At 59.6% G+C, this 57671-nt stretch carries 49 protein-coding genes (2 of these 49 running past the window's edge); 34 read left to right on the top strand and 15 right to left on the bottom strand.

Features of this window, described 5'->3' with window-relative positions; translation table 11 throughout:
- From rnr to FDY93_RS07510, 6 genes are all read left to right on the top strand, one after another.
- Window positions 1–211: the final stretch of a ribonuclease R gene (gene rnr, locus FDY93_RS07535; protein ID WP_138235137.1), read on the top strand. The gene continues 2720 nt to the left of window position 1, outside the view; 211 of the gene's 2931 nt are visible here — the last part of the coding sequence; its start codon lies beyond the left edge, outside the window; the stop codon is at window positions 209–211.
- 3 nt (window positions 212–214) lie between these two features.
- Entirely contained in the window at window positions 215–970 is a 756-nt protein-coding gene (rlmB, locus tag FDY93_RS07530) for a 23S rRNA (guanosine(2251)-2'-O)-methyltransferase RlmB (protein WP_138235136.1), read from the top strand.
- Between the two features lie 319 nt (window positions 971–1289).
- Window positions 1290–1853 (top strand): RNA polymerase sigma factor, encoded by a 564-nt coding sequence (locus tag FDY93_RS07525; protein ID WP_171018927.1) that lies wholly within the window; start codon window positions 1290–1292, stop codon window positions 1851–1853.
- Window positions 1854–1877: 24 nt separating this feature from the next.
- Complete coding sequence (locus FDY93_RS07520) at window positions 1878–2549, top strand: hypothetical protein (protein ID WP_138235134.1); 672 nt, start codon at window positions 1878–1880, stop codon at window positions 2547–2549.
- Between the two features lie 30 nt (window positions 2550–2579).
- The gene (locus tag FDY93_RS07515; protein WP_138235133.1) at window positions 2580–3230 is read left to right on the top strand and encodes a hypothetical protein; all 651 of its coding nucleotides are present in this window, start codon (window positions 2580–2582) and stop codon (window positions 3228–3230) included.
- A gap of 86 nt (window positions 3231–3316) precedes the next feature.
- Window positions 3317–4636 carry a tetratricopeptide repeat protein gene (locus FDY93_RS07510; protein WP_138235132.1) on the top strand — a complete coding sequence of 440 codons (1320 nt, stop codon included), beginning with the start codon at window positions 3317–3319 and terminating at the stop codon, window positions 4634–4636.
- A 230-nt stretch (window positions 4637–4866) separates the two neighbouring features.
- Here the strand turns inward: FDY93_RS07510 and FDY93_RS07505 are convergent, their stop codons facing one another.
- Both FDY93_RS07505 and FDY93_RS07500 read right to left on the bottom strand, forming a co-directional pair.
- A complete protein-coding gene (locus tag FDY93_RS07505; RefSeq protein ID WP_138235131.1) occupies window positions 4867–5577 on the bottom strand; it encodes a 2OG-Fe(II) oxygenase in 711 nt (236 codons plus the stop codon).
- Window positions 5578–5684: 107 nt separating this feature from the next.
- Window positions 5685–6536: an alpha/beta fold hydrolase gene (locus FDY93_RS07500; RefSeq protein WP_138235130.1), complete on the bottom strand. Its 852-nt coding sequence runs from the start codon at window positions 6534–6536 to the stop codon at window positions 5685–5687.
- Between the two features lie 298 nt (window positions 6537–6834).
- Here FDY93_RS07500 and rpsF point away from each other — a divergent pair, with 298 nt between their 5' ends.
- The 5 genes from rpsF (at window position 6835) to dnaB (ending at window position 10518) form a co-directional block, all read left to right on the top strand.
- Window positions 6835–7287: a 30S ribosomal protein S6 gene (gene rpsF, locus FDY93_RS07495; protein ID WP_138235129.1), complete on the top strand. Its 453-nt coding sequence runs from the start codon at window positions 6835–6837 to the stop codon at window positions 7285–7287.
- Between the two features lie 12 nt (window positions 7288–7299).
- On the top strand, window positions 7300–7530 hold the full coding sequence (gene rpsR / locus FDY93_RS07490) for a 30S ribosomal protein S18 (protein ID WP_138235128.1): 231 nt from the start codon (window positions 7300–7302) through the stop codon (window positions 7528–7530).
- Between the two features lie 75 nt (window positions 7531–7605).
- Window positions 7606–8430 carry a hypothetical protein gene (locus FDY93_RS07485; RefSeq protein WP_246068501.1) on the top strand — a complete coding sequence of 275 codons (825 nt, stop codon included), beginning with the start codon at window positions 7606–7608 and terminating at the stop codon, window positions 8428–8430.
- Window positions 8431–8464: 34 nt separating this feature from the next.
- Window positions 8465–8911, top strand: a complete 447-nt coding sequence (gene rplI, locus FDY93_RS07480; RefSeq protein WP_138235126.1) for a 50S ribosomal protein L9 — start codon at window positions 8465–8467, stop codon at window positions 8909–8911.
- 164 nt (window positions 8912–9075) lie between these two features.
- Complete coding sequence (gene dnaB, locus FDY93_RS07475) at window positions 9076–10518, top strand: replicative DNA helicase (RefSeq protein WP_138235125.1); 1443 nt, start codon at window positions 9076–9078, stop codon at window positions 10516–10518.
- Between the two features lie 201 nt (window positions 10519–10719).
- On the opposite strand, the gene FDY93_RS07470 is transcribed toward dnaB, so the two are convergent.
- The gene (locus tag FDY93_RS07470; RefSeq protein WP_138235124.1) at window positions 10720–11211 is read right to left on the bottom strand and encodes a L,D-transpeptidase family protein; all 492 of its coding nucleotides are present in this window, start codon (window positions 11209–11211) and stop codon (window positions 10720–10722) included.
- A gap of 375 nt (window positions 11212–11586) precedes the next feature.
- Between FDY93_RS07470 and bioD the strand changes: the two genes are divergently transcribed.
- The 3 genes from bioD (at window position 11587) to FDY93_RS07455 (ending at window position 14610) form a co-directional block, all read left to right on the top strand.
- A complete protein-coding gene (gene bioD / locus FDY93_RS07465; RefSeq protein ID WP_138235123.1) occupies window positions 11587–12288 on the top strand; it encodes a dethiobiotin synthase in 702 nt (233 codons plus the stop codon).
- A 166-nt stretch (window positions 12289–12454) separates the two neighbouring features.
- Entirely contained in the window at window positions 12455–14230 is a 1776-nt protein-coding gene (locus FDY93_RS07460) for an acyl-CoA dehydrogenase C-terminal domain-containing protein (RefSeq protein ID WP_138235122.1), read from the top strand.
- Window positions 14231–14406: 176 nt separating this feature from the next.
- Complete coding sequence (locus tag FDY93_RS07455; RefSeq protein ID WP_138235121.1) at window positions 14407–14610, top strand: DUF3094 family protein; 204 nt, start codon at window positions 14407–14409, stop codon at window positions 14608–14610.
- Between the two features lie 32 nt (window positions 14611–14642).
- On the opposite strand, the gene FDY93_RS07450 is transcribed toward FDY93_RS07455, so the two are convergent.
- Window positions 14643–15107: an EVE domain-containing protein gene (locus tag FDY93_RS07450; RefSeq protein ID WP_138235120.1), complete on the bottom strand. Its 465-nt coding sequence runs from the start codon at window positions 15105–15107 to the stop codon at window positions 14643–14645.
- A gap of 148 nt (window positions 15108–15255) precedes the next feature.
- Here FDY93_RS07450 and FDY93_RS07445 point away from each other — a divergent pair, with 148 nt between their 5' ends.
- From FDY93_RS07445 to FDY93_RS07435, 3 genes are all read left to right on the top strand, one after another.
- Window positions 15256–16344, top strand: a complete 1089-nt coding sequence (locus FDY93_RS07445; protein ID WP_138235119.1) for a sensor histidine kinase — start codon at window positions 15256–15258, stop codon at window positions 16342–16344.
- Window positions 16345–16411: 67 nt separating this feature from the next.
- Window positions 16412–17224 (top strand): LytR/AlgR family response regulator transcription factor, encoded by an 813-nt coding sequence (locus FDY93_RS07440; RefSeq protein WP_138235118.1) that lies wholly within the window; start codon window positions 16412–16414, stop codon window positions 17222–17224.
- 66 nt (window positions 17225–17290) lie between these two features.
- The gene (locus tag FDY93_RS07435) at window positions 17291–17881 is read left to right on the top strand and encodes an HdeD family acid-resistance protein (RefSeq protein WP_138235117.1); all 591 of its coding nucleotides are present in this window, start codon (window positions 17291–17293) and stop codon (window positions 17879–17881) included.
- A 69-nt stretch (window positions 17882–17950) separates the two neighbouring features.
- Here the strand turns inward: FDY93_RS07435 and FDY93_RS07430 are convergent, their stop codons facing one another.
- Window positions 17951–20734: a M1 family metallopeptidase gene (locus FDY93_RS07430; protein ID WP_246068500.1), complete on the bottom strand. Its 2784-nt coding sequence runs from the start codon at window positions 20732–20734 to the stop codon at window positions 17951–17953.
- Window positions 20735–21019: 285 nt separating this feature from the next.
- Window positions 21020–22579: an alpha/beta fold hydrolase gene (locus FDY93_RS07425; RefSeq protein WP_138235116.1), complete on the bottom strand. Its 1560-nt coding sequence runs from the start codon at window positions 22577–22579 to the stop codon at window positions 21020–21022.
- Window positions 22580–23000: 421 nt separating this feature from the next.
- Between FDY93_RS07425 and FDY93_RS07420 the strand changes: the two genes are divergently transcribed.
- Window positions 23001–24539, top strand: a complete 1539-nt coding sequence (locus tag FDY93_RS07420) for a hypothetical protein (RefSeq protein ID WP_246068499.1) — start codon at window positions 23001–23003, stop codon at window positions 24537–24539.
- A 95-nt stretch (window positions 24540–24634) separates the two neighbouring features.
- Here FDY93_RS07420 and gloA2 read toward each other — a convergent pair whose 3' ends face one another.
- The 7 genes from gloA2 to FDY93_RS07385 form a co-directional block, all read right to left on the bottom strand.
- A complete protein-coding gene (gene gloA2 / locus FDY93_RS07415) occupies window positions 24635–25024 on the bottom strand; it encodes an SMU1112c/YaeR family gloxylase I-like metalloprotein (protein ID WP_246068498.1) in 390 nt (129 codons plus the stop codon).
- A complete protein-coding gene (locus tag FDY93_RS07410) occupies window positions 25021–25629 on the bottom strand; it encodes a DJ-1/PfpI family protein (RefSeq protein WP_138235115.1) in 609 nt (202 codons plus the stop codon). Before FDY93_RS07410 ends, gloA2 begins: the two co-directional genes overlap by 4 nt.
- A gap of 63 nt (window positions 25630–25692) precedes the next feature.
- Window positions 25693–26256, bottom strand: coding sequence for a sugar O-acetyltransferase (locus FDY93_RS07405; RefSeq protein ID WP_138235114.1), 564 nt, complete (start codon window positions 26254–26256; stop codon window positions 25693–25695).
- 19 nt (window positions 26257–26275) lie between these two features.
- Window positions 26276–27250: a hypothetical protein gene (locus FDY93_RS07400; RefSeq protein ID WP_138235113.1), complete on the bottom strand. Its 975-nt coding sequence runs from the start codon at window positions 27248–27250 to the stop codon at window positions 26276–26278.
- Between the two features lie 94 nt (window positions 27251–27344).
- The gene (locus tag FDY93_RS07395) at window positions 27345–27932 is read right to left on the bottom strand and encodes an FMN-binding negative transcriptional regulator (RefSeq protein WP_138235112.1); all 588 of its coding nucleotides are present in this window, start codon (window positions 27930–27932) and stop codon (window positions 27345–27347) included.
- Between the two features lie 39 nt (window positions 27933–27971).
- Window positions 27972–28274, bottom strand: a complete 303-nt coding sequence (locus tag FDY93_RS07390; protein WP_246068497.1) for a DUF2164 domain-containing protein — start codon at window positions 28272–28274, stop codon at window positions 27972–27974.
- A 30-nt stretch (window positions 28275–28304) separates the two neighbouring features.
- Window positions 28305–29243 carry a LysR family transcriptional regulator gene (locus tag FDY93_RS07385; protein WP_138235111.1) on the bottom strand — a complete coding sequence of 313 codons (939 nt, stop codon included), beginning with the start codon at window positions 29241–29243 and terminating at the stop codon, window positions 28305–28307.
- Between the two features lie 173 nt (window positions 29244–29416).
- On the opposite strand from FDY93_RS07385, the gene FDY93_RS07380 reads away from it, so the two are divergent.
- The 5 genes from FDY93_RS07380 to FDY93_RS07360 all read left to right on the top strand — a co-directional run bounded on the left by FDY93_RS07380 (window position 29417) and on the right by FDY93_RS07360 (window position 37618).
- A complete protein-coding gene (locus tag FDY93_RS07380) occupies window positions 29417–30862 on the top strand; it encodes an NAD-dependent succinate-semialdehyde dehydrogenase (RefSeq protein ID WP_138235110.1) in 1446 nt (481 codons plus the stop codon).
- Window positions 30863–31129: 267 nt separating this feature from the next.
- Window positions 31130–32443, top strand: coding sequence for an omega-aminotransferase AptA (aptA, locus tag FDY93_RS07375; protein ID WP_138235109.1), 1314 nt, complete (start codon window positions 31130–31132; stop codon window positions 32441–32443).
- A 397-nt stretch (window positions 32444–32840) separates the two neighbouring features.
- Window positions 32841–33653 carry a DUF6515 family protein gene (locus FDY93_RS07370; RefSeq protein ID WP_138235108.1) on the top strand — a complete coding sequence of 271 codons (813 nt, stop codon included), beginning with the start codon at window positions 32841–32843 and terminating at the stop codon, window positions 33651–33653.
- A 197-nt stretch (window positions 33654–33850) separates the two neighbouring features.
- Window positions 33851–36073, top strand: a complete 2223-nt coding sequence (locus FDY93_RS07365) for a mechanosensitive ion channel domain-containing protein (protein WP_246068496.1) — start codon at window positions 33851–33853, stop codon at window positions 36071–36073.
- Window positions 36074–36211: 138 nt separating this feature from the next.
- Window positions 36212–37618, top strand: coding sequence for a rhomboid family intramembrane serine protease (locus tag FDY93_RS07360; RefSeq protein WP_138235106.1), 1407 nt, complete (start codon window positions 36212–36214; stop codon window positions 37616–37618).
- A gap of 4 nt (window positions 37619–37622) precedes the next feature.
- On the opposite strand, the gene FDY93_RS07355 is transcribed toward FDY93_RS07360, so the two are convergent.
- Complete coding sequence (locus tag FDY93_RS07355; protein ID WP_138235105.1) at window positions 37623–39056, bottom strand: tetratricopeptide repeat protein; 1434 nt, start codon at window positions 39054–39056, stop codon at window positions 37623–37625.
- Window positions 39057–39342: 286 nt separating this feature from the next.
- Between FDY93_RS07355 and FDY93_RS07350 the strand changes: the two genes are divergently transcribed.
- The 3 genes from FDY93_RS07350 to FDY93_RS07340 all read left to right on the top strand — a co-directional run bounded on the left by FDY93_RS07350 (window position 39343) and on the right by FDY93_RS07340 (window position 41441).
- Window positions 39343–40752, top strand: coding sequence for an aminopeptidase PepB (locus tag FDY93_RS07350; protein ID WP_240913992.1), 1410 nt, complete (start codon window positions 39343–39345; stop codon window positions 40750–40752).
- A gap of 100 nt (window positions 40753–40852) precedes the next feature.
- The gene (locus FDY93_RS07345) at window positions 40853–41044 is read left to right on the top strand and encodes an antitermination protein NusB (RefSeq protein WP_138235104.1); all 192 of its coding nucleotides are present in this window, start codon (window positions 40853–40855) and stop codon (window positions 41042–41044) included.
- A gap of 145 nt (window positions 41045–41189) precedes the next feature.
- Window positions 41190–41441 (top strand): hypothetical protein, encoded by a 252-nt coding sequence (locus FDY93_RS07340; RefSeq protein ID WP_138235103.1) that lies wholly within the window; start codon window positions 41190–41192, stop codon window positions 41439–41441.
- Window positions 41442–41491: 50 nt separating this feature from the next.
- On the opposite strand, the gene FDY93_RS07335 is transcribed toward FDY93_RS07340, so the two are convergent.
- Window positions 41492–43015 carry a UxaA family hydrolase gene (locus tag FDY93_RS07335; protein WP_138235102.1) on the bottom strand — a complete coding sequence of 508 codons (1524 nt, stop codon included), beginning with the start codon at window positions 43013–43015 and terminating at the stop codon, window positions 41492–41494.
- A gap of 386 nt (window positions 43016–43401) precedes the next feature.
- Between FDY93_RS07335 and FDY93_RS07330 the strand changes: the two genes are divergently transcribed.
- The 8 genes from FDY93_RS07330 to FDY93_RS07295 all read left to right on the top strand — a co-directional run.
- Window positions 43402–44139, top strand: a complete 738-nt coding sequence (locus tag FDY93_RS07330; protein ID WP_138235101.1) for a FadR/GntR family transcriptional regulator — start codon at window positions 43402–43404, stop codon at window positions 44137–44139.
- Between the two features lie 275 nt (window positions 44140–44414).
- Complete coding sequence (locus FDY93_RS07325; protein WP_138235100.1) at window positions 44415–45854, top strand: glycoside hydrolase family 28 protein; 1440 nt, start codon at window positions 44415–44417, stop codon at window positions 45852–45854.
- Between the two features lie 250 nt (window positions 45855–46104).
- Window positions 46105–48849 (top strand): TonB-dependent receptor, encoded by a 2745-nt coding sequence (locus tag FDY93_RS07320; protein ID WP_171018926.1) that lies wholly within the window; start codon window positions 46105–46107, stop codon window positions 48847–48849.
- Between the two features lie 186 nt (window positions 48850–49035).
- Window positions 49036–51546 carry a glycoside hydrolase family 88 protein gene (locus FDY93_RS07315; RefSeq protein ID WP_246068495.1) on the top strand — a complete coding sequence of 837 codons (2511 nt, stop codon included), beginning with the start codon at window positions 49036–49038 and terminating at the stop codon, window positions 51544–51546.
- A gap of 30 nt (window positions 51547–51576) precedes the next feature.
- On the top strand, window positions 51577–52419 hold the full coding sequence (gene kduI, locus FDY93_RS07310; protein WP_138235098.1) for a 5-dehydro-4-deoxy-D-glucuronate isomerase: 843 nt from the start codon (window positions 51577–51579) through the stop codon (window positions 52417–52419).
- Window positions 52420–52533: 114 nt separating this feature from the next.
- Window positions 52534–53325: a gluconate 5-dehydrogenase gene (locus FDY93_RS07305; protein WP_138235097.1), complete on the top strand. Its 792-nt coding sequence runs from the start codon at window positions 52534–52536 to the stop codon at window positions 53323–53325.
- Window positions 53326–53519: 194 nt separating this feature from the next.
- Window positions 53520–54902, top strand: a complete 1383-nt coding sequence (locus tag FDY93_RS07300) for a glycoside hydrolase family 28 protein (protein ID WP_220446130.1) — start codon at window positions 53520–53522, stop codon at window positions 54900–54902.
- Window positions 54903–54929: 27 nt separating this feature from the next.
- A protein-coding gene (locus FDY93_RS07295) for a TonB-dependent receptor (protein ID WP_138235095.1) crosses the window boundary here: on the top strand, window positions 54930–57671 show its 5' portion. Its footprint extends 9 nt past the window's final position; 2742 of the gene's 2751 nt are visible here — the first part of the coding sequence; it begins with the start codon at window positions 54930–54932; its stop codon lies beyond the right edge, outside the window.

The raw sequence follows: 57671 nt of genomic DNA, 5'->3' as shown, positions 1-57671 counted from the left end.
GTCTGAAGCCGAGTCTGCGGCAGCTGGTGGCGAAAGCGCTGCCGAGCCGCCGAGAAAAAAACGCGGCCCGAGCAAAACCCCGACCCGCAAGGGCGGCAAGCGCCCCGCGGTAGCGGCGCGCAAGGCCGCACACAAGGCTGCGAAATCCGCGGTGGCAAAAAAAGCTGCGCAGAAAAAATCCGCAAAAAAGAAATCCGGCAAGAAGAAATAATCAGTGGCACAGCAATTAGTCTACGGCTTGCACGCAGTGCAGGCCCTGTTGAAAAGTGCTCCGCAACAGGTGCAGGAACTGCTGCTGTTGCGCGGGCGCAAGGACCAGAAGCTGCAGAAAATCATCCGCCAGGCGGAGCAGAACGACATCGTCATCCGCTATGTGGATCGCCGCGCGCTGGATGAAAAGGTCGGCGACGACGGCAACCACCAGGGTGCGGTGGCGGTCTGCGCCGGCGAAACCAAGGTCTACGACGAACAGTATCTGAAAGCGCTGCTGCAACAGCTGGAAGACCAGGGCGAAACCCCTTTCCTGTTGATCCTCGACGGCGTCACCGACCCGCACAACCTCGGCGCCTGCCTGCGTTCGGCGGAAGCCGCTGGCGTGCACGCGGTCATCGCCCCCAAAGACAATGCCGCCGGGCTTACCCCCGTGGCGAGAAAAGTCGCCTGCGGCGCGGCGGAAGTGCTGCCATTCGTCCCCGTCACCAATCTCGCGCGCACCATGCAAATGCTGCAGCAGGCCGGTATCTGGATTTTCGGGACCGCCGGCGAGGCGGAACAGGACGTTTACCAGTCCAAACTCACCGGCCCTATCGCCATCGTCATGGGCGCCGAGGGCCCGGGCATGCGCCGCCTCACCCGCGAAAACTGCGACCACCTGATCAAGATCCCCATGGCGGGTGAGGTCAGCAGCCTGAACGTGTCGGTGGCAACCGGCGTGTGTCTGTTTGAGGCGGTGCGCCAGCGCGCAGGCTGATCCATCGGCATGAGCTGCCGGCATTCCCTGCAGGGTGAATGCCGGCACGCTTCTTTTCCCTACTCCTTACTTTTTTCACCTTCCTTCCTCTCCACCTTTTTCTTCGCGCCAACAGAAAAAACTACTGGCACTGGAATGTCTCTTCGCTCGCGAATTTGAGACCTGTGACAGGTCCTGCTCCTCTCCCCACTGCGCCTGCCTGCTTAAATTTTTAAAACATTTTTGTTTGCGCTCGGGAACTCTTTTCGCATCCACAGCGTGTTGAAACTTAGGACGCACAATGGATGTTGTGGCGGGCTTCAGGGCAAGGGAGTGTGGAGTGAAGATCTGGTGTTTTGATCGACGTCGTGCGCGGGAAGATCGTTTTGTCGCGCTGGTATTTCCCCATCTGCGCCCGCTATACCGCCTGGCCTACCGGCTCACCGGCAGTGCGGATGAAGCGGAAGACCTGATCCAGGACACGCTCGCCGCGCTGTTGCCGCAGGTAGCGGAGCTGGATGCGGTGGCGCGGTTGCGGCCTTGGCTGGCCAAGGTGCTGTATCGCCGGTTTGTGGACGGTTACCGACGGCAGCAGCGCTGCCCGGTAAACGGTGCCGTCAGTCTCGACGACGGCCAAGACGCCTACTTGTCCGATGCCGGCGCCGACCTAATGCCCGATCTCGACAATACCGCACGGCTGGATCTCCAGCGCGCGCTGCTGACGCTGCCCGAATCCTGGCGCAATACCGTGCTGCTGCACGATGTCGAGGGCTACACCGCGGCGGAAGTGGCTGACATCCTCGGGACGGAAACAGGCACGGTGAAATCGCGCCTGCACCGGGCGAGAAAAAAATTGCAGCAATTGCTCGGTGCAGAGGCGGAAATACTGGCGCAGGCCAGTTGATGGCGGACTGAGGAGGTAGAGGAAATGAGCGCTGAGGAAAACACCCTGTGCAGACAGGTGCGATATGCGGTGGATCGGACGGATCGCATGTCGCTGCAATCCGTCACCCGTCAGGGCATGCTCGCGAAACATATTGCCGGGTGCAGCGACTGTCGCGCGCACATCCAGCAGCAACAGCTCCTGCGCGCACTTGCGGCCATGCCGGTACCGAATCCCGGCGACGACTTCGAGGCGCGGATGCTCACGCAAATTCTGCCGCGCACCGCGGCATCGCCGGAACGGCCGCGGGCGCGTTCACCGCTGGTGCTGACACTGGGAATGGCGGCCAGTCTGGTACTGGGCATGGTGCTGGCGCCGGCGCTGCCGTCGCTCGAGGGCAATCGTGCACATACCTATGCAGCGGCGCAGGCGTCGCTGCGGCCGGTTCATCTGCGTCTTGATAGCCCGAGCGAACTGATCGGCGCGACGATCCGCGTGCAATTACCTGCGCAAACGCGTCTGCAGGGCTTTGGCAATCTCCAGACCCTGCAATGGCGGGCGGATATCCCTGCCGGTGGCAATCGCATCACTCTGCCGCTGGAGGTCGAGGGTGCGCTGTCCGATAGCGAACTGATCGTGGAGGTGGAATACCACGGCGCAAAAAAAATTCTGCGCTATGCCATTCCGCCGGCTGAAAAATCCTTCACCAAAATCTGACACGAGTAACCGACAACCGAGGTAAATACCATGTACGGAAGCAACCTGAGCAAACGCGACACACTGATGATTGGCGCACTGTTGGCATCGCTGTTACTTGTCGCGGAACCCGCTGCCGCTCAGCAGGACATTGCCAGCGCACCGGACGCGACAGGCGCTGGCGCGGAGACGATAGACGCAGGCGCGGACCTCGATATCACCCTGCAGGTGGTCGACGATGCTGCCAGCGCGGAAGACTTTCTGAACACCATCGAATTGCCCGAAGAGGTGCGCGAAATCGCCGAGCAGCGGCTGGCTGCGGCGCTCGCTGCAATCAAAGCCGCGCGCGAAATGCAGTCGGGCAAAGCGGGCAGCGACTCCGCCGAGCATCAGGCGCTGCTGGCGGATATGGCCGAGCGCCGCGCGGAACTGGTGGCGGGGGCGCAGGCCTCTGCGCTGGCCGCCAATGAGCAGGCGCAGCAGGCCGTGGAGTCGGCGCGCGAAGCGGTGGAAGAAGCACTGAAGAATGGGCTCACCAGCGCGGAAATGCAGGGCATGATCGAGCAAATGATTCAGGACATCTTTGGCGCGCTGCCCGAAGAGGCCCGCGGCGGCATGGGCGATATGAACGATGTGAATGGATTGCTCGAATCCCTGCGCGGCGATAGCACCGCTGGTGCGGACGCGGGCTCTGGCGGCTAAGCGAAAGCCTACAGGCAGGTAATCGCCGGAGGTGCCGGGTGCACCTCCGGCGCGGTTGTTCATCATGGATCTGATCGAGGCAGGGAATGCACAAGTTCATCCGGTTTCTGTTTGTGGCCGCCGCGCTGGCGACCACGTCACTCTGCGCCTGGGCGCAGCCCGCCACGGACACCGGCCGTGCGGTGGCCGCGTTTCGCCAGGGGGATTACCCGCAGGCGCTGCTGTTGTTCCGCGAGGCAGAGGCCGCTGGCAATCGCAGCGCGAAGCTCAGGTTCAATCTCGGCGTCACCCTGTTCCGCCTCGGGCGTTACCGTGAGGCGTCGGGGTATTTCCAGCCGCTGCTGCTGGAGCCGCAGTGGCGGGATCTGGCGGAATACAACCTCGGGCTGGTAGCGCGCCGGCAGGGCGACCAGACGCTGGCATCCCGGCATTTCCGGCGGGTGAGTGAACACGCTTCGTCGCCAAAACTGCAGCGGCTCGCCGCACTGCAGTTCGGCCGCCTGGCGGCGCGCGGCGAATCGGCGGCGCCGCGCCCGTGGCTGGCAATGGCGAGCGTCAACGCCGGCTTCGATGACAATCCCTACGCGGTGAAAAACGAGTTGCTGGCGGAGGATGCGGTGGGCGAAGACCCGTTTTTCGAGCTGTTCGCCTGGGGGCAGTACCGGCTCGCCGGCAGTGAGACGGATGGCTGGCGTGTGCACGGTTATGGATTCACCCGCCGCTACAGCGAACTTGACAGCCTGAACCTCGGCAGCCTCAGCGCAAACCTGTCGCGGGACAGCCAATGGGCCGGCTGGCTGCTGGAAACCGGGGCCGGTGCTGAACTGGTCACGCTGGGCGGGGAGCAGGTCAGCCGTCAACTGCAGCTGATCGCGCGCGCCAGGCGTGAGTTCGGCGGTATCGGCGTGCAGCTATCCTATGTTCCCGCCTATTACGCCGGTGGCGAGAATTACCGCTATCTGGACGGCTGGCGGCAGCGCTTCTCCGCGCGTGCCGAGCGCCAGGCGTTCGGCGGCGCGGAAATGGGCATCTATTATCTGTTCGACACCAACGACCGCGCGGACCTGCAACAGGCGGCGGACGATTACTACAGCTACTCGCCCTTGCGCCACGCCTTTGGCACCGACATCCGCTGGCGTTTCCTGAGCCGCTGGGAGGTGCGCGCCGGGGTTGAATACCGCCGCAGCGTGTACGACGGCAACAACCGCATTGCCGATGACCGTGGTGAATGGTTTGAGTACCAGCGGGAGTCCGACCGCTTCAGGACCTGGATTTCCACCCGCTACCGGCTGACCCCGTCGTTCAGCCTGGATGGCAAGCTGCAGAGCATCGACAACCGGGAAAACCAGGATATCTACGACTTCGACAAGACGGAGCTGAGCTTTGGTGCCAGTTACGTGTTCTGACAAGCGGCGAAGTTGAGGCCGGATATAAAGAAGAAAAGAGGAGGGGGCGGAGCCGCCCCTCAGCCGAGAAGATCCCGTTTGTTGTTCTTGGGTCCCTACAATTTATTGTTATTGTTTCTGGGTTATTTTCGCGACACCTCTGTATAACGCCGGGCGCGGGGAATCCCTCAATGGAAAATTGCAGAAATTGGTGACTCGCTCTTCAAGGTCGGTCTCCCAGTATTGCGCATTCAGCCAGGGGGCTTGCCATAGAGCTGATGGGCCGGGCGGTACATCACCCAGGACGTGAGAATGTATTTGTCCTCGGAGACCGGCACGTTGCCGCGATGGGTGTGGGTAAAACTGCAGGGCGACAGCAGCAGCCTTCCGGCGCGGGGTTTGATCCTGGCGTTCTGGTAGAAAAATTCGGTTTCTCCTCCCTCCTCGACATCGTTCAGGAACAGCAGCCAGAACAACACCCTGTGCAGCGATTTCTGCTCCGGGTCTGTCGGATGGGGAAAGTGCTCGGAATGCCAGTGGTGATATCCGCCGCTGTTTTTGCGGTAGTGCTGCATATTGATGCCGTCGAAGCGGTAGAAACTCGCCACCAGCTGTTTCAGCAGAGGCTCGTCGAGGCCCTCGATATCTACGGCGGTCAGAGTGCGTACATCGCTTCCGGATTCGTCGCGAATGCTTGGTGATACGGCGCCGGTCAGCATGTGTGGGTAGCGGCGGCAGTAGCCGGTGAGGGCCTCGTATACCACGCTGTTGACGTCGTGGCAGACCTGGCGCCACGTCTCGTAGTTGGACAGGTAGAGGTCGGAGCTCTCTTTCTTGGCGACATCCACCCCGGAACCGGTGCGACCGGCAGACCTGTCCGGGGACTGCTGGAAGCGCTGGATAATCTGCGCGCAGTAATCCGCCGATACGGCGTTGTCGAATTGGACAATCATCGGGTCCATGGCTCTCTCCCGTTACCTCAGGGTCGCTGAGTACGTTTCACTGCTGATCGGGTAAGACGCATGGGCGTGCCAGTGCCTCAAGTGCCAGTGCCTCACGTGAAAGTGCCTCAAAGGGACCTGGAGTCTCCAGCGGCGTCCATCCAGGAGTGCACTATATCCAATACCGGCTCCGGGTTCCTGATCCAGCTCAGGTGCGGGTTGCCACTGGGGTGGGTTGCGGGAATCTGGCGCACGGCGCCGCCCACCAGGTCCGCAAGGCGTTGGGTGGCATTCATCGGCGCGAAGGGATCGCGCTCAATGCAAAGATGCAGCGGCCGGCGGCACAGGGTTGCCGGGGCGGGAAGCCGGGCCTCGGGTGCGAAGCGACCGCGAAGGATGCCGTTACCCCAGTCGCGCATCAGGGTCGATGCCTCGCGCCCGCCAAACCGCATGTGCCTGCCGGGAAAATAACCGAGTACGCGGGTGCTGGCGTGAGCGATGACCGCAGCACCCAGCACCGAGACGCGCTTCAGGCCGCGCCAGCTGCGGCTGTCCAGATGCCCGGCGGCCACGCTGACCACCTGGGCGCTGCCGGTAAGCCCGGCGCGCGCGGCGAGGGTCACTGTCTGGCCGCCGATGCTGTGACCGAGGATCAGTTCCGGGTCCTGTCCGAATTCTTCCCGCACCGCCGCCAGCGCCTGCGGAATCCACGTGAACACCAGATCGTTGTAGCCGTAGTCAGCGCTGCGGCTCGGCTGCGGCTGGCTTGCGCCAGTGCCGGGCAATTCGCAGATGGCGGTGTGGTAGCCGCGCCCATTCAGGCAGTCCAGCAGCCGTGCGTATTTGACGGCGGGCACACCCAGCGCCGGCAGTACCAGCGCGAGCGGGCGGTCGCCTTCCAGACGCCGCATGGTCAGCGGTATACGGAACTCGCCGAGTTGGAAGTGGCGCACCTGGGTGCCGTTTGTCTCTGCGGTCATGAACTGCGTTACCGGATAGATCTGCGAGAAGTTGTGGAGAGACTATACGCCGCAGGCCCAGCAGCCCATGACCAGATCGCTCCCGGCGTCGGGCCGTTTCGACAGGACCCCCCGGCGCCGCAAAGCGCGGGTTGCCGGTCTGGATCGCTCAACTTGCAACCAGTTGGGGAGGCGCATAGAATACGCCGCCCGCAACAGGCCCATTGTGGCCCGATTGCGTACTCCTTGCCTCACCGGGCAGCCGCTACAACAAGGTCGCGGCAAGCCAGGAGGCTGTTTTAACCCGTAAGGAGCAAAAATGCGTCATTACGAAATTGTATTCCTGGTTCACCCGGACCAGAGCGAGCAGGTTGCCGGTATGGTTGAGCGTTACACCTCTACCATCAAGGAAAGCGGTGGCAACGTTCACCGTCTGGAAGACTGGGGCCGTCGCCGTCTGGCTTACCCGATCAACAAAATCCACAAGGCCCACTACATTCTGATGAATGTGGAGTGTACTGAAGAAGCGCTGGCGGAACTGACCACCAACTTCAAGTACAACGATGCGGTGCTGCGTAACCTGGTGATCCGTGAAGACGAAGCCATCACCGAAGAAAGCCCGATCCTGAAGGCAGAGAAAGAGTCTCGCGAGCGCAAGGCTGCTCGTGCCGAGCGTTCCGAGCGCCGTGAGCGCGCCGAGCGCGACGAAGACGATTCCTCCGACGGCGCTGATGATGATGCGTCCTCCGATGAATCCGAAGACGAAGAGTAAGGGGATAATCTGATGGCACGTTTTTTCCGTCGTCGTAAGTTCTGCCGTTTCACCGCTGAAGGCGTAAAGCGTATCGACTACAAAGATCTCGATACCCTGAAAGCCTACATCTCTGAGACCGGCAAAATCGTACCGAGCCGTATCACTGGCACCAAAGCCAAGTATCAGCGTCAGCTGGCCGCCGCGGTCAAGCGCGCGCGTTACATTGCGCTGCTGCCGTACACGGACAGCCACGAAGCCTGAGCCTAGGCTCCAGATGCTTCGTAAGCACTGTATTAACAGAGAAGCTATCTAGTGCGCGCCATCGCTGAATTTGCCATGCGATCGCGCGTGCGGGCGGTGATCCTCACCATGGTGGGAATCCCGCTGATCAGTCCCGCGGTGCTTGCACTGGTGGGATTGCGCCGAGGCAGTGGTGACGGCCTGTTTGTTCTGGCCTGGGCGCTGCTGCCGCTGGTTGCCGCCGCCGCTGCCGGCTACATGACACCGCTGATGGCGGGAATGGCCATCACCCACTTTGTGGGGGTGCTGGCCGGGGCGCTGGTACTGCGCGCCACCCGCTCCTGGAGCTGGGCGCTGGTGGCACTCACCGCCGCCTCGGCGCTCGGCATACTGGTGACCTCGCAGGTGGCCGGCGGTGTGGTGGAGAGCCTGTCACAGGCGATCACCGAGGCCGCGGGCGGGGCGCAGAGCCCCGAGGCACAGCAGCTCAGCCAGGCATTCGCCAGCGAGAGCCAGGCCACCGGATACCTGAGCTGGGTATCGGTGATCAGCGCCGCGCTGGCGCTGATTCTGGGGCGCTGGTGGCAGGCCACGCTGTACAACCCCGGCGGGTTGCGCGAGGAGTTGCATGCACTGCGCATGCCGATCCCCGTCGCTGGCGCTGGCATGTTGTTGTGGATCTACTGCCTCGTGAATGAACACCTGGTGTTCTGGGGTGCGGTTGCGGCCTTCCCCATGATGGTGGCGGGCATCTGCCTGATTCACTGGCTGGTGGCCCGCAAGGGCTGGGGGCGCGGACCGCTGATTGCCATGTACATCACCCTGGTGATCGCGGCGCTGCCGCTGGCCGGGTTCCTGTGCGGACTGGCACTGATCGATAGCTGGATTGATATTCGCGCACGCTCTGGCAACAACCGCTGAGCGGCGCACAAGAACTGAAACTGAGGGTTCCGAGATGGAAGTTATTCTGCTCGACAAAGTAGGCAAACTGGGCAAAGTGGGCGACCGCGTTGAAGTCAAAGCCGGTTTTGGCCGCAACTACCTGCTGCCTACCGGTAAAGCGGTATTGGCCAACGCAGCGAATATCGCTGAGTTCGAAGCCAAGCGCGCTGAGCTGGAAGCGGCTGCCGCAGCCAAACTTGGCTCCGCGGAAGAGCGCGCAGCCAAGCTGGCTGAACTGACTGTTACCATCGCCGCCAACGCTGGCGACGAAGGCAAACTGTTCGGCTCTATCGGCACGCGCGACATCGCTGAAGCGATCACCGCTGCCGGTGTTGAAGTCAACAAGGCCGAAGTGAAGCTGCCGGAAGGTGCATTGCGCGAAGTGGGCGAGTTCGACGTGGACGTGCAGCTGCACTCCGACGTGATCACCACCGTCAAGGTTGTTGTAGTCGCCGAATAAGCGATTGCCGCGATCCCGCGCACTTTGCCGCAAACGGAATTGCCCGTTTGCGGTTGAGCCGCGCTACAATCGGGCGCTGGATTCCCCCTGCCGGTTCTGACTGGTGGCGGCGAATGCGGCGCCCGATTTGTTTTTGTGCCCGATAAAAATTGCCCACGCAAAAGATGAACGAATACGCCCAGCCCGCAGAGGCAACCCAGGACTCCCAGGCCAGTTCCCCCCTGCCGCACTCGGTGGAGGCGGAGCAGTCTGTGCTCGGCGGCCTGATGCTGGATGCCAGCCGTCTGGACGCGGTGGCAGAACAGCTCAGCGAATCGGATTTCTTTGTCGCCAGTCATCGCACCATATTCACAGTGATGCTGGAACTCTCCGGCGGTGAGCAGCCGCTGGATATCGTCACTTTGGCCGAGGGCCTCGCCAGCCGCGACCTGCTGGCAAATGTGGGCGGCCCCGCCTATCTCGCGGAACTCGCGGAAAACACCCCATCTACCGCCAACATCGTTGCCTACGCCAAGATCGTGCGCGAGCGCTCGATGCTGCGCCAGCTGATCGCCGCCGCCGGCGAGATCAGTCGCACCAGTTTCAATCCCGGTGGCCTGAGCTCTATCGATCTGCTGCAGATGGCGGAGCGCCGGGTGACGGAGATCGCGGAGGGCCGCGCCAAAGAGGGCGGTTTTGTCGGGGTCGATGCGCTGCTGAAAAAGACCGTCGAGCGCATCGACGAGCTGTTCAAGTCCGAAGGGGATATCACCGGCCTCAGCACCGGACTCACGGAGCTGGATCAGCGCACCTCCGGCTGGCAGCCGGGAGAGCTGATCATCCTCGCTGCGCGTCCGTCCATGGGCAAGACCGCATTGGCGCTGAACTTCGTTGAGGCGGCGATGCTGAGTCAGGAGAAGCCGACGCTGGTGTTCAGTATGGAGATGCCGTCGGACAGTCTGGTGATGCGGATGCTGTCGTCCATCGGCAAGATCGACCAGGGCCGTATCCGCAACGGCAAGTTGCAGGAGGAGGACTGGCCGAAGCTGTCGAGTGCGGTGCAGAAGATGAAGGGCAAGGGTCTGTATATCGATGACACGCCGGGTCTGTCCCCCAGTGAGGTGCGGGCGCGGGTGAAGCGCACGGTGCGCGATCATACGAACAAATTGATGCAGGCGGATCCGCGGCTGCCGCGTGAGGATGCGGAGCGCCGGGCGATGCCGGCGATGATCATGGTGGATTACCTGCAGTTGATGCAGGTGAAGGGCAGTACTGAGGGGCGTACTCAGGAGATTTCGGAGATTTCGCGCTCGTTGAAGGGGTTGGCGAAGGAGTACGAGTGCCCGGTGATTGCGTTGTCGCAGTTGAACCGGGGGGTGGAACAGCGGCCGAATAAGCGGCCGATGAACTCGGATCTGCGGGAGTCGGGGGCGATTGAGCAGGATGCGGATGTGATCCTGTTTATCTACCGGGATGAGTATTACAACGAGGACAGCCCGGATAAGGGTATCGCCGAGCTGATTATCGGCAAGCAGCGGAATGGTGAGATTGGGACTTGCCGCGCGGCGTTCGTGGGCAAGTACACGCGGTTTGATGACTTGGCGCCGGAGTACTATCAGGGCGAGTAATTTTAGAGTTCAGTGGTTGCTGGTCCTTGAGAGCTCGTGGCGGCACTGCACCGGGTGGGGATTTTCAGGACCGCTGTGAATACATCCCTGTACGCTTCGTCGGCAACGTCCCTGTTGCCGACGATCCTGAAAATCCCCACCCGGCACATTGCCTTCAATTCGGGCCTCCGTGCTCCGTAAGCGACTTAGTTGGCCGCTTACTCAGGGAAAAATCTCAATCGGCGTGCCGGTATCCACCATCGCCCAGATCTCGTCCATTTCCGGATTGGTTACGGCAATACAGCCGTCGGTCCAGTTCATCTTGGTGAGGTATTTCTCGATATTTTTCCAGGTCGGCTTTTGCCCGTGAATCATGATGGAGCCGCCGGGGCTTCTGCCCATTTTGGCCGCGCGCGCGCGGTCGGCCGCATTCGGGTAGGAAACCTGGATGGCGCGGTAGAAGGTGCTGTTTTTCTTTTTCCAGTTGAGGGTGTAACGCCCCTCGGGGGTGCGCGAGTCGCCCTCGTACTGTTTGTGGCCAATGGGGTTTTTGCCAAACACCACTTTGTAACTTTTCACGACTTTACCGTTGCGCTTCAGTTGCATGAGGTGCTTGGACTTGTAGACCACAACTTCGTCTACAGGCTTTAACTTGGCAAACGCGAGGGTCGGTAACAGCAGCAGGGCAATCAGGCTAAGTTTCAGGTATCGCATGGCTCTCTTCGGTAGTTATGGCATTTGTTGTTACATTCCGGGGCGTAAAAATCAGCATCCTTGCTCTCGCACTTCCACATCCCTGGCTAAGCGGGGAGTTCCGGGCGAGTTGATTCGCCAGAGGAAAAGCAATGTGGTTGCGCGGTGCGACTTGGTGGCGCAAAAGCGTCTTGACAGCGCTGTCCCTGACTGCCAACCCAGGCCAGGGCCGGGGGTTTTATTAGGCAATTATCCTAACCCGGACCGATTTAAGGCGGGGTGGGTTGTATGAATATTGCTCCGAGTGGTCAATTTATCAGCAAGTAGTTGACGTTTAAAGGGGCGTCAAACAAAAAGATCAGAATCTGAAAGACCGAAGTGAATGAGGAAGATTCCGTGACCAGTACTTTTTTTGTGACCGGCACCAATACCGAGGTGGGCAAGACCTATGCGACGGCGGCGCTGCTTGTGGCAGCGGCGGAGCGAGGACTCACTACGGCGGCGATCAAGCCGGTGGCCTCCGGGTGTGAACAGACGCCGGAAGGGTTGCGCAACAGGGATGCGCTGACCCTGATGGAGGCGATGACCCAGGATCTCGAGTATCAGCAGGTCAATCCGGTGGCTCTGGAGCCGGCGATTGCACCGCATATCGCGGCGATGGAGGCGGGTAAGCGCCTGGATGCTTCACGCCTTGTGGGCATCTGCCGTGGGGTGATCAGTGGCAAACCGGATCTGGTGCTGATCGAGGGGGCGGGGGGCTGGCGGGTGCCGCTGACGCCGGGAACCTTTCTTTCCGACCTGCCCAGGGAGATGGAGCTGCCGGTGATTCTGGTGGTGGGCATGGAACTCGGCTGCATCAACCACGCGCTGCTCACCGCGGAGGCCGTTCGCCGCGACGGCCTGCGGCTGGCGGGCTGGATTGCGAACTTTGTGCGCGGGCCGCAAGCGAACATGCCCCGTGCGGACGCGAATCTGATGACGCTGAAAGCGCTGCTGCCCGCCCCCTGCCTCGGCGTGTTGCCGCACGATGCATCCGGCGACTACCGCCAGGGCGCCGCCCACCTCGATCTCGCCCCGCTGCTATCTTCTCCCAACTGATTGCCATTCTGTGACTGATCGTTGAGCCGGATACCCGTATCCGGTTTGACTTGGCTTGACTTGAGGGATGCTTGGGCCTAGATTTCAAACAATTGTTTGAAACAAACGACTGATTCATTCTGCTCCTCCCAGTTCCAGAGACCCAATTAACCGAAGAGGCGAGACCATGGCCGAGTACAAGGCACCACTGCGCGAGATGAATTTCCTGCTGCACGAAGTATTCGAGGCGGACAAGCTGTGGGCGCGGCTGCCGGCGCTGGCGGAAACCGCCGACCGCGACACCGCCGATGCGATCCTGGAAGAGATGGCCAAATTGGCCGCCAACACCCTGGACCCCATCAACCGCTCCGGTGACGAAGAGGGCTGCCAGTGGAACGACGGTGTGGTAACCACACCCAAGGGCTTCCCGGAAGCCTACGCCACCTACTGCGAGGGCGGCTGGGGCGCGCTGGTGGGCAACCCGGAATTCGGTGGCATGGGCATGCCGAAAACCCTCGGCGCCCAGGTGGAAGAGATGATTTGCGCCGCGAATATTTCCTTCGCGCTCTACCCGGTGCTGACCAACGGCGCCTGCCTGGCGATCGACGCCCACGGCAGCGAGGAGCTGAAGCAGAAATACCTGCCGAACATGTACGCCGGCACCTGGGCCGGTGCCATGGACCTGACCGAGCCCCACGCCGGCACCGACCTCGGCATCATCCGCACCAAGGCGGAGCCTTTGGACGACGGCAGCTACAGCATCACCGGTTCCAAGATCTTCATTACCGGCGGTGACCACGACCTGTCCGAGAACATTATCCACCTGGTACTGGCCAAGCTGCCGGACGCGCCGAAAGGCCCGAAGGGCATCTCCCTGTTCCTGGTGCCGAAAATCCTGGTGAACGAAGACGGCAGCCTGGGCGAGCGCAATGCGGTCAACTGCGGCTCCATCGAGCACAAAATGGGTATCAAGGCTTCCGCCACCTGCGCAATGAACTTCGACGGCGCCAAGGGCTGGCTGGTGGGCGAGCTGAACAAGGGCCTCGCCGCCATGTTTACCATGATGAATTACGAGCGTCTTGGGGTGGGTATCCAGGGCCTCGGTGCATCCGAGCGCTCCTATCAAAGCGCCCTCGAATACGCCCGCGACCGTGTACAGAGCCGTGCACCGACCGGCGCCAAACAGCCGGAGAAGGCGGCGGACCCGATCCTCGTGCACCCCGACGTGCGCCGCATGCTGCTGACCCAGAAAGCCTACATCGGCGGCGGCCGTGCACTTTCAACCTACGTGGCCAAGTGGCTGGATATTTCCAAGTACGGCGAGGGTGAAGAGAAGCAGCACGCGGAAGCGATGGTGGCGCTGCTCACCCCGGTGGCGAAGGCCTTCTTTACCGACAAGGGTCTCGAGTGCACCGTGCTCGGCCAGCAGGTGTTCGGCGGTCACGGTTATATCCGCGAGTGGGGCCAGGAGCAGCTGGTGCGCGATGTGCGCATCACCCAGATCTACGAGGGCACCAACGGCATCCAGGCCTTGGACCTGATCGGCCGCAAGACCGTCGCCAACGGCGGCGCTTTCTTCGACCTGTTCGCCGCCGACGTGCAGGCGTTCATCGACGCCAACAGTGACAAAGAGGCGCTGGCGGAATTCATCCAGCCGCTGGCTGCAGAGCTGCAGCGCCTGAAAGAGGTGACTGCCGCAGTGATCGAAGCGAGCAAAACCGACCCCAACGCACCGGGCGCGGCGTCGGTGGAATACCTGCACCTGTTCGGTTTCGTCGCCTACGCCTATATGTGGGCGCTGGTAGCAAGTGTGGCGGCCGGGAAGGACGAGGACTTCTACCGCGGCCAGGTGAAGACCGCGCGTTTCTATTTCGCCCGCCTGCTGCCGCAGACCCAGGCTCTGGCCGCCAGTGTATTGGCCGGCAGTGCCACCCTGATGGATATCGAAGACGAGCTGTTCTGATTCCCGGCCACGCGATTTGCCGTTATTAAGTAGAAAGCCCCGCCCGACGGGGCTTTTCTGTTTGAACAGGTGTCTGTTGAACGGATTCCAGCGGGTGCCCACCGCAAGGTACTGGTCTCCCGCGGCGCGCGCCCCTACACTCGGGCAATCACAGCAGACACTATTCCGGGGACGCAATGACAGAGAAAGAACCCGAAATCGCGCCGAAAAAATTGTCCGCAGAAGACCAGGCACGGGTCGACCGCTATCTGCACAGCGGCTATAACGACGTGGAGCGCAAACCCTTCCGCCCCATTCTGCTGCTGGTCATCATTGTCGGTGTGCTTACCCTGCTGTCGCTGCTCAGCCTGTTGATCGCACAGACCAAAGGTGTGGTTTGAGCGCGTAATAGCGCGCTGTTCAAGAGGAAAGGTCAGCCAGCGCCGCCAAGCTTCGACAAGAGCTTCCACTCCTTCTCAGTCACCGGCTGTATCGACAGCCGCCCCTGTTTCACCAGCACCATTTCGGCAAGCTGTGGATTCTGTTTAATCTCCGCCAGCGGCACAGGCCGTGGGAACTCGCTCTGCCACTGGATATCCACGCAGAACCAGCGGGGATTATCGCTGCTCGCCTTGGGGTCGAAGTATTTGCTCTCGGGGTTGAACTGCGCCGGGTCCGGATAGGCAGTGCGCGCAATGCGCGCGGTGCCCACCACCGCGGGTACCTTACAGGCGCTGTGGTAGAACAGCACTCCATCACCCTCGCGCACCTCGTCTCTCAGAAAGTTGCGCGCCTGGTAGTTGCGGATGCCGTCCCAGCGCCCGGTCTGACCGGGCTCTCGCTTCAGGTCAGAAAGGCTGTACTCGTCCGGTTCCGATTTGAATAGCCAGTAATTCATTGTGCGTGCCTCGCTTGCGGTCGCGTTCTGCGGCAGTCCGTCCGATTGCTGCGTTTGGTGGTATTTCGTCCACGCCCCGGGTCATTTAGGCTATTTTCCCAGATTGGCGCACTCTCTGCGCCTGTTTGGAGGTTTATGGGCATGGTTTATGGGTGTTAGCGTATTCAATTGGCTGTCGGCAAAGCTGGCTTCTGCGCGCTATCAGTACTGGGCGCTGCAGTGTACTGGCTGGGGTGGCTATACGCTGCTGACGTTTGTGGGCAGTTTTTTCTGGGTGAAGAATCACTGGCTGCACACTGGCTATATCGCCGTTGCTACCGCCTCAGGCGTGCTGCTGACGGAGCTGATGCGCCGCGGCTTCCAGCGCCTGTGGGACAAACCGCCGGCTACCCGTCTTATCGGCTCGCTGGGAGTGGTGGTACTTGCGGCGCTGCTGTGGGCCGCGATCAAATTCGGCGGTTCCCTGTGGTTGTATGGCAAGGAGAGCGAAGAGCACCCGGCAGTGGTGGCCATTTACTGGTTCTCCTATTCATTTCTCATCTACATGACCTGGACCGCACTCTACTACGGCATCAAGTACTACCAGGCCTCGCTGTTGCAGCAGGAGAAGGCGCTGAAGGCGGAGTCCATTGCGCACCAGTCGCAGCTCAAGATGCTGCGTTACCAGCTGAATCCCCATTTCCTGTTCAACACCCTGAACGCCATTTCTACCCTGATCCTGGATCAGGACGGCCGCACCGCCAACAGTATGGTCACCCGCCTGTCGCAGTTCCTGCGCCACTCGCTGGACAATGACCCGATGCAGCGGGTAACGCTGGCGAAAGAAGTCGAAGCGCTGATGCTGTATCTGGATATCGAAAAAGTGCGCTTCGCCGACCGGCTGCAGGTGAATGTGGATCTCGATAGCGAAGCGTCCAAGGCACTGGTACCCAGCCTGCTGCTGCAACCTCTGGTGGAAAATGCCATCAAATACGGCATCTCCCAGCGGGAGTGGGGCGGCGAGATCACCATCAAGGCGCGGGTATTCGCCGGTGAGCTGCTGCTGGAAGTGAGCGACAATGGCCCCGGTGTACCGGAAGCGGAACTGGCGCGGCTCGGCACCGGCAGCGGCGTGGGCATCCGCAATACCTGCGAGCGTTTGCGCGCGCTGTACGGGGTGGAGCAGAAAACCCGTTTTTGCAATCGCCCCGAGGGTGGTCTGGCGGTACATTTGCGTATTCCTTTTGAGCAGGAATAGAGCAAGTAAAGAATAAAGTTCAGTCCTGCATTGGTATGGACGTGACCGTTGAGTGGAGTGTGGACCCGTGAGTAGTGACGTTCTCAAAGTCATCATCGTCGACGACGAGCCGCTGGCCCGCCGCGGCCTGCGCCTGCGGCTGGAGAATCTCGGTGGCGTGGAAGTGGTTGGCGAATGCGGCAACGGTCGCGAAGCGCGGGAGCAGATCCAGACGCTGCGGCCGGATGTGGCCTTCCTGGATATCCAGATGCCCGGTGTGACCGGCCTTGAGCTGGTGCAGCTCCTGCCGAAAGAGGATATGCCGCAGATAGTGTTCGTGACCGCTTACGACCAGTACGCGGTGGAGGCCTTTGAGGTCAACGCCGTCGACTATGTGCTGAAGCCCATCGAAGAGGAGCGCCTGGCGCTCGCCCTGCAGCGGGTGCGCGAAAAGCTCGGCAGCGAACACTTGGCGGCCCAGCGCGAAAAGTTGCTGGAAGCGGTGGCCGACCTCACGCAGGAAACTCCCGAGGCTCTGGAGCAGAAGCTGGCCGCCGGGGATTTCGGCAGCAGCCGCTATCCGGAAAAGATCGCCATCAAGGATTCCGGCAAGATCACCCTGGTACCGGCGCGCGACATCGACTGGATCGACGCCGCTGGCGACTATATGTGTGTGCATGCGAATGGCGAGACCCACGTGATGCGCATCACCATGAAGGAATTGGAGCAGCAACTGGACCCGAAAGTGTTCCAGCGCATTCACCGCTCAACCATTGTCAATTTAAAGCGCGTGCGGGAAATCTGCGCCCATATCAATGGTGAATATCACCTGGTGCTGAACAATGGTGAGCGGCTGAAAATGAGCCGCAGCTACAAGAACAAGGTACAACATTTCATCTGATTCGCTATTTGCGCAACATCACCCTATAACTTCCGGCGTAATGGTCTTTATGCATCGGGAGTCATCATGACTGGGAATTCAGTTTCGCTTGCACAACGTCCTCTGCTGCGCGCACTGACTGACAACTGGTGGGTGGCGCTGTTGCGTGGCTTGTTTGCCATACTGTTCGGCGTGCTCACCTTTGTGTGGCCGGGGATCACTCTGTTGAGCCTGGTGATCCTGTTCGGGGTCTACTCGCTGATGGATGGCATTGTTGCCATTTACGGTGCCATTAAAGGCCGCGGCGAGGTGAGCCGCTCATCGCTTTGGTGGCTGTTGTTTGTGGGTATCACCGGCATCGCTGCGGGGATCGTGACCTTCTTTTATCCACAGGTTACCGCGCTGGTGCTGGTGATCTTTATCGGTGCCTGGGCACTGGTGCGGGGCATTTTCGAAATCATCGGCGCTATCCGTCTGCGCAAAGAAATCGACCACGAGTGGTTGCTGATTTTTGCCGGCTTGCTGTCGGTGATTTTCGGCCTGGTGCTGTTGCTCAAACCTGGAGCGGGGGCACTGGCGCTACTGTGGCTGATCGGTAGTTACGCCATCCTCTTCGGCCTGATACTGGTGTGGCTGGCCTTCCGGCTGCGTAAACTGGGTAAAGCTTCGCTCACGTAAACACGCGCATCTGTAGACAAAAACGGCAGCCACTTGGCTGCCGTTTTTGTCTGTGAACACGAAATGTGTTTACTTCAGTTCCGCCGCCAGCGCCTGACCTTTTTCCTTCAGTGCCATACACAGGTTGATGCCTTCCTCCGTCTGCGCCAGGGCGCGCTCGTAGCCGGGCACCAGTTTCTGTTGCTGGGTGAACAGCAGCTGCACCTGCTGCAGCGAGTTCTGGTCGCAGAAGTGGGCGGCGAAGCGCGGGGTGTCGCGGCGCCACTGCTCGGGGATTTTGTTCACTACGCGGCTGAAGTTGTCCTGCAGCCACTGCCAGTTGCGATCCTGCAGCGCCGGTTCTGCCAAGGCGTTCTGGATCAGGCCGAATGCCTCGCGGCTGCCGAGTTTGTCGCTCAACGCCAGGCTGTGGATGGTATCCAGCTGTGCGGGATCGGTGATGCGGCCGATGGCGTTGGCGCTGGCGCTTTCAAACCGCGGGTCATCAAGCTCGCCACGCACCTTGATCAGGTGATTGAGAAATTCCTTGCCGGAATCCTGCACCGCAACGGTGAGCGCGGCTTCGTACAGGTCGGAGTCGAGTGCGTCGGCATTTCTTGGCTGGCGGAAGCCTGTGAACTGCTCGGCCTTATTCCGCAGGGTTTTGCGCGCTTCCTGGTTCTTGCCCTCCAGTGCCAGGAAACCGATCAGGCGGCTGTATAGCAGCTGGCTGTCGGCGTCACTCTGTTGCTGCAGTGCGTCGAGCCTGCCGCTATAGAGTTTGCTCAGGAACGCCCGCCAGTATTCCGCCTGTTTGGGGTCTACATAGTGCGCGGTGTATTTCGACAGGTTACTGAGTGGAGCCTCCACCACCTGGCGCTTGTCGGCACTGGCGGCGAGGCGGATCACTTCGGTCAGTACCGCCGGTTTCAGGTTGCCCGCTTCAAATGCGGCGAAGGCGCTGTCGATCAGGCTTAAGCGCTCGGTGGGGCTGAGATTGTCGAACTGCGCGAGCAGTGACTGCCAGTGTTTCTCTTCCAGGTTAAAGCGGTAGTAACCGCTGCCGTCCACATTGGGCATTACCCATTTCGGGCACTCGCCGCCAGAGACGTCCACGGTTTGCTCGCTTTCGGTGAGGAACTCGCACTGGCTGACGCCGTTGCTGGCGCGCATGCAGAAGGGAATGCTCCACCGCTGACCGACTTCCTGGATCGGCGAGCCGAGCGGCTTGTAACGTTTCTGTTTGACGCGAATCTTGGCGTCGCCCTGGGTGCTGCAGTCGAAGGTCAGGTCCAGTTGCGGTACGCCTTTCTGTTCCACGAAGGTGCGGAAGGTGTCGGTGAGCTGTGGGCTGTTGGTTTCCTCGCCGATGACCTTGTAGAAGTCCGGCGAATCCGCCACGCCGTCGGCGAAGGTCTCGATATAGCGGCCGAGTGCCGGGCGGAAGGTGTCTGCGCCGAAGTATTCGTCCACCATGTGGATGACGCCAAGGCTCTTGGAGTAGGTGATGGCGTCGTAGGCGTTGCGAATATCGTTGTTGTCGGTAATCGGTTCGCGAATGGCACGGGTGCTGGCGAGGGAGTCCAGCTTCATCGCGCGTATGGCGCTCACCGCGGCGTTCAGGTCGTGACCGCCGTCCGGTTCCATGATGGTGAGTGCCAGCGGTGTGCCCCAGGTGGCGAAGCCTTCCTTCAGCCACAGGTCGTCCCACCAGGGCGGGGTGACCAGGTTGCCGAACCACATGTGGGCGATTTCGTGGGCGTGCACGCCGAGCAGCGCGAGGCGCAGTCCCGGTGCCGGTTCGTCACCCTCTACCAGAATGCGCTCTTCGCGGTAGGTGATAGCGGCGGAGAGTTCGGTGGCGCCGCTCGGCCACTGCGGTGCGGCGACGATGTCGAGTTTTTTGAACGGATACGGGCGCTGCAGCTGCTCTTCGAAAATGCGCAGCATCTGAGGGGTGACGTCGAGGATGTATTTGAGGTCGTCGCCGCGACCCTTGCGCGCGAAACCGCGCAGCGGCAGTGCCTGTTTGCGGTATTTGTTCGCCGGGATCGCCGGGCGCTCGACCACGTCGAACGGGCCTACCGCGAGCGAGAGCAGGTAGGTGGACATGGGGCGGGTTTGGGCGAAGGTGACTTTTTCCAGCCCACCCTCGACATCGATGCGGCCAATTTCCGGGGCGTTGCCGATGGCCACATAGCCTTTGGGAATGGTGAGGCTGATGTCGTAGGTGGCTTTGAGGCCGGGCTCGTCGAAGCCGGGCAGGAAGCGGCGCGCCTGGATGGATTCGGATTTGGCCAGTGCGTAGGCGTCGCCCTGTTCTTCCACCTTGAACAGGCCGGCGAGGTTTTTGTCGAACGGTGCGTTGTACTGGATGCGCAGGGTGAGTTCGCCTGCGGGTACGCCGCCGGCGAAGTCGACGCGCACGACGCCGCTGTCGAGCATCTGGCGGTAGTGGGCAGCGACGATCTTGTCTTCGGCTTTTTGCTTGTCGGTATCGCCGGGGAGCAGGGCTTCGATGTGGGTGACGTCGATGTTCTTGCCGTGCATCCAGATGTGGTCGGTGGGGTTGTCGATGTCTATGTCGATTTCCACCTGGCCGTGGAAGCGATCCTGGCGCGGGTCGAGGGTGAGGTCGAGGCGGTAGGCTTTGGGCCGTACGCCGTCGGGGAGTTTGCCGGCGGGGGGCTGTTCTTCACCTTTGGCGGCGGGCTCCAGGTTGGCTTTGGTGGAGTCTTGCGGGGCACTGTCGCTGGGTTTGTCCGCGGTGGTTTGTTCTTGGGTGTTTTTGTTGGCGGTGTCGCAGCCGCCGAGGAGCAGGAGGCCGGCCAGCAGGCTGGGCAGGGCCAAGCCGGGCAAAGTTGTGTGTCGCATGTGTGTTCTTTGGGTTGGTTTTCTGGGGAGTCGGAAATTTTCCCTATTGTAGCGGGTTGGGTGGGTTGATCTGGAGGCGCGACGGGATGGGTGGGCTCTGGACTGCGGCAGGTTGAACTGCGTGCCACCGGATGGTCCGGTGGCGGCGAAGGGCTGGGGGCGAGTTTTCAGGACCGCTGTGAATACATCCCTGTACGCTGCGTCGGCAACATCCCTGTTGCCGACGGTCCTGAAAACTCGCCCCCAGCCCTTCACCTTCGCATCAAGTGATTCACTTCGTAGCGGTCACAAATGCGGAATCGTCAGCACCGACTGTCGGTTGCTGCGGTACGGCACTTCGATTTCATAGTGTGTGTCTGCGGGCTTCTGGTAAATCGCCCCCTCGGTGTCGATGGCAAGGGTCACTACGTGTCCCGGCGGTACGTCGTAGGAGGTGGTGAAGAGTTCCAGGGAGATCTTCTGGGCCTGGCCGACCTGGGCGTTGTGCAGGGTGATCGGGGCGTGGGTGATGAGGCGGCCGAAGCCCAGGGGATCGGTGTCGTAGAGGTGGACGTGTAGTTGCACTTCGGGCTTGCTGGGTTTTATCCACAGTTCCAGGGTGGGGGTGCCGCGGATTTTGAAGGTGCTCCAGTGCACCGGGGAGTTGTATTCGATGGCGTGGTAGCCGTTGATGCCTTTCATGTCGGTGTACACGGGGATGCCGAAGCCTTCGAGGGCGTCGGAGATGAGGGGGATGCCGGTGCCGGCCAGGGTGTCGGCGCCGCCGTGGAAGTCGTTGCTCCAGTTCCAGCCGCTGTAGGGAGTGGTTTTCATGCGGGCGTTGTTGAAGTAGCTGAGCCTGGGGTGCAGGTGGTAGCGGGTGGTTTTGTCGGTTACCGGGAAGTCGGCGAACTGTTCGATTTCATTGCGGATGCGCACGGTCATGTCGACCCTGGGTTCGGTGTCGATGCCGTTGGCGTTGCCTTTGAGGTAGTGGTCGAACCAGCGGAAGCTGGTGGCCCAGATGTGGCCGTCGTTGCCGCCGAGGGTTTCGCCGATGGCGTGGGTGCCGGGGTTGAGCAGGAGTTTTTTGGGGCTGTCCAGCAGGCTGTAGAGCTGGGTCATGCTGTTGGGTTTGAACAGGTAGTCGGCGAAGTTGTTGGACATGAGTACGGCGGTGCCGTTGGCATTCAGCTGGTCGACGTAGGTGAGTGCCGAGCGCGGGCCGGCGAAGGTGTACACGCTGTCGATGTCGCTGCCGTTTCTGAGGTTGCTCCAGATCATGTCCACTGCGGGGTCGAGGTTGAAGGCGGTGAGGGTGAGCAGGGTGCCCCACACCAGGTTGACGGTTTCGTTGGGATAGAGCCCCTCGACGATGTCAGACCAGCCGGAGAGCGCGGCGACGGCGTCGATGCGCGGGTCCTGGGCGGCGAGGACCAGGGAGGTACCGGCGCCGTAGGAGATGCCGGCGGCGCCGAGCTTGCCCACAGGATAGTTGGCTTCGAGCCAGTCGATCAGCGTCTTGCCGTCGGCGATGGTGGCGGGGCCGGTGACATCCACGGTGCCGCCGGAGGTGCCGAAACCTCGGGTGGAGTAGCTCATTACCAGGTAACCGTTTTGCGCCAGCTCCTTCGCCTGCAACAGGTACTGGTGTTTATCCAGCGCCCAGCTGTTGGTGAACAGTACCGTCGGGTAGCCGCCGGCGGGGGCTGGGGTATCCGGGATAAAGAGGTTGGCGTCGATCTCGGTGCCGTCGAAGCTGGTGATATCCAGGTCGGCGATAAACGTCGGCGCAGCCTCTGAGGCGGGGGTAAATGCGGCGCACAGGGCTGCGGCCAGTACTGCCGGCAGGGCTAGTGTCTTCATGGTTTTCTCTCTGTATTTATTTCTTTTATTACATCGTCATCGCGTCGGCCGAGGCTTTGGGCTGGCCGTAACATCGAGTCTATGAAGATCGCGCGAAGGGAAAAGCCGTGACTTTTCGTGACTGTGAGGCAGTTATCGGTCAGTGGCGTGTGGCTATACGTAGAACTTTTCGGTCAGCTTGTGACTGAGTATGCCCAGCCAGGTCGTGACCGGCTTATGCCCAGGATGAATTACAGGTTCTCGTTTAAGATTGTTCTTTTTTTAACCAGTGAAAACGGTTATTGTGGCTTTTCGCGCAACACTGCTCATAAAACAGTCAGTTGCACCATTGGCGAAAAATCCGGGTGATCAGAATATGTTTTCACGAATGCTCGCATATGTAGTCGTTCTTTCCGGTTCATGGCTGTTTACGAGTAATGCCATGGCGGACAGTCTGGCGCAAGACACCTGGTACGAAATTGACAGCGCTAACTTTCACATCGTCACCAACGGCGATCCCGGCTCTGTGCGCCGCCTGGCGGAAGATCTGGAGCGCTACCGCGCGGTGGCACTGGGCCTGCTCGGCGCCAGCGATAACAGTGCCAAGCTGACCATCTACGCCGCCGCCGACCGCGAGAGCTACGCGGGTCTGGTCGGGGAGGATTTGTCGGAACTCACCAACGGCCTGTTCGACACCACCGCCGAGGGCAGTTATGCGCTGGTCAATCTCGATGGCCGCACCGGCGAGCGTCAGCTGGAGGCGCGGGAATTCCTGTTCCACGAATACACCCACTTTCTCAGTTACAACGGCACCACCACGCACTATCCCTACTGGTACAGTGAGGGTTTCGCCGAGTTTATGTCCACCATGACCTTCGGTCCCGGCAGCACCTACGAGATCGGTGCGATTCCCGGCGAGCGCGCCATGACCCTGCTGTACACCAGCCCCATGCCGCTGCAGGAACTGCTGCGCGCCACGGTGTACAACACGCCGGATGAAGAGAAGGGGCGGGTCTATGCCAGCGGCTGGATGCTGGCGCACTGGATCATCATGGAGAGCGGCAAGACCGAAGAATTCAAGCAGTTCGTCAAGGATTACAACAACGGCGCCGACCCGGTAAAGGCGCTCACCAAGAATCTCGGCATGACCATCGCCCAGATCGAGCAGGCCTACAACGGCCAGTTCCAGAGTGGACGCTTTGATCTCGCCCGCGGCAAAGTGCCGGCGAGCTTCAAGTCCGTGCGCCCAAAACTGAAAGTCATGAGCCCGAAAGATACCGTGGTTGAACTGGCGCGCTTCCTGGTGAAGTCCGGTTACAACGCGGAGGGGCTCGAGCAACTGGTGAAATACGCGGAAAGCGAAAACATGTACTCAGCGGAACTGACCGCCGTGCGCGCGGATGCCGCTACCCGCCGCGGTGACTTCGATCAGGCCGCCCACCTGCTGGCACAGGTAGCGCCGTCGGACCGCAACACCTTCTGGTACCAGAAAGCGCAGGCCTGGTTGTGGCTCAACCGCGAAATCGGTGCGCTGGGGGGCGACCGCAACAAAGCTGCGCTGAAAAAAGCCCGCGACAAGTTCGTGCAACTGGTCAACAACCAGTCCGACCAGGCGATGAACTGGTATGGTCTCGCCATCACCATGGAAATGCTGGGTTACCCGAAAAAGCAGTACGTGGATATGCTCGAGCAGGCCTATCTGCGCGCGCCGCGCGAGCTGCACATCGCCCAGTGGATGGCCAAGGAGCTGTATGACCGCAAAGATGCGGCCTACTTTGCCCAGGTGGCGCAGCCATTGATGCTGGAACTTACCAGCGAGGTCGAGTACAACCAGATGAAGAATATGCTCGCGGAACTGAAGCCTGAGGCGACCGGCCAGGCTCTCGAAAGTGCGAAAAGCCAGAGCCGCGCACTGGTGAAAGACAAGTCGAAAGACAGCAAGAATGCGATCGGAGGCAACGCCGCCAAGGCGACGCCATAAGGGACTGCGTTTTTCTCCATCGAGCTGGCGGAACACCTGAGGGGAGCTTTGCTCCCCTTTTTTTATTGGCCACGGTTATCGGGCACGCGTCGGAATCAGGACTCGTACAATTCCAACGGCAGCCCGTCCGGGTCACTGAAAAACGTGAACCGCTTGCCGGTGTATTCGTCCACCCGCACCGGCTCTACCTCTACACCCTGCGCTTCCAGAACCGCCTTCACCTCTTCCACGCAATCCACCGCAAACGCCAGGTGGCGCAAGCCCTGCGCCTCGGGGTAGCTGGGACGCGCGGGCGCACCGGGAAAGGAAAACAGTTCCAGCTGACCGCCGTTTGGCAGCTGGAGATCCAGCTTCCAGGAATCGCGGTTGGCGCGGTAATTTTCTGCAATGATCTCGAGCCCGAGAACCTCGGTATAAAAAGTTTTTGACCGCGGATAATCGGAACAGATGATCGCCGCGTGGTGGATCGACTTCAGAATGCTCATTGATTCAGAGCGCTGATAGATGCCGCGTTGGTGTGCCAGTCATATTCCATCTGGCGCGCGGTTTTCACGGCGAGCGCGGGTGAGGTGAGCCGGGAAACCAGGTGCAGACTCATGTCGATCCCCGCCGATATGCCACCGGAAGTTACATATTTTCCCTGATCCACCCAGCGTTGATTGCCGATCACATTGACGTCGGGAAAACTGTCGGCCAGAGCCTGTTGATCCTCCCAGTGGGTGGTCGCGTCGAGACCTGTAAGTACGCCTGCCCGTGCCAGAAGGAACGCCCCGGTACACACCGACGCAACCAGATCCGTGCGCGCTGCTGTGCGGGAGACCCAGTCAACAACCTCAGGCTTTTCCAGCTCCGCGGTGTGCACTCCGCCCGCGACGATCAACACATCCAGTGCGGGGTGGTCTTCGATGCTGTAGTGGGGCACCACGAGATACCCCGCCCTTGCGGAAACAGGGCGCAGTTCCTGCGCGATCAGAAATACGTTGAAATATCCGGGCGGGGCGCTCAGGCGACTGGCCGTGGAAAATACTTCGAAGGGGCCGGAAAAATCCAGCACTTCCGTGTCGTCATAAATATAGATACCGATATTCAACGGTCGGACTCCACTATTCAAAAATTTACGTTGCTTTGCCTCGTGGCAAAGGATCGAACTGCGTCAGGATTCTGAATTGATCGTGCGGATTACCCTGGCTGGGTTGCCCGCCAGCACCACGTTGTCCCCAAAGCTCTTGGTCACCACCGCGCCGGAGGCGACCACCACATTGTTGCCAAGGGAGACGCCCGGATTGATCACCGCCATACCGCCGATCCAGCAGTCGTTGCCGATGGCGATGGGCTTGGCGTACTCGCGTCCGCTGCGACGCTCCACCGGATTTAGCGGGTGGGTTGCGGTATAGATGCCCACCTGTGGCGCCAGCATGCAATTGTTCCCGAAACGCACCTCCGCCACATCGAGAATCACGCAGCCAAAGTTGGCAAAAAAATTTTCGCCTACGTGGATGTTCTCGCCGTAGTCGCAGTGAAATGGCGATTCAATCTGAATCTGCTCGCCGGTACTGCCGAACAACTGTTTGATTAAGCGGTCGCGCCGGAGCTTGTCCTGCTGGCTGACGCTGTTCAGTTCCTCGAACAGCATTCGTGCACGCAGGCGCATCTCCGCGAGTTCGGAGTCTGCCGGATTGTACAGCTCGCCGGCGAGCATTTTGGCTTTTTCATTCATACAGAGTGGTAGCTCCTGTTCAGGCTATTTCGAGCCCAGACTCGGCGCGGCACATTTGGTCGTGGAGCGCTTGCAGCTGACGGGTTTTTACTACAGATTTTCCGCTGCCTAGTTCTTTGACAAACCGACAGGCGGCAAAATGCGCAGCACGGCGATCATATTTTTTTACCCAGTCGATGCGCGCCGGCATGCGTTCATTGCGAATGGGCCACACGCCCGGTCTCGGAACAATCCGGTCAATGCCGATACGCCAGGGTTTGGGGCTTACGCGTGCGCGAAAGCAGTGTTGGTTACGGCACATGCGTATGTATATTGGATCTGATTTTAACGCCTGAAGAATCTGGTTTGTCGCTTCACTGCCCGGTTCGTAAATTTGGTGCATCGCCATAACGCGAAAACCCATCGGGGTCCGATAGAGGCGTAAATGAACTTCCGGATGCATTTCCACGTAGCTCTCGACAATCTTTAGCGCTTTATCTTCCGGTTCACCTTTCAACCGGGTGTGCATCTTGTTGGCTAGGCGGATAAGGATGGGTGCAACAAACAGGCTGAGTACCACAAGTCCGATAAATACCGCATAGGATTCATAGCCGTAGGCGACTCCGGCAGAGATCAGTATCAAGAACAGGTAGATAGCAGTTGACAGGCCCTCTGCCGGGGCTTGATCAAAATCGATATCGGCAAACAATACATCTGGAGTATTGAGGCAGAGCGCACCATAACTGTTGCGGGTAATCACCACGTCGTCTTGCCTGCCGACAACCTCTTCCCGAATCGGCAGCCCTTCTGCACCGTTGTAGGGAATTTTGTGATCTACCTTGCGTACTTTTTCGCCGCGCACCGCGCGGGTCATGGCTTCATGGGCGCGCTTCGAAGCATGGGCGTGCGCGGCGGCCTCGCTCTCATCTGACCAGCCAAATCTTTTTATGGTTACTTGCGCGCCATCAATGCGCTGCTTGAGTTTTGCTTCCGACCAGTATTCCGGAACGATCATTTTTTTCCTTTGCTTCCATCATTGAAAACACAGTGGCGGAGTTTGGTATTCCGCTGGGTGGAACCGGGCATTTCCGGATGGCAGGTGCCAATGCTCAAGCGTTGTTCCACCGCTGCATGGCTTGGGCCATTGCGATTTCCCCCTCAGCCGTCAGCGCATCCACTACCTGCTGGCGATCCTGCTGCGGGCGATTCTGGCTCAGTTTGTATGTGCCCTGCATCTCGGTAATCTCTATTTCCACCCCGACGATGGCCCGCAGCAGTTTGGGGGAATACTCCGGCCGCCAGGGCGCATCGGCGCCGGCTTCATACTTTTCCGAAAGTTCGTTCACCAGCGACATGAGGCGCTCATCATCGGTAAATGTGCGCGCAACACCGTAGACATGCACCGTTTGATAATTCCAGGTAGGCACCCCGGGCGAGGTGTACCAGCGCGGTGAAATGTATGCGTGCGGGCCGCTGAAAATAACCAGTACCTGCTGGCCGTCGATAGTGTTCAGCTGCGGATTTTGCCGGGCAAGATGGCACAGCAGACGCTCACCACCCTGCGCAACCAAGAATGGCAAATGACTCGCTTCAGGGCGGTTGTTGCAACTGGATGTCAGTTGTCCGAATGCGTTGTTACGGACGAATCGCAATAGCTCTTCGTGATCAGAGACTGCAAAATGTTTTGGTGTGTACACTGCTACCACCTAGCGATCATGTTAAATGTCGACGTTTGACTAAGCTTCGGGTTTTTCCAGTTCCTGAAACAGATATGCCAAATCTTCCATTTTTTCGTTGAAAACCTGCTGTGCATCGAACAGGCCCCGGTTATAGATATAAGGACCTATTTCTCTGGCGAAGAAATCGAGAAGGAATTCCGCTTCGAAACCGCCGATATCCTGCTGCAGCTCATCGGCAAAGTAGGTTTTTATTTTGCTGATGATTCTCTCTTTTTGTTCCTGCGAGAATTCGATGTCTTTCATGGGGTCGCTGATGTCGGTTGATCCGGTGTGACGGGTGTGGGGTTGCCATTCTGACACACATCCGTATCTGATTGTCGCCTTGTGCGTCTATCCGTTGATTATCAGCATATCCCGAAACAACTGCACGGCTGGCTGAGCTTCCGCACTGCTTTTAAACGTGAGGGCATTCTGTATCTGATAGCAAAAGCGCTCGGGTTCGAGTGCCACCAGCTCTCCTCTATCGACATACTCCGCTGCCAGATACTCAGGCAGGAATCCGATGAATTTTCCCGACAATATCATCGCGAGGCGCGCAGCCATATGGTTGGCGATGCTCCTGTGCGGGAACAATCTATACAGGTGGGCGGCGCCGGATAACACCGCATGGTCCGGGGCGGCGAGTTCCTGGCGGGTAAGCAGTTCCTGGTCCCTATCTGTGGCACACGGGTGGTCGCCCGCCCCGTAGAGCAGCGACTGGTGGCTGAACAGCGGCTGGTAGCTGAGACCGGGGCGGCGGGAGTGCAGGGGATTGATGCCCACGTCGGCGCGTCCGCCGAGGATTTCCAGTTCCAGTTCGTGAGGGGCGGCGAGCTTGATCTCCAGCTGCAGCTGTGGTGCGCGCTCGCGCAGGCGGGCAATGGTGGCCGGCAGGTTCAGCTGGGGAATGGCCAGAGCGTCGTCTGGCAGGATCACCCGCAACCTGCCGGTGAGTTGCGACTGGATGGCATTTACCTGGCTTTTGAAGCTGGCCAGGTGGCCGTCCAGTTCCAGGATGGCCTGGTACAGCGCTTCGCCTTCCGCTGTCAGCTTGAAGTCGGCGCGGCCGCGGGAACGCAGGCACAGCTGCATGCCGAGGCGCGTTTCCAGGTCTGACAGATGCACGCTGATGGTAGAGCGGCTGATGTTCAATGCCACCTCCGCCGCCGCCAGCCCACCGGCGCGCACCACCTCGCGGAATACCCGCAGCAGGCGCAGGTCCATATCGCTGAGGCGGCCACTCAGGGGTTGCTTGGGGTGGCTGGTTTTGGGTTTCGGGGTTTGTGGCATTGGGGTCGCCTGCAGGCAAGCTTCTACGTGGAGGTAATCGTGGAGACAATGGAGTGTATACGAGCAAAGTTTGATAGATCTGAATTTTCATTACAAAGGTTTTGCTATTCGCGCCCAGACTGGCGATCCAGAATCCCGGACAGATAGATATGACGGTATTCAGGGAGTATTCGATGGATTTGAACAATAACCGCTTATTCCAGACCAAGAACTATATTGATGGGCAGTGGTGCGAGAGTGCCGGTAAGTTGGCAGTCACCGACCCGGCCACGGGCGCACTGCTGGCGGAGATCGCCGATGGCGGTGCTGAGGATGCGGAGCGGGCAGTGGCTGCGGCGCATGCCGCTTTCCCGGCCTGGAGCGGCAAGACTGCGGCCGAGCGAGCGGCGGTGTTGAAGCGTTGGTACCGGCTGATCGCGGACAACCGTGAGGATCTGGCGCGGCTGCTGACCCTGGAGCAGGGCAAGCCGCTGGCGGAGGCGCTGGGCGAGATCGACTACGGCGCCTCTTACATCGAGTGGTATGCCGAAGAGTGCCGCCGCGCCTACGGCCAGACGATTCCCACTCACAACCCGGCCATGCGGCTGCATACCATCCGTCAGCCGGTGGGTGTGGTGACCTGCATTACCCCGTGGAACTTCCCCAATGCCATGATCACCCGCAAGGCGGCGCCGGCGCTGGCGGCGGGCTGTACAGTGGTGATCAAACCGGCGGCGGAGACGCCGCTGTCGGCACTGGCGCTGTGTGCACTGGCGGAGGAGGCCGGGCTGCCGGCGGGTACCCTGAATGTGGTGGCGGGCTCTGATTCCGCTGCCATCGGCAGGGTGCTGACTCAGGATGCGCGGGTGGCGAAATTCACCTTCACCGGCTCCACGCAGGTGGGCAAGCTGCTGATGGCGCAGTGCGCGGGCACGGTGAAAAAGATGTCCATGGAACTCGGTGGCAATGCGCCGTTCATCGTATTCGACGATGCGGATATTGATGTGGCGGTGACCGCCTGTATGGCGACCAAGATGCGCAATGCGGGCCAGACTTGTGTGTCGACGAACCGGATTTATGTACACGAGTCGGTGCACGATGAATTTGTGGACAAGCTGCGCGCACAGATGCAGGCCCTGCGACCGGGGCACGGGCTTGAACAGGGCACGACGCTTGGACCGCTGATTTTCCGTCGCGCGGTGGATCGGGTGCACGGAATGGTGGAGGAGGCGGTGGCCAATGGGGCGCGTCTGTTGTTGGGGGGAGATTTTCTGCCGAACGGCGAAAATTATTACGCACCGACGCTGCTTACTGAGGTGCGCGATGATATGCGCATTGCGCGGGAGGAAATTTTCGGGCCGCTGGCGGTGGTGTTGAAGTTCCGCGAGGAAGGCGATGTGATCCGCCGCGCCAATGATACACCGTTCGGGTTGGCGGCCTATGTGATGAGTGAAAACATCCGCCGGGCGAACCGGGTGGTGGAGGCGCTGGAGTACGGAATGGTGGCGTGCAATGCGGGCGTGTTTTCCACCACGGTGGCACCGTTCGGCGGTATCAAGGAATCCGGTATCGGCCGCGAGGGTGGCGTCGAAGGCATGGCCGAATTCTACGAGACCAAATACTGCTGCTACGGAATTTGATTTGTAGGAGCCTGCCTGCAGGCGAACCCGGGAGCTCGGAGCCCGGCCCCGCCAGCGGGCCCGCCATTATGGAATTCTTTACCGATTGCGGTGGCGGCAGATCCCCGGGTCCGGGTTTTCAGGACCGCTGTAGACCCATCCCTGGGCGCTGCGTCGCAAACATCCTGTTTGCGACGCTCCTGAAAACCCGGCCCCGGGGCTCTGCCTTCGCATCGAAGTTATTTACTACGTTAGAAACATTTGAAGAAATTAATCTCGGAGAAAACCATGTCCGAACTGAAAACCGACGCATTCTGGATGCCCTTTACCCCCAACCGTACCTACAAGGTGGCGCCGCGCATTGTGGAGCGTGCGGAAGGGATTTACCTGTTTGAAAAATCCGGCCGCAAGATCATTGACGCCACCGCTGGCCTGTGGTGTTCCAACGCCGGTCACTGCCGGCGGGAAATTGCCGAGGCGATCCATGAGCAGGCGCTGAAACTGGACTACAGCTCGATTTTCAATTTCGGCCACGAGCTGAGTTTTGAATACGCGGAGCGCCTGGTGCAGTACACGCCGGATGGCCTGAACCGGGTGTTCTTCGGCAACTCCGGTTCCGAGGCGGTGGAGTCGGCGCTGAAGATTGCGCTGCAGTACCAGCGCGCGCGCGGCAAGGGGACGCGCACCATGTTTATCGGCCGCGAGAAGGGTTACCACGGGGTGAACTTTGGCGGTATTTCCGTGGGCGGTATCGCGCCGAATTACCAGACGTTTGGCCAGCCGGTAAAAGCCAACCATATGCGCCACACCCTGGATATCGCGCGCAATGCTTTCTCCAAAGGTTTGCCGGAGCACGGTATCGAGCTGGCGGAGGATCTGGAGCGTCTTGTGGCCTTCCACGGCGCGGATCAGATTGCCGCGGTGATTGTGGAGCCGTTCGCTGGTGCCGGCGGTGTGGTGCTTCCGCCGAAAGGTTATCTGCAGCGGCTGCGGGAGATCTGTGACAAGCACGATCTGCTGCTGATTTTCGATGAGGTGATTTCTGGCTGGGGCCGTACCGGTTCGCCGTTTGCCTCGCAGGAATTCGGCGTCACGCCGGATATGATCACGTCCGCCAAGGGCATTACCAATGCGACGGTGCCGCTGGGTGCGGTGTTCGTGAGTGACAAAATTTACAACACGGTGATGGATGCGGCGGTGGAAGGCGCGGTGGAGTTTTATCACGGTTACACCTACTCCGCGCACCCGGTGGCCTGTGCGGCGGGGATGGCGACGCTGGATATTTACGAGCGCGAGGGACTGCTGACCCGCGCCGCCGGAGATATCGGCAAGCACTGGGAGAGCGCCCTGCACAGTCTGGCGGACCTGGACAATGTGATTGATGTGCGCAATTACGGTCTTGTGGGCGCGATCGAACTGCGCGCGCCGGACAACCTAAAGGGCAGGTTTGGTGCCAAGGCGTCGGCGCTGGCGTGGCAGGCCGGGGTAATGGCGCGGGGCATTGGCGATGCGCTGTGCATGTCGCCGCCGCTGATCATCGAAGCGCACGAGATCGACGATATCGTCGACAAGCTGCGCGGGGTGATTTCCGGGCTGGAATAGTTGACCGCGACAGCGGGTGTGGAGTCCAGGTCTGTTGTATGAGCCTGGATGGGGAGTCACTCTGCGCAAGGCTAAACTTAGCAAGGTGGTCGGTCGATGCGGTGAATTGCGCGGGGCCGTGCAGGCCCGGGCGCAGTGCTGTATTCGCCACTCACCAAGGGAGGGTGGCGCCTCCGGCTACCGTGGCCCGTGCGGTTCCGCCGCTGACCGCGTTTGCGTCGGGGCCGTGCGCGGCTTATTTACATCCATAAACAACACTGACCTGATTGCCTGAATATTCTGGGGGGCCGGCGCGCCGGGCGGCGCGCGCAGCAGAGGTTTCCCTATGTCCGGCACGTCAGCATTTCTCTTTGCCTTGCGCGGCAGACCGCGCGGTGCAGCATCTGCTTTTTCAATATTGTTTTTTTCAACATTGTTGCTTGGTACCTGCCTGGCCTGTGGTGTCGCCGCCAGCGCGCATGCCCAGTCGGGTGGCCTGAGCGACACGCCGCCGGACCAGTCCAGCGGGGAAGCGGCGGAGGACTACGCGCGGGACCCGGATCGCCAGCGCCAGTTGCCAGCGGACGCGGTGCAACTGACCCTGAGCGGCAACATTTACTACTATCAGGGCGGGTATTTTTACCGCCGTGAAGACGACGGTTTCCTGCGGGTAGAGCCGCCGTTGGGCGCGGAGCTGTCGTTTCTGCCTTACGGCAGCAACGGCTTTGAAATTGATGGCCAGCGTTTTTTTCTGAGTGGCACCGGTACCTTTTACCGCTATGAGCCCCGCCGTCGCAGTTACATCGTGACCACGCCGCCCTATGAATGGCGGCGCTACTACAACGGTGGCATCGCCGGCGCCTACGAGGAGCGGCTTTACGGTTATCCCGATGTGAATCTGGATGACCTGCGGGATCGCTCCGGCATCCCCCGTGCCTATCCCCCCGATGCGCTGGACCCGGGTCCAAGCGATAACGAGGGCGTCCCACTGTACGAGGTGGAGGGGTATCGCGATCCGCGTCGGGGCACGGCCCGCCCTTACGCCAATGTGCGCCCCCCGTACGACTGGAGCAGTGGCGAGCGCTACGACAATCGCGTGCTGGCGGAATCCGCCTGCCGCCAGGATGCGTTCGATGCGGCGCGCCGGGGCAGCAGTCTCGAAGACCAGCGTTTGCGGATTTATCAGCGCGCATACCGCGACTGTATCCAGCGCTATGACCGCCGCCGCTGAGAGCCGGCCCACCTCATCTACACTGAATCCATTGCGGGATTGGGCGTTGTCCAGGATGTGGCATGCCGGCATTTTCCACCACGATAGACCAGGAATACCGATGTACAGGGACAGTTCCGGGCATGGCCACTGATAGCACTTCTTCACACCGCCCCGTTTCGCATCACCTCGGGCTGCCTTTGATACCGCAGTGGTTATTGTGTCTCGCTGCAGTATTTCTACTGCTGCCCGCGCTTGCCGCGGCGCAGCTCCCCTCCGGCAAACCAAAGGAATTCTCTCCGGTAATCCCGGATTTCAACGCATTGTCCGCCGACTGGTGGACGCAGTGGCCGGACGTCACCCAGAAGCAGCGCGCACAGTGGCTGCAGGAAGTGGAAACCGCCTGGAAAGATTGGAGTGCGGCAATTCCCGAAGACGCGGATCTCGGGAAAAAAGTCGATGCGGTCAATCTGCGTTTTGCCGGTATCCGCAAAACCTGGCAAAAACGCGAGGAACTGAAGAAAGTTGGGGTCTTGCCGGAGGTCAAATTCCCGGACTCGCCAAACGTGCTGCAGTGGGCGCAGTCCGATGCCGCGGTGGCGCGGGGCCAGCAGCGGTTTGACGGTCTGCGGTTGGAGAACTCGCAGATGGATGAGAGCGTTGCTCAGTCGCTAGGCCGGCTGCGGGAGCAGGTTATTGCGCTGCGCGATACCCACCGCTCCGACGCCGGATACATCGAAGCGACGGTGGATGTGTTTTTTGCCCAGCTCAGCCACCTGCAGATTCAGGAGGAGCAGCGGATGCTGCAGGAGCAGCTGTCCGCCTGGGAGGAGGAGCTGACCATTGCCCGGGCGGAGTTGCAGCGCATGCTCAAAGAGCTGCAGTTCAGTGCCGAGGCGGCAAAAAAGCTGGCTGCGGCGCGCACCGTGGAAAAGTCCAATCTGGAGGAACTGGCGCGCGAGCGCAGCGACACCCGGGATCTGATTTTTGAAACGTCCGACGCTGCAGTCACCATGGAGCAGCAGATTCGGATGATGAACTTCAGTGTCGAGGCGCTGGAAAACCGCTTGCAACTGCGCAAGCAGGAACTGCTGCTCGCCATCAACAGACTGCTCGATGCCAGCGACGGTAAAGAGCAGAAGCTGTCTCTCAGTAATGACCTGGTGGCCAATGCGGAAACCGTCCGCAACAACCTTGCGCGCCAGCTCAATGTGCGCCAGCGCCAGATCGTCGCCTGGGTGGGCGAGGACACCAACGCGATGACCAAATGGTGGCGCCAGTTTGAGAAGGTCGCCAGCGGCCTCGGCCGTGTCGGCGACTTGATCGATGACGTGAAGCGCTACGAAAACGCCCAGCTGTTTGTGTACCAGCGTCAGCAGGGGTGGTGGAAAACCGCAGGCGAACGCTTCCTGCACCAGTTTGAGGATCTGCGCACCAGCTGGCGCAATCTCGCCAACTACAAGCTGTTTGCCATCAGCGAGCAGCCCATTACCCTGAAAGACATCGCGCAGATGATCCTGGTGATTCTCGCCGCCTGGGGCTGTTCGCGACTGCTGAACTGGATACTGAAACGTATGGTGCGCAAGAACCGCACCAGCGAGCAGAGTTCCTACACCCTGTGGCGGATTCTGAATTACTGCATCGTCCTTATCACTTTCATCATCATCCTCACCATGGTGGGGCTAGATACCTCCAAACTCACGCTGATTGCCGGCGCTCTTTCGGTGGGTATCGGGTTCGGGATGCAGGCGATATTTTCCAATTTCATCTCCGGCATCATCCTGTTGTTCGAGCAGCCGCTCAGGGTCGGCGACCTGGTGGAACTGGAGTCTGGTGTATTCGGGCGCATCCGCGATATCAGTGTGCGCTCTACCCGCATCACCACCCGCGACAATGTAGACATCCTGGTGCCGAATTCCGAGTTTGTTACCGGGCGGGTTACCAACCACACCCTGGACGACCCGGTGCGGCGTATTCATGTCGTATTCGGCGTTGCCTACGGTACCGATCCGGAAGAGGTGCGCGAAGCGGCCATGGCCGCAGCGGAGCGGGTGCCGGTCACATTCACCAACTGGCAGCGCAAGACTGAGGTATGGCTCACGGATTTCGGCGACAGCGCGCTGAAATTCAAACTGGTGGTCTGGGTAAACAGCAATGCGGTGTCCTCGCTCGGCGATCTCACTGCGCTCTATAACATCGAGTTGCTGCGGGAGTTTGACCAGCGCGGCATCGAAATTCCCTTCCCGCAGCGGGACCTGCATGTGCGCAGCTGGGGGCCTTCGCCAGCGCTGGCTAAGGATACGCCGGTGGATTCCCCGGCGCCGCGACGCGGCTCCGCGGGCGCCGAAGACTGGCCGCAAGATGACGGGGAAAACGGTGACAGCGATGGCGGCGATGGCAGTGACGGTGGGCAGGATTCCGGCGGCCCCGCCAGCCACTGACCGGTCGCGGGCCGCCGGCTGGCGCCGTTTTCCCGCTTTTCGACTGCGCGGCGGCGCGCGGGGCTGGCCTTATTGCACAGCCTCTGTATTCTGAGCGACCTGATTCTTTTTACTGCCAATCACACTGCGGGTCTGCCCTTGCTTATCATTCCCATTCAGAACAAACCCGACTGGCGCCGGCCGCCACTGGTATGTTTTGCCCTGGTTCTCATTAATTTGCTGGTGTTCGTGCTCTACCAGAGCGGCGACGAAGCCCGCTGGCAGGCGGCTGAGGAGTTCTACTTCGCCAGCGAGCTGCCGGCGCTGGAAGAGGCGCGCTTCTACGAGTATGTGGACGCCGAGCAGCCCGAGTGGCGCACCCTTGCTCAGGGGGCGGGCGAGGAATTCATCTACGAGCAGCTGCTGTGGAGCCGGGAGTTCCACCGCTGGCTGGTGGTGCAGCTGGAAGAGGAGGGGCAGTCCCAGTGGCTGCAGCAGCGGCAGCAGTTCGCCGAACGGCGCGATAGCCTTTCGAGCTTTGCCTACGGCCTGACACCGGCCAACCCGACATTGAAAGGGCTTTTCGGGCATATGTTTCTGCACGGCGGCTGGGACCATCTACTGGGCAATATGATCTTCCTGATGCTGTTCGGCCTGTCGGTGGAGCTCGCCCTCGGCGCCGCCTGGTTTGTCGGCCTGTACCTGCTCGGGGGACTCGCCGCCGCGGCCCTGCACATGGGGGTGGAGGCGGGCAGCCTGATGCCGGTGATCGGCGCCTCCGGTGCCGTGTCGGCGGTAATGGGCATGTTCGTGGCGGTATACGGTATCCGCCGTCTGCGTTTCTTCTATACGTTGGGATTTGCCTTCGGAGAATTCACCGCACCGGCGCTGCTGGTGTTGCCCTTGTGGCTGGGCAAGGAAGTGTTCGGCTACTTCTTTGGCAGCGACAACATTGCCTACTGGGCGCACTTTGGCGGGCTGGTGGCGGGTTTTGCCTGCACCTGGCTGCTCATCCGCCTGCGCCCGAGCCGCGAAATCCAGGTGGAAGAGGATCTGCCTCCCACCCCGGAACAGCTTGCCCTCGCGCGCATTGAGTCACTGCAGAACAGCGGCAAGCTGCTCGAGGCGAGCCAGGCGGCCGCCGCTGCCCGGCGTCAGCACCCGGAATCCCTGCCGCTCATCTACAAGGGCATCGAACTTACCGTGTTGGCACCGGAGAGTGAGGCGCACCACCGCGCCTGGCTTGCGCTGTTCGCGCTTGCCAAACAGCCGGGGCAGGACTTTGCGCCAGTAGCGCGGGGTGTTGAGGATTATCTGCAGAAGGCGAAGGTGCCGCGGGCGCTGAATGCGGGTGTGTGCCTGGTGATTGCCCAGCGCGCGGCCGCGGAAAAGCGCTGGGAACTGGTGGAAACATTGTTGCTGCGCCTGCAGCAGAAGGAACACCGCCACCCGCTGATGGCGCGCCTTGCCAATGGGCTCGTCGATCACTACCGCCGCTGCGGAGACGAAGCGCGCGCGCGCCGCGCGCTGGAGTTTGCCCGCAGCCTGCAACCCGCCGCGGTGTAGTTTGTTACGCTGGCTGCGGACTCTGCTCCGCGGCCAGAATCGACACCAGTTGTCGCACTTCCTGCATTACCCCGCTTTGCGGATATTTTTTCTGCACGTATGCCAGTAGCTTGAGACTGTTGTCGGTGCGGTTGAAACCGTCCATGTAAATCTTCGCCAGCAACAGCAGCGCGCTGTCCAGCCGTGTATAACTGGGGTCTTCCTTGTGCAGATTGTTGATCAGCGTCAGTGCCGGTTTGAACTGCCGCTGGCGGTAGAGTGCCTCGGCGATCTGGTGGCGCAGCAGTGACTTGTCGATGGCCGGTGGCTTGCCCTGGGATGTGGCGGTTGCCAAATACAGCTCAGCTGCCTTGTGCGGCTGGTTCAGGGTCACAAACCGTTCCAGCAGATGGGGCCCCAGCTCCCGCAGGGCTTTCTTGTCGTCCATTGCCAGCAGCAGGCGGAAATAACGCTCGTTCAGCGCAATATCGTCTGGCTGCTGGCGCAGCGCGGTGACCAGCGCTTTACGCGCTTCCTCACCGCGCCCCTCGCGCAGCAGGATACTCGCATCCGCCAGAGCCTTGCGGCGCTCGAATTCGCGCTCTTCCAGAAACTCCGCGTCGTCCAGCTGCGAAATAACCCCCAGCTTCTGCTGTCGGGTCAGGCAGATGTAGCCCATCATGGCGCTGGTGACGATGGAGAAATAGCTGGTGACAAACGCGAGCAGCGGCAGCAGCATCCAAGGCGGCAGCTTGTCGGCGACGATGGGCAGCAGGTAGGTCGGTGCAGCGGAAACCGCGGTGGTGGAGAGCCACAGCAGCCAGTAGGGCCAGCCAATGATCAGGGTGAACTGCAGCAGCTTCAGCGGATTCACCGCCGCGCGCATGCTCTGTTCCAGCGCCAGTACAATCATCGCCGCCGGCGCCAGCAGCGACAGGGCGATGGAATACGCCTGCACCGCACCCTCCCCCAGCCCCGCCAGCAGCATGCCGCCACCACCGGCTACCAGAATCATGCCGATTACCTTGGCGAAGATGGCGGCACTGCGGCCGTCCTGGGCATCCCCAAAGGTGGGGGCCTGCAGCTGGCCGCCGGCGAGTTTTTCGATCACCAGCAGGTTGTAGCGGATCACTACCGCAAGCATCGCCACCAGTACGAAAATCGACAGCCAGCCCAGCCCGGTCATGGCGATCGCCGCCGCCGCGCAGATGGCGGAGAAGGTCAGGGGGCCGGCGGAAAACGCGTAGCGGAAATAGAACGGGGCCATCTGCCAGAAAGGGCGGGCCTTGTTGCTCGCGCCCACATTGTCCAGGCGCTGGTTGCACAGCACGCACTTGGGGGTGGACTTGTAATAGTTATCCACCGATCCCGGTACGCAGTCGCCGCAGTATTCCTTACTGCAGCCGGTGCATTGCCATACGGCATCGGCGCCGGAGTGGTAGTGGCAGGCGTTGCCCATAGTACTTTCCTTAGTGTTTGGCCGTGCTTGGCTTGTCGTTATTTTCAGCCTGCAAAGTTTATCGGCACACTGGCGTTGCGCGCAAACCGGTACTTGCAGGCTGCTAGACTGACCCAATATCGTGTCGCTGACGCGGGAACCCCAGGAAAACTACTGCGCGTGCGCCTGGCGGCGTCCGGCTGTGCTCAAAATGCTCACGTACCTGAAGTACGCTCCGCTTTTTGCGCGCAGGCGGCCACCACCAGCTACCCGCTCGCTACGTTTTCCAGCGGTTCCGTAGTTGGATATGCGTAAACAAAAACTGATGCAAGAAGGTGTACAGATGACAACAGCGATGCAGGTAAGGCTGGAAACCACAGCGGCGGCGGAACATTGGGGCAAGAACGCCCTGCTGAGCTTCAACGACAGCGAAGCCCGGATTCACGCCACCGAGGCTGCAGGCGGCACCCTGGTCGCGGTACAGCGCGGTGCCCGCCGTCTCGACGGTATGGGAGTCACGGCGGTTGCCCTCACCGGTGACAACTGGGATCTGGAAAGCCGCTGGGCCTTCTGGGCCGGGTACTACAACCCGAACCGCCAGAGCACGCTGGATTGGGGCATCGGCGACGGCGAAGAGCGGAAAGAATTGGAGGCGCGCAAGGCGGCGAGCCTGTGGGTGCGGGAGATCACCAACGGTACCCCGGAAAACGTCTTCCCTCGCGCACTCGCGGAAAGCGCCGCGGACATGCTGCAGAAACTCGCCCCGGATGCGGTGAGTTATCGCATTGTCTCCGGCGATGAACTGCTGGAAGAGGGCTTTATGGGCATCCACAGCGTCGGCCGCGGCAGCGTGCGCGGCGGCGCGATGCTGCAGCTGGACTATAATCCTTTCGCTGATGGCTCCAATCCTTTCGCTGATGGCTCCAATCCTTTCGCTGATGGCTCCAACCCTTCCGCTGATGGCTCCAACCCGGCCGGTAACGACGCCGCCGCGGTGGACATCTGCCTGGTGGGCAAGGGTATTACCTTTGATTCCGGCGGCTACAGTATCAAACCCTCCGCCGGCATGGCGCACATGAAATCCGATATGGGCGGTGCGGCAATGGTCACCGGCGGCCTCGCGCTCGCCATTGCGCGCGGGCTGAAAAAGCGCGTGAAGCTCTACCTGTGCTGTGCGGAAAACCTGATCTCCGGGCACGCGTTCAAGCTCGGCGATATCATCCGCTACAAGAACGGGGTGACCGCGGAAATTCTCAATACCGATGCGGAAGGCCGATTGGTTCTTGCCGATGGCCTGATCGCCGCGAGCGAGCAGAATCCCCGTTACATTCTCGATGCGGCAACGCTGACCGGCGCGGCAAAAATGGCGGTGGGCCGGGATTACAATTCGGTGCTGAGCCTGGAAGATGAGATGGCCGAGAAGGTGTTGTCTGCGGCCAGATCAGAAAACGAAAAAGCCTGGCGTCTGCCGCTGGAGAAATTCCATCTGGAACAGATTCCCTCCGGTTTCGCGGATATTGCCAACGTGGGCGTGGACGGCAGCCCCGGCGCTTCCACCGCGGCAGCGTTTCTTGCCAAGTTCGTGCGCGATGAGGGGCGCGGCTGGGTGCATATGGATCTATCCGGTTCTTATCTGCCAGCGCCGAATGATCAGTGGGCACAGGGGGCCAAGGGGCACGGCGTGCGTACCATTGCTCGGTTCCTTTTGGATAATTGAGTCACGCGGTAACCACTTAGTTGTTTCCCTGGCGGCGGAGCACCGGTACTCCGCCTTCAATTCAGGCTGATGTGTATTATTCGGCAGCGAGGATGAACCGATGGAAGAGTATCAGGTGATGATTCAGTCGCGGGAGTGGCTGGTAGGCTGGGGTACGCTTTCGCTGATTAATGCCGGTTTGGCTCAGGGAAAAAATCGCAGTGGTCTGATGTGGTGGCTGTTGAGCCTGCTTTTGGGACCCCTGGCAACACTGATCATTGTATTACTCAGCAAGCATTCGCATAAGGATTGACGCAGGTGGAAACAGCGAAAGGGAAGAGCCATACGAGTTTTACTGCTTTGTAGTGAGTTCAATGGATTAAGTCAGAGAGTGTACCGCGCGCTTGCGCAAATGCGCTGTGAGCTTTCGGTGTAATCGGCGACTGATAAAAAGAATATTGCCGGCGCTGCTCAACTACCCCATCGACACGCTGGAAATTACGCCCGACTACCTCCGTGATATAAAACACGGAATCAAAGACCGCGTCGGTTACCTGTGCTTTTCCTTCCACGGTGGTGCGATGAGTACTCCGCAGTGTCAGGATTTATTGTCTGCCTATCAACAGTTGCAGGCTGCGGATATTGACGTGATTTGCCTGATGGGCGGAGAGGATATTCCTGCACTGGCTGAAGGCCTGGTAGAGGTATAAAACTGGTCACCGAATAAAAGAAAAAGCCGGCGAAGAATCGCCGGCTTCTCTCAAACAACCGCCCCAATATGCCAGGGCAAGAATTCGTTGTCACCGTAATCGAGTTTTTCACTGGCACTCTGCTCGCCAGAAGCAATCGCCAGAATGTGCTGGAAAATCATCTCACCGCACTCGGCAACACTGTAGCGCTTATCCAGAATGCCACCGCAGTCGACATCCATATCCTCGCGCATACGCTCAAACAGATTGGAGTTACTCGCCAGCTTGATACTTGGCACCGGCTTGCCACCAAATGCCGAACCGCGTCCGGTGGTGAAACACACCACATTTGCGCCGCTCGCCACCTGGCCAGTAACGGACACCGGATCAAAGCCCGGGCTGTCCATGAACACGAGGCCCTTCTTGCGCACTTGTTCTGCATACAGGTATACGTCCTGCAGCGCGGTGGTGCCACCCTTCGCCTGCGCGCCCAGGGATTTTTCCGCGATGGTAGTCAGGCCGCCGGCCTTGTTGCCTGGGGATGGGTTGTTGTTCAGCTCCACACCGTTCATTTCGGTGTAGTGCTCCCACCACTTGATACGGTCAACCAGCTTCTGCGCAACCTCAGGGGATACCGCGCGGCGGGTCAGCAGATGCTCAGCGCCGTAAATTTCCGGTGTCTCTGAATAGATCACAGTTCCGCCCTGGCGCACCAGAATATCCGCCGCCGCACCCAGCCCGGCGTTTGCAGTAATGCCCGAGTAGGCGTCGCTGCCGCCGCACTGTACCGCGAGGGTCAGCTCGGAAGCGGGAATCGGTTCGCGCTGGCAGGCATTGGCCGCCGGCAGCATGGCTGCCAGGCGCTCAATGCCCGCGTCGATGGCCGCGCGGGTGCCACCCATGCCCTGGATGGTCATTACCTGGAAGTGCTCGCCTTCCTGCAGGCCGGTTTCGCGCATCAGGCTGGAAATCTGCATGGCCTCGCAGCCAAGACCAATCAACAGAACACCGGCGAAGTTCGGGTGCACAATGTGGCCGTGCAGGGTACGCAGCAAAGTCTGGTAGCCCTCACCGGATGTGGACATGCCACAGCCGCTGTCGTGGCCCAGTGCCACAATGCCATCAATATTGGGAAAATCGCGCAGTTTGCCACTGTCGCGGAAGTGGGCTGCGATCGCACGGGACACGGTAACGGAACAGTTCACCGTGGACACAACGGCAAGGTAATTGCGAGTGCCTGCCTTTCCGCTGGCACGGCGGAAGCCCATGAATGTCGCGCGCTCAGCTTCCGGTACCAGCGTTGTGGGGACGTAGTCCTTGCAGAACTCGTGCGCAACCTGGTGGTTGCCGGCTTCCATGTTGTATTCGTGTACATGGGTGCCGGGAGCAATGGCCTCCCGCGCAAAGCCAATAACCTGGCCGTACTTGATTACCGCTTCACCGGCGCCGATGGCGCGCACACAGACCTTATGCATCGCGGGTACATCGGAAAGCAGTGGCAGCATGTTGCCACCCCAGTTAACCAGCGCTCCGGCGGGCAGGGGGGCTTTGCTAACGGCGACATTATCGTCTGAATGTATATGAATGAGATCCATCTGGTCCTGACTCCGCTAACGGACTTGCGGTCAGTTGTCGTTATGGTTGGTCGCAATCTAACACTATATTGGTAAGGCCGCAATCTGCAGTTTAGTTCGATTTGGTAAGACTGTGGGGCCAATTCCCGTGTTGTGGTGGCTAAACCCCTTCTGCTAAACTGCGGCGAAGCGTTTTCCGCAACTTATATATAAGCACCAGGAACGATGTGTTTTGGTTGGCAAAGCGGGAAATCCGGATGGGTCAGGCAGGTTTTTGTAGCGAACACCTGTTGGATACCATCCAAAGATGAAAGTGACGGTGGCGCGCTGGCTTGAAACCGGTGGTCCACCCATTGAAATACACAAACAGAAGAACAGATGCAGCATAAGTGCAGGAGATTGGTCTGATGCAGGGTGCCAGACTTTACCAACAGGTGGCCGAAAAGTTGGCCGCTGCCATCGCCGCCGGTGACTACCCGGCGGGTACTCGTTTGCCCGCCGAACGCAAACTGGCGGAGCGCTTTGAGGTCAGCCGCCCCACGGTGCGCGAGGCCATCATTGCCCTCGAGCTGGCCGGCTGTGTGGAAGTGAAAGGCGGTTCAGGCGTTTATGTGACCGATACCGAAGCTAGCGCCTTCTCCGCTGGAGAGAGCGATATCGGTGCCTTTGAGATCCTTCAGGCCCGAATGATGTTCGAGGGAGAGGCCGCCGGTCTCGCCGCCCGCGAAATGTCCGATGCGGAAATCAAAGAGCTGGAAGTGATCCTGGAAGAAATGGTGGCGGAGAACGCCTCCGACTCCAATGCCGAAGTGGCGGATGAGAAGTTTCACATTCACATTGCCCGCTGCACCCACAACGATGCGGTGGTTTCTGTATGCGAACATTTGTGGAAGCTGCGCAACAACTCTTCAGTCTCTGCGCGTATTCTTGAGAAGGTGCGCCAGGTGGGCTCCAAACCCCGGATTGAAGAGCACCGTCGCATTCTCGATGCCATTAAGAAGCGCGACCCGGAAGGTGCGCGCAATGCCATGCGTGACCACCTGCAGAGAGTGGTACAGCAGTTGCTGGATGCCACCGAAGCGGAAGCGCTGGAGCAGGCGCGCCGCGAAATGAGTGCCGCCCGCCAGCGTTTTGCCCTGCCCTGACGATCGTTTCCAGCACGCTCGAATTGCTCGAGCCCCGAAAGCCGGCCACTGTGCCGGCTTTTTTGTTTGCCGGATATCTGACACGTGCCAAATGGCTGCGTACCCGCCTGGTTGTTGCCCTGCAAAAATTGGTATGACAGTATTGTAGAAATTTTCACACTGGTCTTGCCAGATTTCCAGGCAGGCTGGTGCGCTAGACGTTATTGCTGCTGGAATCCAGTGCGGCAAAACCCAAGACAGATAAACCAGTACAACAATAAACCCGGGAGGTAATGATGACTGGACTCAACCGGCGAGTATTCCTGCAATCCATGATGGCCGCGGCGGTAGTGCCTGTCATCTCCGGTCTGCCCGCGCAGGCGCTGGCCATGAGCCGCCCACCCCGGGCCCAATACAATGGCCCTTGGGCGAAGGTGCCGGAGATTCTGTCGTCCATCAGGCTCCCATCCATTCCCGCCCGCGATTTCAATCTCAAAGCGCTGGGCGCGCGCGGCGAGGGCGAAGATGCCAGTGAGTACTTTGCCGCTGCCGTTGAGGCGAGTCGCAGGGCCGGCGGTGGTCGCATCGTAGTGCCGGCGGGCAGGTACCGCACCGGACCAATTCACCTGGTATCCAATACCGAGCTGCATCTGGAGGAAGGGGCGGAAATCCATTTCGTCCCCGATCCCGGACGCTACCTACCGGCGGTGAAAACCCGTTGGGAAGGGTTGGAAATGATGGGTTACTCCCCTCTGATCTATGCCCACAAGGCCGACAACGTGGCGTTGACCGGCAAGGGTTTGATTGACGGAGGTGCCGACTGTGACACCTGGTGGCCGTGGAAGGGGGCGAACGGCAAATGCGCCAACAGCTCCAACGAGGGGGATACCCAGCATCCGGCGCGCAAGGCACTGATGGATGATGCCGAAAGTGGGGTTCCCGTCGCGGAGCGCCTGTACGCCGATGGTTCCTTCTTGCGCCCACCGCTGGTGCAGTTCTACGAGTGCAACAATGTGCTCATTGAAGGCGTGACTCTGGAAAATTCTCCGTTCTGGGTCATCCATCCGGTGCTGTGTGAAAGCCTCACGGTACGCAATGTCACCACCCGCAGCCACGGCCCCAACTCCGATGGTTGCGACCCGGAATCCTGTCGCAATGTACTGATTGAAGGCTGTCTGTTCGACAACGGCGACGACTGTATTGCCATCAAGTCCGGGCGCAACGCGGATGGTCGCCGCGTGAATGTTCCCACCGAGAATGTGGTAGTGCGGAACTGCCAGATGCGTGATGGTCACGGCGGGCTGGTGTTGGGCAGTGAAATTTCCGGCGGTGTGCGCAATGTGTTCATGGAGGACTGCGTGATGAGCAGCCCCAATCTGGATCGCGGCCTGCGTATCAAGACGAATGCCATGCGCGGCGGTGAGATCCACGATATCTACGTGCGCAACCTCACCATAGGGCAGGTGAAAGATGTCATCGTGATCAACTTCTTTTACGAAGAGGGGGACAAGGGCAGCTTTGACCCCAATGTCTACAACATCCAGGTGGAAAATCTGGTGTGTGAGCAGGCCAACCGCGCCTTCCATATCCGCGGCTTCGAACGCGCGCCTATCCGTGGTCTGCAGATTTTCAACAGCCGCATTGACCAGGCCGGTTCCGTTGGTGTGATTGAAGCGGTTTCCGGCCTGACCGTGGATAACGTCAGCATCAATGGTCAGGCCTTTAAGCCCGGTTGATCAGTCCTTTTCTATAAACCTTCCAAAAGCGCCCGGAAGACGTCCAGTGCGGGATAAACCGCACTGGTCCAAGGGCTTATGGCGCGGTAATCTTCATTTTGACGAGAGAAATGCGATAAACACACGCTTGATTGGTCTGCCAAAAGTTGCCAGTTGGTAGTCCATGTGAGAATATCGGCCTGCATTGATAATAAGCGGTATTACCAAAACAGGTTTTACCAAAATAACGACGAAAGCGGAGATGAGAGTCATGAAGACTTTTGAGCTTAAACCACTCACTCTTGCGATGGCCATGATTGCGGTACCGGCCTTTGCACAAGAAGCCTCTAACACCTCTGGCGATGCCACCCTTGAAGAGATCACCGTAACTGGTAGTTACGCGGGCAGTCTGGCCAAGGCGCTGGATACCAAGCGCGACTCTACCAACATGGTGGATTCCATTCTTGCAGAAGACATTGCCGACTTCCCCGACCAGAACCTGGCGGAATCGCTTCAGCGCATCCCCGGTGTGGCTATTGACCGTGATGACGGCGAAGGTCGTACCATCACCGTGCGCGGCCTCGGCTCTACCTACACCCGCGTGCAGGTAAACGGCATGCAGGCGCAGTCACTGGCTGCTGGCTCTGGCGGTGTGCGTACCGACCGCAGTTTCGATTTCAACGTGTTCGCCTCCGAACTGTTCAACCGTCTGGACGTGTACAAGACCACTTCCGCAGAGCTGGAAGAAGGTTCTCTCGGTGCTACCGTTGCACTGCAGACTGCGCGCCCGCTCGACTACGACACTTTTACGCTGGTAGCGAATACCCAGGGTGGATACAACGAGCAGACCGGTGAGTTTGCTCCACGCGCCTCTGGCCTCTTCAGTGTGAGCAACGAAGACAAGACACTTGGCTTTCTGCTCTCCGCCGCTTATTCCGAGAAAAAGAATGGCACCGAAGGTGCGGAAACTGTGCGCTGGGAAACCTGGGAAGGTAGCAAGGGCACCGGACAATTCAACTGCAGCGCCTGTGACACTGAAGAAGAGCGTGCGGCCGTTGCTCAGTCCTGGCACCCGCGTATTCCGCGTTATGCCGACAAAACCAATGACCAGGAGCGCTTGGGCCTGACCTCGTCATTCCAGTGGCAACCTGCTGACAGCACCCTGATTACCGTTGACGCCCTGTATTCCAATGTGGATGTTATCCGCAACGAGCCGTATCTCGGTAATATCTCCCTTGCACGTCTGGATACCAAGCCGAGCACCGGCACCAGCGAAATGGATATCATCGACTACATTATCGATGGCAACGGCACCATGACTGACGCCACCGTGACCGGGTCTGACGTTCGTTCCGAAAACTTCCGCGCAAACTGGGGCTCCGAATACAAGCAGTACTCTCTGGCACTTGAACACGAGTTCAGCGATCGCCTGCGTATGAATGCACTGGTCGGCGCCACGGAATCTGTAATGGATAACCGCGAAGTGACCGTGGTGTTCGAACACTTCAGCGAAGACGACAGTCGCCGCTACGTGGACTATGCGGACAGCAGCGACGAGTTCAGCTGGAGCTACAACGGTTCCGACTCCCTGGACTTGGTCTACGGTTTCGATCTGTCCAACCCTGCCAATTGGGAAATGTCCGAATATCGCGACCGTCTATATGACGCAAGCTCTGAAACCGGGCATGCCAGTGTCGATCTCGAATTCGATCTGAGCGAATCGTTTACCCTGAAGGCTGGTGCCAACAGCAACTCCTACGGCTACGATATTATTGGCCAGCGCGCTGACAAGGCGTTCGACAAGGCGGATGCCGAAGACGGCACTATTGACGGCAGTGCCTGTGGCGTGAGCGCGGCCTTGACCGCAAACGACGGTAAGTCGGTTAACTCTGCGGGCCAGAATTACTTCCAGGCCAACTTCGGCGTCAGCGACACTCTGCTCGAATCCGGGTGCTGGAACTACGCGGTACATGCGGGTGACACCCGCAAAGTAGATGAAGACAGCCGTGCCGTGTACGTGCAGGTTGATATGGATACAGACATCGCGGGCTATCGTCTGCGCGGTAATCTGGGTGTGCGCAGGGCCAACACCGAATTATCTTCTACCGGTGTTACCGCCTACACCGATGAAAATGACGTTGATCACGTAGTGGATGTAACCGTCAACCACGAGTACGACGATACCCTGCCGTCTCTGAACCTGGCTCTGAATGTTACCGATGACGTGATCCTGCGTGCGTCCGCCGCCAAGGTAATGAGCCGTCCGAACCTAACCGACCTCAACCCGGGCGGTTCCGTATCCATTTTCGGCGAACCTAAGGTCAGCTACGGTAACCCGTTCATCGAGCCCTTCCGTGCCAAGGCCTACGATCTGTCCGCCGAGTGGTACTTCGCCGAGAGCGCGCTGGTGAGCTTGGCGTTGTTCCAGAAGGACATTGACTCTTTCCCGACTTCCGAGAAAGTGGATATGGCCTGGAGTGAAACCGGTCTGCCGGATTCCATGCTGGGTGCTCAAGTTGACCAGCTGAAAGATGCAATCTTTGAGGTTTCGCGCAAGGTCAATGGCGGTGGCGCAACTATTCAAGGTTGGGAGCTCCAATACCAGCAGCCGCTGACCTTCCTGCCGGGGCCCGAGTGGGTGCAGAACTTTGGTGTGCAGACCAACTACACCTTTGTTGATGCCGAGACCGACAGCGGCAGCGAAATGCTCGGTGTTTCCGAGACTTCCTACAACATCACGCTTTACTGGGAGAACGATGACTTCCAGGCGCGTATCTCCAACGCCTACCGCGGTGAATACCTCACCAACATCGGCCGCGAAGAGTATGTTGGGGAGAGCAGCAATATCGACTTCTCTGCAAGCTACAACGTCAGCGACAACCTGAAAGTAAGCTTCGAAGCCCTTAACCTGGGTGATGAGCCCAAATATCGCTACCTGGATGAAGATGTTCAGCGTCTGTACGACGAGCATTTCTCCGGTGCTCAGTACTTCATCGGCGCGCAGTACAAGTTCTGATAAGGAACAGACTGCATAATCGAAAAGCCCGGCAAATATTTGCCGGGCTTTTCGACGAATAAAATAGAGTTGTACCCAAACGGCCGAGTGCAGGAATCCCCACATCTTGTGGACAAGGAAGATTCGAAGTCGCACGCGGCCGTTTTTCAATTGAACAGAATAAAACCCGAATTCGTGGAGACGTCTGTGAAACTGTCTGATATGTCCAAACGCACCCCGAGCCTGAGTGCCCTCGCTTTTGCGTTGACTGCTGCAACGCTCACCGCCTGTGGTGAAAAAACCGCTGAATCCGCAGCGAAAAAAGCGCCTGCGGCGGTTGCCGAAAAGCCCGGTGCCATTGCCACTCTTGAGCTTTCCAACCCCTCGGACTTCCCGCGTCTGGACGAAGCGGTTTACCTGAGCTTCTACGAACTCGGCCTGAAACACGGGTTCGCATCGCCGATTGCGGTGTGGAACCAGTCACAGCAAATTCCTGTGCAGACTATCGACAAAAATGCCGATGGTGAGAAGGATGGCATTCTGTTTACCGTGGACGTCGCTGTTGATGAAACGGTAAAACTTCGTATCGCCGAGGCAGATGCCGCGGCGGAAAACACAGCCAAGCGCACTCAGGCGGAAATTTCCCGCAAGGTGGGCGGTGAGTGGAAAGAGCGTGAATATCTCGGCGGCAGCTTCGAGAATGTCAGCGTGTTGGACGTGCCAAAAGAGCACACCGACCACTCCTGGTATATTCGCTACGAGGGCCCGGGTATTGAATCCGATCTGGTGGGCTACCGTGTGTATCTCGACTGGCGCAACGGCTTCGATATTTTCGGCAAATCCACCCAGCAACCGGTGTTGCAGAATGTAGGTCAGGACGGTTTTGATTCCTATCACGAGCCTGCCGACTGGGGCATGGACATCCTCAAGGTGGGTAGTGCCGTCGGTGTTGGCGGCTACGGCTTTTGGGATGGCGAGAAAGTCATCCGTGTGAGCGACGTGCAGGACTGGCGCGCCGAAATTACCGAAAACGGCGACCTCTATTCCGCGTTCAAGATCGACTACCTGGGCTGGAAGCCGGTGGAAGGTGTACAGACCGATCTTTCCGCGCAGCTTTCGATGCACGCGGGCAGCCGCCTGGTGGAAGTAAACGCGAAAACCAGCAGTGAGCTGGACAATATGATTGCCGGTATCGTCAATCATCCGGGTACCGAGCTGATTGTCGGTGACACGGACATTACCGGCCACGCCTATACCTACATCGGTACTTATGGGCCGCAGAGTCTCGATGGTGCCAATCTTGGCATGGCGGTGCTGGCGAAGCGCAAGGCGATTGACGAATTTACCAAGGACGAACACAACCAGGTTGCTATCCTGAAGCCTGCGGACAAGGAAATTCAATATTACTTCGTCGCCGCCTGGGCCAACGAAGTGGAGAGCCGCCACGGACCGATCACCACCAAGGCCGAGTTTGAAACCTACCTCAAGCAGGAAGCGGAAAAACTCACCATGCCGCTGCGCCAGCGCCTGACCACTGCGGCGAGCCTCGCAGAAACCCAGCAGCCGCTGACGGCGGAAGCGGCACTGACTTGGAGCAAACGCCTGGCGGATTCCGAGCTTAAGCGCAAAACCCTGGATTACCGCTTTGGTGGTTTCGACCACATCCGCAAGCGCCCGTCCTACTTTGAATACACCACCGGTATGGTGATGCAGGCCTACGACGAGCTGAACCAGGTTGCCCCGGAAGCGCGCTATGCGGACGCGGTACAGACCGTGATGGGATCCTTCGTCAACGAAGACGGCAGCATCAATGGTTATGTGCAATCGAAATACAACATCGACAGCATCCGCGCTGGAACCATGTTGCTGCGCATGTACGAGCGCAACCGGGACGAGAGTTACAAGAAGGCTGTCGACACTCTGTTTGAGCAACTGGAGCATCATCCGCGCACCAGCGCCGGAGCGTTCTGGCACAAGAAAATCTACCCGCACCAGGTGTGGCTTGACGGCGTCTACATGGGCATTCCGTTCCTCGCCCAGTACGAACAGATGATGCACGAAGAGCCCAACGTGGACGAAGTGCTGGCGGAATTCAAAGTGGTGCGCGACAAACTGCGCGATCCGGACACTGGCCTCTACTACCACGCCTGGGACGAAGCGCGCGAGCAGGTATGGGCGGATAAGGAAACCGGTCTATCCGCCTACCACTGGGGCCGCGGCATGGGCTGGCTGGCGATGGCGCTGGTGGACGTGCTGGATTACATCCCCGAGGAAAACACCGAGCAGCGCCAGTACCTTCTGGACATGATCGCGGAAATCGCTCCTGTGATTGAGAAGTACCAGGACCCGGCAACCGGCACCTGGTGGCAGATCATGGACAAGCCCGGTGCGCGCGGCAACTACCTCGAGTCTTCCGCCAGCACCATGTACACCTACTTCTTTGCCAAAGCACTGAACCAGGGCTACCTGCCGGAAGACCGGTATCTGGAAACCGCGAAAAAGGCTTACCAGGGCCTGTTGGATGAGTTTGTACAGGTGCATGCCGACGGCACCATCACCGTAACCGATATGTGCCAGGTGGCCGGCCTCGGTTATGGCCGCGACGGCAGCTACAAGTACTACATGAGCGAACCGATCTACGATGACGACCCCAAGGGCACCGCGCCGTTCATCACCTCCGGCGTCGAGATGTACAAACTGCTGAAGTCCAAGTCGTAAGCTGATTTAAAAAGATTTTCGGGAAGAGTTATGAACACCGTTTTTGACGAGCGTTATTCCAGCCATCCGGCGGACTACGTGAACTACGACACTGAGCGCCTGAGAAAAGAATATCTGGTGCCGAACCTGTTCACGGCCGATACCGTAAACCTGACCTATACCCATGTGGACCGGGTAATTGTGGGCGGTGTTATGCCGGTGGCCGGGGAAGTAAAACTCGAAACCGTCGACGCCCTGAAAGCGGACTACTTTCTGGAGCGCCGCGAGCTCGGCATTATCAATATCGGCGCGCCCGGCTGTGTGGACGTCGACGGTACCGTATATGAAATAGGTACCAAGGAGGCGCTGTACGTAAGCCGCGGTTCCCGTGAAGTGAAGTTCACCAGCAATGCGCAGGCGTCGCCTTCGAAGTTCTACATTCTGTCGACCCCGGCGCACCGCGAATTCCCCACCCGCAAAGTGGGCCAGGGCGATGCCCAGGTGATCGAACTGGGTGCGGCGGAAACCTGCAACAAGCGCACCCTGCGCAAGCTGCTGGTGAAAGACGTACTGGAAACCTGCCAGCTTCAGATGGGTATGACCGAACTGGCGCCCGGCAGCTGCTGGAATACCATGCCGTGCCACACCCACAGCCGTCGTATGGAAGTCTATATGTACTTCAACGTGCCGGAAGGTCAGGCCGTATGCCACTTTATGGGCCCGCCCCAGCAGACCCGCACCATCTGGATGGCCAACGAGCAGGCGGTGATATCTCCCACCTGGTCGCTGCACTCAGGTGTCGGCACCAGCAACTACACCTTCATCTGGGGTATGGCTGGCGAGAACCACGATTACGACGATATGGATAAAGTGCAGCCGAACGAGCTGCGTTGATCCATCGAAGTTAAAAATTCTTTGTAGGAGCCTGCCTTGCAGGCGAATAGGAAAACCGGGGAAAACCCGGTTCGCCTGCAAGCAGGCTCCTACAGAAAGAGATTGGAGTTTGTTATGTCCACTTCCCTGTTCGACCTGAGCGGAAAACTCGCCCTGGTAACCGGTGCCACCCACGGCCTCGGCATGGCCATGGCGGAAGGTCTCGGTAATGCCGGCGCCAAACTGGTGATCACCGGCCACTCCTCCCAGGAAAAACTCGACAACGCCGTCGCGCAGCTGCGTGAAAAGGGCTACGACGCCCACGGCTACCTGTTCAACGTCACCAATGAAGACGAAGTGAACGAAATGGTGCCGGTGATCGAGCAAGAGCAGGGCCCGATCGACGTGTTGGTGAACAACGCCGGCATCATTCGCCGTGTGCCGCTGCTGGAAATGGATCTGGCCGAGTGGAACCTGGTGCTGCAGACCAATCTCACCGGCGTGATGGTGATGACCCGCCCGGTGGTGAAGCGCATGATTGAGCGTGGCGCCGGCAAGATTATCAACATCTGCTCGATGATGAGCGAGCTGGGACGCGACAGCGTTTCTGCCTATGCCGCTTCCAAGGGTGGCCTGAAAATGCTGACTCAGAATATGGCCACCGAGTGGGCGCGCCACAACATTCAGGTGAACGGCATCGGCCCGGGCTATTTCGCCACCAGCCAGACCGCACCGATCCGTGTGGATGGCCATCCGTTCAATGAATTTATCATTGGCCGCACGCCGGCGGGTCGCTGGGGCAACCCGGAAGACTTGCAGGGCGCCGCGGTATTCCTGTCCAGTAAAGCGAGTGATTTCGTCAATGGTCAGGTGGTGTACGTGGATGGCGGCATCCTCGCCACCATTGGCAAGCCCAGTAACGAATAAATAATTAAACATATTTTCCCAGTGTTCCGCTGGCCGCGGTAACTGCCGTTACCGCGAGACAAACCGGCGCGTCCTGTGTCGGTCTGTCTGGTTCGATAGATTCTTGAATGACTGGTTGCTTTTCTCTCACGTGATTACGTGAGGGGGCGGGCGCGTGCGCCTGAAATATCAAAATAATACGTTTCGGAGCAACGATGAACGCGATGATCTCTCTCCCCCGCAGCCTGCGGGGCCTGATGCTGTGCGCCCTGATTACGAGTGCGCCAGCGACCGTATGCGCAAGTGATGTCGAGGCAACAAGCGACTGGAAGCTAGCCGAAGAAATCGTTGCCGGTATCCAAATGCCGGCTATACCCGCGCGCAGTTTCTCTGTTGCCGACTTTGGTGCGAAGCCTGATGACGTGCGCCCGGCGGTACTTTCCGCAATTGACTCCGCGGTAAAGGCCGGTGGTGGCCGTGTGGTGATTCCCCGCGGCGAGTGGCTCAGCCGTGGTCCGGTTGTCCTGCAAAGCCGTATCGAATTGCATCTGGAAGAGGGCGCGGTGTTGCGCTTTTCCGCCAAGCCGGAGCATTACCTGCCCGTGGTGAAAAGCCGCTGGGAGGGTACTGAGCTTTACACCTACTCGCCGCTGATTTACGCCAACAACGTGGAAGATGTCGCTATTACCGGCAAGGGCACCATCGACGGCAATGCCGACAGCAAATTCAAACTCTGGCACCCGCAACAGAACGCGGATATGCAGCGCCTGCGCCGTATGGGTGCGGATGCGGTGCCGGTAGAGCAGCGCATATTTGGTGAGGGTACCTTCCTGCGTCCACCGCTGGTGCAGTTCTTTCACGCCAAACGCGTACTGCTGCAGGATTTCACTGCGCTGAACTCCCCGTTCTGGGTCAATCACCTGGTCTACACCGATCACGCGACCGTGCGTGGCATCCGCGTGGACAGCCATTTCCCGAATAACGATGGGGTGGATATCGAGTCTAGCAGCAATGTGCTGCTGGAAAACAGCTGGTTCCGCACCGGCGACGATTCCGTGGTGGTGAAGTCCGGACGCGATCTGGACGGCCGCAATATCGGTATTCCCAGTCAGCGTATCGTGGTGCGCAATAACGATATGGGTGGCGAAGATGGTATCGCGCTTGGCAGCGAGATGTCCGGCGGAATCCGCGATGTATTTTTTTCTGACAACATTCTGCGCAAGGGCATTTCCGCGTTCCGCTTCAAGGCCAATCTGGATCGCGGCGGGCTGGTAGAAAATGTGCGGCTGCGCAATCTCACGGTCGAGTCCTTCGACAATCTGTTCTGGTTCCAGCTCAACTATCCCGGCGAGCTCGGCGGATTTTTCCCGTCCACGTACCAGGACATCGTGTTTGAAAATATTCAGGTGCAGGAAGTGGGTACTTTCCTCGAGGTACACGCGCCCGAAGCCGCCCCCCTGAAAGATGTGCTGTTCAGGGATATTCATGTAGGGAAGGTGGAGACACCGCTCGTCATCGAGAATGCGGTCAATCTGAAGTTTGAAGAGGTAAAACTTGGCAGCCAGCGTATAGACGGTGTCTTGAGTTGGCGAAAATAATTGACGAGAGAGTATGGAGTCTTAGTAATGAGCAATTACACAATAAAACCGCTTGTTCTGGCTATGGCACTGGCATCCCCGGCATACGCCCAGGAAGCTGCACAGGAAGAAGCCCAGCAGGAAGACACGGTACTGGAGGAAATCGCGGTTACCGGTTTCCGTCAGTCTCTGGAACAGGCGCTGGATACCAAGCGCACCAGTGCCAACAACACTGACAGCATCATCGCCGAAGACATAGGCAAGATGCCCGATCTGAACCTGGCAGAGTCTCTGCAGCGTGTTCCCGGCGTAGCGATCACCCGCGAGGGTGGTGAAGGCCGTAACATTACCGTACGCGGTCTCGGTCCTGGTTTCTCCCGCACCACCCTGAACGGTATGGAAGTGCCGGCCAGTACCGGCGGCCTGGACACCTCCGGCGGTGTGAATCGCAGCCGCGATTTCGACTTCAACGTGTTTGCGTCTGAGCTTTTCAACCGCATCACTATCCACAAGTCGCCCATCGCTTCCGTGGAAGAGGGTGGCTTGGCCTCAACTGTTGAGTTGTCCACTGCGCGTCCATTCGACAAGCCCGGTCAGCACTTCTCCTTCGGCGGCCAGATGATGGTGGACAGCTTTGCCGAAGAGGAAAATCCGCGCTTTGTCGGCCTGTACAGCAACACCTTTATGGATGACAAGCTGGGTGTGCTGGTGAGCGCCGCCTATTCCGAACGCTCCGTGCGCCAGGAAGGTTTCGGCACCGTACGCTGGACCAGCCCGTTCGACAACGGCGACCGCAGCTGGGTGGGTACCGATGCCGATGTGGTGATCAACGGTACGCCCAACCCGCAGGCGAACTATCCGGATGAAGCGATCAAGGCCGACGAGAAACTGGATTACATGTGGGCGCCGCGTCTGCCGCGTATGGACTCGTTCAACCGCGAGCAGGAGCGCCTTGGTCTGACCGGCTCTTTCCAGTTCCGCCCCACCGACACCATGGAATTCACCCTGGATGTTTTGAACTCCAACCTGAAAGCAGACGTAACCTCTTACAACTACTTCGCGCAGTTCCGCAACACCTTCAACAGCATCACTCCAGTAGAAGTTACGCTGGATGAAAGTGGCCGCAATATCGTGGCCGGCACGTTCGAGGGCGTGAAACCCCGCTCAGAAAGCCGCGGCCAGTTCAGCGAAACCGATTTCACCCAGGTGGTGCTGTCCGGTAAGTTTGATCTGACCGACAACGTAGTGCTGGACGTGATGTACGGCAACGCGGTTTCCAAGCACACCGAAGACCAGCTGCGCTTCAACATCGAGGCAAACGAAACCTCAACGTTCAGCTACTCCTTCCTTGAGAATGGCGATATTGCGGAGATGTCTTACGGTTTCGATATTTTGAATCCGGACAACTACGTTTTCTCCGGCCCGACCCTGCGCCGCGACGTGGTGGAGCGCACCAACGATACATTCCGCGCTGACCTGACCATCAATGGCGACAGCTCCGTGCTGAAAACCGGTCTGATCTGGAACAGTCGCGAAGTGGATTCGCAGCGCTGGGATCCAACCAAAGGTTCGCTTACCACTCCGGCACTGACCGCAGCGCTCACGGCTCAACTGGCGGATAAGGTCAGCGGTTTTGGCAGCGGCGTTGATTCGCCGTCCGGCTTCCCGACCAACTGGCTGGTGAACGACTTCTACGCCACCAAAGATGCCTACGGTGTTGGCCAGTGGACACTGAATGACAACGATTCCAGCACCTACAACGTGGTGGAGGAGACCCTTGGCGGTTACGCGGAAGCGACCGTCGAAACCCAATTGCTGGGCCTGCCGCTGACCGTCAACAGTGGTTTGCGTATTGTTGAAACCACCACCGACGTGGGCAACCTGCCGGAAGATAGTTACACCGAAATCCTGCCCTCCACCAACCTGGTGCTGGAGTTGCAGGAGGACCTGCTGCTGCGTGTCGGCCTCGCCCGCAACTTCGCGCGCCCGGGCCTCGGCGGTCTCGCGGCGACAACGGTAACGCCGGTGCGCGGTACCGTGAATGCAGCTAACCCCGAGGTCGAACCGATGCGTGCCGACTCCGCCGACGTAAGCCTGGAGTGGTACTTCGATGCGGAATCCGTACTGGCACTGACCGTGTTCCACAAGCAGATCGACAGTTTCCTCACCAGCGTTACCGTGAACGACCAGGCACTGCCGGCGGAGCTGGCGGCGATTGTTGCCGCACGTCCGGAGTACGATCCTTCCAGTCCGCTGTACGACGCGAACGTGGAAGACCCGTACAGCAGCGGCTGGGACATTACTACTACCGTCAACGGCGAGGGTGCTACGGTTGATGGCTATGAGCTCTCCTACCAGCAACCTCTGAGCTTCCTTCCCGGCTGGGGCAGCAACTTCGGTGTACTGGCCAACTTCACCCATGTGAAGTCCAATGCCGAATACGGCAACGGTGTAAAAGGCCCGCTGGAAGGTCTGTCTGAAAACAGCTACAACTTTGGCGTCTATTACGAAGTGGATCGCTTCGGTGCGCGCGTGGTAGTCAACGACCGCGACGACTACGTGACCTCCGGTACTGGCGGTGAGGGCAACGCTTCCTTCGCCACCACCGGCCCAACCCGTGTCGATATGTCCGCGTTTTACGACATCAGCGACAACGTCAAGGTCAGCCTGGAAGCGATCAACCTGACCAATGAGGCCGAGCGTCTGTACACCACCGGTCCATTGGGAGACCAGGATCTGGTGCGAGAGTACAACAGCACCGGCCGCGAAGTATTGCTGGGCCTGCGGGTG

Origin of the sequence: Microbulbifer harenosus (assembly GCF_005771435.1) — a bacterium.
Taxonomy (GTDB): domain Bacteria; phylum Pseudomonadota; class Gammaproteobacteria; order Pseudomonadales; family Cellvibrionaceae; genus Microbulbifer; species Microbulbifer harenosus.
The sequence above is the reverse complement of the archived record's forward strand: the minus strand, read 5'-3'. Positions and strand labels throughout refer to the sequence as shown.

Coding starts and splice junctions, on each gene's coding strand:
- FDY93_RS07435 (WP_138235117.1), top strand. CDS start 17,291: ATGACTGGGAATTCAGTTTCGCTTGCACAACGTCCTCTGCTGCGCGCA.
- rpsF (WP_138235129.1), top strand. CDS start 6,835: ATGCGTCATTACGAAATTGTATTCCTGGTTCACCCGGACCAGAGCGAG.
- aptA (WP_138235109.1), top strand. CDS start 31,130: ATGTCCGAACTGAAAACCGACGCATTCTGGATGCCCTTTACCCCCAAC.
- FDY93_RS07420 (WP_246068499.1), top strand. CDS start 23,001: ATGGCGGACAGTCTGGCGCAAGACACCTGGTACGAAATTGACAGCGCT.
- FDY93_RS07430 (WP_246068500.1), bottom strand. CDS start 20,734: ATGCGACACACAACTTTGCCCGGCTTGGCCCTGCCCAGCCTGCTGGCC.
- FDY93_RS07515 (WP_138235133.1), top strand. CDS start 2,580: ATGTACGGAAGCAACCTGAGCAAACGCGACACACTGATGATTGGCGCA.
- FDY93_RS07300 (WP_220446130.1), top strand. CDS start 53,520: ATGAACGCGATGATCTCTCTCCCCCGCAGCCTGCGGGGCCTGATGCTG.
- gloA2 (WP_246068498.1), bottom strand. CDS start 25,024: ATGAGCATTCTGAAGTCGATCCACCACGCGGCGATCATCTGTTCCGAT.
- FDY93_RS07380 (WP_138235110.1), top strand. CDS start 29,417: ATGGATTTGAACAATAACCGCTTATTCCAGACCAAGAACTATATTGAT.
- rplI (WP_138235126.1), top strand. CDS start 8,465: ATGGAAGTTATTCTGCTCGACAAAGTAGGCAAACTGGGCAAAGTGGGC.
- kduI (WP_138235098.1), top strand. CDS start 51,577: ATGAACACCGTTTTTGACGAGCGTTATTCCAGCCATCCGGCGGACTAC.
- rpsR (WP_138235128.1), top strand. CDS start 7,300: ATGGCACGTTTTTTCCGTCGTCGTAAGTTCTGCCGTTTCACCGCTGAA.
- FDY93_RS07485 (WP_246068501.1), top strand. CDS start 7,606: ATGCGATCGCGCGTGCGGGCGGTGATCCTCACCATGGTGGGAATCCCG.
- FDY93_RS07330 (WP_138235101.1), top strand. CDS start 43,402: ATGCAGGGTGCCAGACTTTACCAACAGGTGGCCGAAAAGTTGGCCGCT.
- FDY93_RS07405 (WP_138235114.1), bottom strand. CDS start 26,256: ATGAATGAAAAAGCCAAAATGCTCGCCGGCGAGCTGTACAATCCGGCA.
- FDY93_RS07470 (WP_138235124.1), bottom strand. CDS start 11,211: ATGCGATACCTGAAACTTAGCCTGATTGCCCTGCTGCTGTTACCGACC.
- FDY93_RS07325 (WP_138235100.1), top strand. CDS start 44,415: ATGACTGGACTCAACCGGCGAGTATTCCTGCAATCCATGATGGCCGCG.
- FDY93_RS07425 (WP_138235116.1), bottom strand. CDS start 22,579: ATGAAGACACTAGCCCTGCCGGCAGTACTGGCCGCAGCCCTGTGCGCC.
- FDY93_RS07355 (WP_138235105.1), bottom strand. CDS start 39,056: ATGGGCAACGCCTGCCACTACCACTCCGGCGCCGATGCCGTATGGCAA.
- FDY93_RS07320 (WP_171018926.1), top strand. CDS start 46,105: ATGAAGACTTTTGAGCTTAAACCACTCACTCTTGCGATGGCCATGATT.
- dnaB (WP_138235125.1), top strand. CDS start 9,076: ATGAACGAATACGCCCAGCCCGCAGAGGCAACCCAGGACTCCCAGGCC.
- FDY93_RS07305 (WP_138235097.1), top strand. CDS start 52,534: ATGTCCACTTCCCTGTTCGACCTGAGCGGAAAACTCGCCCTGGTAACC.
- FDY93_RS07350 (WP_240913992.1), top strand. CDS start 39,343: ATGCGTAAACAAAAACTGATGCAAGAAGGTGTACAGATGACAACAGCG.
- FDY93_RS07505 (WP_138235131.1), bottom strand. CDS start 5,577: ATGGACCCGATGATTGTCCAATTCGACAACGCCGTATCGGCGGATTAC.
- FDY93_RS07335 (WP_138235102.1), bottom strand. CDS start 43,015: ATGGATCTCATTCATATACATTCAGACGATAATGTCGCCGTTAGCAAA.
- FDY93_RS07500 (WP_138235130.1), bottom strand. CDS start 6,536: ATGACCGCAGAGACAAACGGCACCCAGGTGCGCCACTTCCAACTCGGC.
- FDY93_RS07445 (WP_138235119.1), top strand. CDS start 15,256: ATGGGTGTTAGCGTATTCAATTGGCTGTCGGCAAAGCTGGCTTCTGCG.
- FDY93_RS07520 (WP_138235134.1), top strand. CDS start 1,878: ATGAGCGCTGAGGAAAACACCCTGTGCAGACAGGTGCGATATGCGGTG.
- FDY93_RS07385 (WP_138235111.1), bottom strand. CDS start 29,243: ATGCCACAAACCCCGAAACCCAAAACCAGCCACCCCAAGCAACCCCTG.
- FDY93_RS07345 (WP_138235104.1), top strand. CDS start 40,853: ATGGAAGAGTATCAGGTGATGATTCAGTCGCGGGAGTGGCTGGTAGGC.
- FDY93_RS07400 (WP_138235113.1), bottom strand. CDS start 27,250: ATGATCGTTCCGGAATACTGGTCGGAAGCAAAACTCAAGCAGCGCATT.
- FDY93_RS07450 (WP_138235120.1), bottom strand. CDS start 15,107: ATGAATTACTGGCTATTCAAATCGGAACCGGACGAGTACAGCCTTTCT.
- FDY93_RS07460 (WP_138235122.1), top strand. CDS start 12,455: ATGGCCGAGTACAAGGCACCACTGCGCGAGATGAATTTCCTGCTGCAC.
- FDY93_RS07510 (WP_138235132.1), top strand. CDS start 3,317: ATGCACAAGTTCATCCGGTTTCTGTTTGTGGCCGCCGCGCTGGCGACC.
- FDY93_RS07455 (WP_138235121.1), top strand. CDS start 14,407: ATGACAGAGAAAGAACCCGAAATCGCGCCGAAAAAATTGTCCGCAGAA.